A 57,671-nucleotide genomic window follows, 5' to 3' on the forward strand; every position below is an offset into this window, starting at 1 on the left:
CCGAACACGGAAGTTAAGCTCTTCAGCGCCGATGGTAGTTGGGGGTTTCCCCCTGTGAGAGTAGGACGTCGCTAGGCGGTATTTTAAAAATAAACTTTATATATTATTGTCGCGGGGTGGAGCAGTTCGGTAGCTCGTCGGGCTCATAACCCGAAGGTCGCAGGTTCAAATCCTGCCCCCGCAATTACCAAGGTCCCGTGGTGTAGCGGTTAACATGCCTGCCTGTCACGCAGGAGATCGCCGGTTCGATCCCGGTCGGGACCGCCATTTCCATGATAACGATCATGGTTATTTTTTTTGTCCAAAATTCATATAAAGCAGTCTAATAAACGGATCAAATTCTACAAGATCATATAGATGAAGTGAAAGCTCTTTGCCTTTCCTTAAAAATCATGTACACTTACATATAGAAAAGTCCAAGACTGACTCCGTGTGGGTGAGTCTTTTTTGTTGGAGGGCTCTGTTCCCCCACATAACATGGCTAAAGAATTTTAATGAAGGAGTTAATAAGATGGTCTATGAATGGATATCCCATCATCCTGATGAGACAGCAGCAAAGGCGGAGCAACTCGGTGAATTGTTGGGATCAGGAGATGTGTTGACGCTTGAAGGAGACTTAGGTGCTGGTAAAACGACGTTTACAAAGGGTCTTGCCAAAGGTCTTGGCGTCAAGCGGGTTGTTAACAGTCCAACTTTTACAATAATGAAGGAATATATGGGGCGAATTCCCCTTTATCATATGGATGTTTATCGTCTAGGTGAAGAGTGGGAGGACCTCGGTTTTGATGAATACTTTGAAGGAGAAGGTGTTACCATCGTAGAATGGGCTCACCTTATTCAAGAACAATTGCCGGAAGAACGATTAGAAATTTCAATTTACCATTTGAATGAATGGGAAAGAAAAATTTTTTTTACACCATATGGTCATAAGTACGAGCAATTATGTAAGGAGATTTTGGCATGAATGTATTAGCAATCGATACATCAAATTATCCACTTTCAGTCGCTGTTATCAATGAACAGGAAATAGTAGCAGAAGTGATAATTAATATAAAGAAGAACCATTCTATTCGTGCAATGCCTGCGGTGGAATCAATCTTAAAGGAAATTAATATGACTCCTGCTGACATTGATCGAGTTGTCGTAGCGAAGGGTCCTGGATCATATACAGGCGTTCGAATCGGGGTAACTATGGCTAAAACACTCGCGTGGACGTTAAATATCCCTATAGTAGGCGTATCCAGCTTGGCGGCATTAACAGGACCTGGCAGGCATTTTGAAGGGGCAGTTTGCCCAGTTTTTGATGCAAGAAGAGGACAAGCCTATACAGCTCTGTATGAGTATAGAGAAAACGTATTAACGACAGTGAAAGAGGATACGAATATATTAATGTCTGAGTGGTTAGATGAGCTTGCAAATATGAATAAAAAAATCTTGTTTGTAGGACAGGATGTTTCAGTATTCTGGGATTCCATTGAAGAAAAGCTTGGTGACCGGGCAATACGCTCAAGTATAACCGAAAATTATCCGAGAGCTTCTGAAATCGGATTGTTAGGGATGAATGCAGAACCGGAAAATGTCCATGATTTTGTTCCTAATTATATTCGCCTGGCTGAGGCTGAGGCAAAATGGCTTGAACGTCAGCAGTCAGGTGATGAATAATGAGTGAAGGGCTAACATTTCGGTGGATGACAATGGATGACATTGATGCGGTAATGTCAGTAGAAGAACAGTCGTTTTCCTCTCCTTGGAAAAGGGTAGCATTTGAGAATGAATTGACGATCAATGAGTTTGCGAAGTACCTGTTATTGGAGTGGGAAGGTGAAATCGTTGGTTACTGTGGAATGTGGTTAATAGTAGATGAGGCTCATATTACAAATGTAGCGATACTGCCAAACTACAGAGGGAAAAAACTTGGTGAGGCACTGATGAGGCAGATCATGATGATCGCGACCGCTTCAGGTGCGAAAAGTATGACGCTTGAAGTGCGAGTCAGCAATTTAATAGCACAATCCCTTTATCGCAAGCTTGGCTTTCACAATGGTGGAATTCGAAAGCAGTACTATTCAGATAATCAGGAGGATGCTTTAGTCATGTGGGTGAATTTAAAATGACAAAGGACATAATTATATTGGGAATTGAAACAAGCTGCGATGAAACAGCAGCAGCAGTGATCCGTAATGGGACTGAAATTCTGTCAAACGTAGTGGCTTCGCAAATTGAAAGTCATAAGCGATTCGGCGGGGTCGTGCCAGAAATCGCTTCTCGCCACCATGTTGAAGAAGTGACGATTGTTTTAGAAGAAGCACTTAAAAAAGCAGATCTTACGATTAAAGATATTGATGCGATTGCTGTAACGGAAGGACCAGGCTTAGTGGGTGCTTTGTTAATAGGGGTGAATGCAGCAAAAGCCGTTGCATTTGCACACGGTATTCCGTTAATAGGTGTTCATCATATTGCAGGTCATATTTATGCTAATAGACTAATGGCTGAGATGAAATTCCCTCTGTTGTCTCTTGTCGTATCAGGAGGACATACCGAGCTTGTATATATGAAAGAACATGGCATATTTGATGTAATCGGCGAAACGAGAGATGATGCTGCAGGCGAGGCATATGATAAAGTAGCGCGTACACTGGGTCTGCCATATCCAGGAGGTCCGCATATTGATCGCTTAGCACATGAAGGCGAGACAACCATTGATTTACCACGTGCATGGCTTGAAGAGGGATCATATGATTTTAGCTTTAGTGGATTAAAGTCAGCGGTTATTAACACCCTTCATAATGCGGAGCAGCGTGGAGAGGAAATTAAAGCAATGGATCTAGCAGCAAGTTTTCAAGCTAGTGTTGTAGAAGTACTTGTGACTAAAACGATTCGTGCTGTAGAGGAGTACGGGGTTAAGCAGGTTCTTCTTGCTGGTGGAGTTGCAGCAAATAAAGGGTTACGATATGCACTCACACAGGCCTTTGACCAAATTAAAGATGTAGAATTAATTATTCCACCGCTGCATCTATGTACAGATAATGCAGCAATGATTGGTGCTGCCGGAACAGTATTATTTGAGAAAAATCGTTTTGCTGGATATGATTTGAATGCGAACCCTGGACTAGAATTGCGGTAAACACGAAAGCATGCTCGATTCAAGGGCATGTTTTTTTGTGGATAAATAGTTTTGAATTGCAAGAACATTTGTACTTGTTCACAATCTGTGGATAACATGTGCATAATGTTATTTTGACTGTGTAAAAAAACTGTAAAGTACGGTGTGTCATTTTATGTGGATAATGTGTATAACTATATATATTTCTGTGGATAATGTGGAAAAGTATTAGAAGAGACGGTATGAAGCTGTGCTTATTGTGTATAAGTCTGTGGATTGTAATCGAATTGTTATGCTAATTTCACGAAAAATACATATTATTTCCATAACAAAAAAAAGATGGACTTATGCCATCTTTCTTTTTTTGTTATGACTCCAGTTCTTCTTCAAGCTCCGCCCATTCTTCCATTAGCAAGTCCATCTCTGCTTTTGCTAGTTCGATTGCTTCATTGCATGTCATTAAGCGCTCATGATCTTGGAAGATTTCAGGATTAGAGAGCTGGTTTTCGTTCTCAAGAATTTGTTCTTCAAGCTCTGAAATTTTCAGTTCAATTTCTTCAAGTCTTCTTCGCTTTTGACGTTCTTTTCTCTTTGATTCTTTGTCGAGCTGAAAGCTATTCTTATCTGATTGAGCATCTTTTACTAGAGCGGCAGCTGGCATATTTTCTTGTTCATAAGCAGCGAGATCAGCTTCTTCTTGTTTCTTTTCTAAATAATAATCGTAGTCTCCTAAAAATTCAGTGGACCCCTCTGAGGACATCTCGAAAATTTTGGTTGCAATACGATTAATAAAATAGCGGTCATGGGATACAAATAAAATGGTTCCAGGATAATCCATCAGTGCATTTTCTAATATTTCCTTGCTATCAAGGTCAAGATGGTTCGTAGGCTCATCTAAAATCAAGAAATTCGATTGCTGCATCATGAGCTTTGCTAGAGCGAGCCTCGCCTTTTCGCCACCGCTCAGTGTGGATACGGGCTTTAACACATCATCACCTGAAAAGAGAAAATTCCCCAGTATCGTACGAATATCCTTTTCGTTTTTCGATGGATAATCGTCCCAAAGCTCATTTAAAGCTGTCTTATGTGAATGCAGCTCCGCTTGCTCTTGATCATAATAGCCAATACTAACATTTGAGCCATAGCGGATATTTCCGGCAAGCGGGGAAAGCTTTTTGACAATGGTCTTTAACAGTGTTGATTTGCCGACGCCATTTGGACCAATTAATGCAATGCTATCCTGCCTAGAGACGGATGCTTGCAAATTACGTGAGACTGGCTCAGTGTAGCCGATAGAGAGACCCTCAAGCTTTAACACGTCATTTCCACTTTGACGTTCAATGTGGAATGAAAAGCTTGCTGATTTCTCCTCTCCTCCAGGGCGGTCCATTCGCTCCATGCGTTCCAGCTTTTTTCGACGGCTTTGAGCCTGCTTAGTTGTGGAGGCCCGAACGAGATTACGCGCAATAAAATCCTCTATTTTTGCTATTTCTTCTTGCTGTTTACCGAATTCTTTCATTTCACGCTCATAGTTTAACGCTTTTTGGTCAAGATAGTTGCTGTAATTCCCTAAATACTTTCTCGAGCGATGTCTTGAGATTTCAACTACTTGATTTACGACCTTGTCGAGAAAATAGCGGTCATGGGAAACGATTAAGATCGCACCTGGATAGCCTTGTAAATATTGCTCAAGCCACGACAAAGTTTCAATGTCCAAATGGTTAGTCGGCTCATCAAGGATCATAATATCTGGCTTTGTCAGCAGAAGCTTACCAAGCGCTAGACGTGTCTTTTGTCCCCCGCTTAATGTGGAGATAGGGGTATCATGATCAAACTGCTGAAATCGTAGTCCATGAAGAACCGAGCGAATATCAGCTTCGAACTGATAGCCACCCTGTTCTTTAAAGGTTACCTGCAATTCATCATACTCCCTCATTAAACGCTCATAACGTTCAGGATCTTCATAGATTGCAGGATCTGCCATCAATTGTTCACTCTCACGTAAATTCTTTTCCATTTGACGCAGATGATCAAATACCTGGAGCATTTCTTCCCAAATTGAAAGCGCGGATTCCAGCCCGCTATGCTGCTCTAAATACCCAATGGAAACTTCCTTTGGCTTAATGATTTCTCCTTGATCATAAGAGAGCTGTCCGGCAATCATCTTTAATAACGTTGATTTACCGGCTCCATTACGTCCTACTAAAGCAATACGGTCCTTTGTTTGAACTTCAAGCTTAATATTTGAAAGGATCTCCTCTGCACCAAAGGCTTTAGAGAGCTGATTAACTTGTAATAAAATCATGATTTGTCACCTCAGTTTTCTCCCTTTAGTGTATCGTAATATAGAAGGGAGTGGCAATAAGCTGGATTTGTGAAAAGTGTTGCAAACTTAACACTTTACCCAGAAAATAGTGTATGATGGGGAAGGATAGATTTATTTAATTGGATAACCTGAATTAACCTAGGGGGATCGGATTAAATCAGGTCATTTCGAGAGTTGTGATTTGGAAGCGCTAACAGTTTAATTCAGTTGATTTTGCTTAAATAGTACCTAGAAAGACCTATAGAGTAAGATTTAGGTCATGTCATGAATGGATGTAGGGGGAGATAGTCATGAGTCAGGACAACATGAAAATACCGCAGGCGACTGCCAAGCGGCTGCCGTTATATTATCGTTTTTTAAAAAATCTTCACTCCTCGGGGAAACAGCGAGTATCCTCAAAAGAATTAAGTGAGGCCGTGAAGGTCGATTCAGCAACAATTCGTCGTGATTTTTCTTATTTTGGGGCATTGGGGAAAAAAGGATATGGTTACAATGTAAACTATCTCTTAACATTTTTCCGCAAAACCCTTGATCAGGATGAAACGACAAAAGTTATTTTGATTGGAGTAGGGAACTTAGGCACCGCTTTCCTTCATTACAATTTTTTGAAGAACAATAATACCAAAATCGAAATGGCATTCGATGCTGATCCGAAAAAGGCTGGTCAGTCCATTGGAGAGGTTCCCATTTATTCAATGGATGATTTAGAGCTGAAAGTGAAAGAGAGTGAAATTGAGGTCGCCATTTTAACTGTGCCGGCGGGTCCAGCTCAAGCCATTACAGATCGACTGGTGGACTTAAAAATTAAAGGGATTCTGAATTTTACTCCTGCACGATTAAACGTTCCTGATCGAGTACGAATTCATCATATTGATTTGGCAGTAGAGCTGCAGTCGCTCATTTATTTCTTAAAACACTATTCAGATAGTGACGTAGAACCGTCACAATTGGAAGACATATTGGAATAGCAAAATGAAGTTAAATGATTTATGATATAGGGAAGAAAGAGGAGGTGCAATCATCATGCCAGGTCCAGGAAGCCTCATAATTATCGCTATTGTCGCCCTATTGATTTTTGGTCCGAAGAAATTGCCAGAACTAGGCAAAGCTGCTGGAAGCACTCTTCGCGAATTCAAGGACGCAACCAAAGGGTTAGCAGATGACGATGACGACAACGACAAAAAAGAAGAAAAGAAGCAGTAAAAACGGGATGGTGGTCATATGAATCAGAAAGATATGACCGTCTATGATCATATAAATGAAATAAGAAAACGACTTCTCATTGTAGTCGTTTTCTTTGTTATTGCAGTAGCGGTCGGCTTTTTCCTAGCAGAGCCTTTAATAAAGATTTTGCAGCAATCGGATGAAGCGAAAGAACTAACGCTTAATGCATTTAAGATGACAGATCCTTTAAAGATTTATTTCCAAGTCATCTTTTTCATTGCCTTTATCATGACGGCCCCATTAATATTATTTCAGCTTTGGGCTTTTGTAAGCCCAGGATTATCTGAAAAAGAGCGGCGTGTTACGCTAAGCTATATTCCGGCTTCCGTATTCTTGTTTTTAGCTGGGTTAGCGTTTTCTTATTTTATTTTGTTTCCTTTTATTGTTCAATTTATGATGAATTTATCTAATAATCTTGATGTTCAGCAGGTTATTGGGATCAATGAATATTTCCAATTTTTATTTCAGACTACAGTCCCATTTGGTTTCTTGTTTCAACTTCCAGTCATTATGTTATTTATTACAAGACTTGGAATTGTTACGCCGATGTTTTTAGCACAAATACGTAAATACGCTTATTTTGTCCTAATTGTGATCGCGGCTTTTGTAACACCGCCGGATATTGTTTCCCATCTGCTTGTATCTGTTCCTTTATTGATTTTATATGAAATCAGCCTTTGGATTGCAAAAATCGGTTACCGAAAAACACTTGAAGCAGAGCGGTTGCAGCGTCAAGAGGAAGAAAAAGAAAAAAATAGTCATTTGGATGAATAATTTTTTATTTCCAGCATAAAATAAAAAGTAGCGGGCGAAAATCGCCGGCTACTTTTTTTCTTTTAGCTGCTTTTTAATTTTAAAGTGGATTCCGATTAATCGGATCCCTGATCCAATATCAAATGTTGCTAGGAGAATAAGGAGGTAAGCCCAGAAGCCCCAGCCGGATGTATTCACGCTTTGAATAGCAAAGAAGGTGAATAGTATCCCTAGTACAATATAAAAGCCGCCATACATTAAAGGCGATCTCATGTTAAACCTCCTAACCATGACCATAGCCATATAAAGACTGCGGCGTTCTCTTCAATAAATTGTTGAAGCTGCTCAGCAAACACAAATTGGGTAAGCACCACGATGGTGTTCATCGCAATATGCGCAATAATCGGCACAATGATTCTTTTCGTCATGACATATAAGAATGCAAAGGCAAATCCCATCGCTGTATAGATCAATAGATGCTCGAAGTCCATGTGGATGACGGCAAAAATGACTGAGCTCAGAAGTGCAGAGATGAAGAAGTTAAATTTGCGATAGAGCGATCCGAAAATAATGCCTCTAAAGACAATCTCTTCTAAAATCGGACCGAAAATGGCAATGGAAAAAGCGGCAATCGGTGCATAGGAGAGAAGATCAATGATCTGTGCCGTGTTTTCAGAGCCTGCTTCAATCCCGATTAATGATTCGATCGATGCAGCAATGGCCTGACTAAAGAAGGCGATAAAAATCCCTGCAAAAGCCCATACACCTACCATAATAGGTTCAGAGGGCTGACCTGGAAGGGTGAGGATACCTTTTTTCTTTTGCAGAAGCAGAAGCGTCACAATCAAGTTCACGGCAAAGCTAATAAAAATCCAGTAGCCAATCGCTATATTTTCCATTATAGCCGGTTCGGTATCCGTCGTTGAATTTCCGATGAAAAAGATGAGCATGGGTCCAACGAGTCCGGACAGCTGCATGACCACATAAGCGATGATAATGTAAAGATACGTTCGATTCACGCAAGTGTGCTCCTTCTAATGATGTGATTTGTCTTCAAGGAACGAAACGAAATACTCGAGTCGATCGTGTTTATTTTACTAATAAACGACCCTCCCATCAAATTAAATCCCTTAGAAATAAAGATGGAGAAAATAAACAAAAAAATTCTGCTTCTCACTTGCAAATAACCCAATGATTTATTATTATAATAATTGTGTTAGCACTCATCGTGTTTGAGTGCTAACAATGTGATTACATACTATTTGAGGAGGTTGTTTCACTTGTTAAAACCATTAGGTGATCGCGTAGTGATTGAGTTGGTTGAATCGGAAGAAAAAACATCAAGCGGAATCGTCCTGCCAGACAGCGCTAAAGAAAAGCCGCAGGAAGGCAAAGTTATTGCAGTCGGTACAGGCCGCGTACTTGAGAACGGCGAACGTGTAGAGCTTGAAGTATCTGTTGATGATCGTATTATCTTCTCTAAATACGCTGGTACAGAAGTGAAATACCAAGGAAATGAATATTTAATCCTTCGCGAAAGCGATATTTTGGCAATTTTAGGCGAATAATCAAGCGTCTCGTATAGATTTGATTCAATCAAGCAAAAACGCAAAGTAAATACTCAATGAAATTACAGGAGGTTTTACTAACATGGCAAAAGAAATTAAATTTAGTGAAGAAGCCCGCCGCGCGATGCTTCGTGGTGTTGACCAGCTGGCAAACACAGTAAAGGTTACACTTGGACCAAAAGGACGTAATGTTGTTCTTGAGAAAAAATTTGGTTCTCCACTCATTACAAATGATGGTGTAACGATTGCAAAAGAAATCGAGCTTGAAGATGCATTCGAAAACATGGGTGCAAAGCTTGTTGCTGAAGTAGCAAGCAAAACAAACGAAATCGCTGGTGATGGTACAACAACTGCAACGGTTTTAGCACAAGCCATGATCCGTGAAGGCTTGAAAAACGTAACAGCAGGAGCAAACCCTGTAGGCGTTCGCAAAGGAATTGAAAAAGCGGTTCTAGCAGCGGTTGAAGAGCTAAAAGCGATTTCTAAACCAATCGAAAACAAAGAGTCTATCGCACAGGTTGCGGCAATCTCTTCTGCTGACGAGGAAGTTGGGCAGCTTATTGCTGAAGCAATGGAGCGCGTTGGCAACGACGGCGTTATCACAATCGAAGAATCTAAAGGATTTACAACAGAGCTTGACGTAGTAGAAGGTATGCAATTTGACCGCGGCTACGCTTCTCCGTACATGGTAACGGACTCCGACAAAATGGAAGCAGTCCTTGAAAATCCTTATATCCTTATTACTGACAAAAAAATCGGCAACATCCAAGAAATCCTTCCAGTACTTGAGCAAGTGGTTCAACAAGGTAAGCCATTGTTAATCGTTGCTGAAGACGTTGAAGGTGAAGCACTTGCTACAATCGTAGTAAACAAACTTCGCGGTACATTCAATGCTGTAGCTGTAAAAGCACCAGGCTTCGGTGACCGCCGTAAAGCGATGCTTGAAGACCTTGCGATCCTAACTGGCGGAGAAGTGATTACAGAGGAACTAGGCCTTGACCTGAAATCTGCAAACATTTCTCAGCTTGGACGTGCAGCGAAAGTTGTTGTGACAAAAGAAAACACAACAATCGTTGAAGGAACTGGCGAAGCAGACAAAATTGCGGCTCGCGTAAACCAAATCCGTGCACAAGCAGAAGAATCTACTTCTGAATTCGACAAAGAAAAACTGCAAGAGCGCCTAGCGAAGCTTGCTGGCGGTGTAGCGGTAATCAAAGTCGGTGCAGCAACTGAAACAGAACTAAAAGAGCGCAAACTTCGCATTGAAGACGCTTTGAATTCAACTCGTGCAGCAGTTGAAGAAGGTATCGTATCCGGTGGTGGTACGGCACTTGTGAACGTCTACAATAAAGTAGCGGCGATCGAAGCAGAAGGCGACGTAGCAACTGGTATCAAAATCGTTCTGCGTGCTCTTGAAGAGCCAATCCGCCAAATCGCTCACAATGCTGGTCTTGAAGGATCAATCATCGTTGAGCGTCTGAAAAAAGAAGAAGTTGGCGTAGGCTTCAACGCAGCAAACGGCCAGTGGGTTAACATGATCGAGCAAGGGATCGTAGACCCAACAAAAGTAACTCGTTCTGCACTGCAAAATGCAGCATCCGTAGCAGCGATGTTCCTAACAACTGAAGCAGTTGTAGCAGACATCCCTGAAGAGGCTGGCGGCGGCATGCCTGACATGGGCGGCATGGGTGGAATGGGCGGCATGATGTAATATCATCCCCCGAAAAAGCGACAAACCTTGATTTATCAGGGTTTGTCGCTTTTTTATTTGTTTTTGATTTTGAAAAACTCATAACAGTTAATATTTAAATGAAATTTTTAATGTGTTATTAAGTTGTAGCTTTAAAACAGAGATGTACCGTTTTGAAAAAATTCAACCGTTTTATTGCACAGTATAGACGTACTGTTGAGTAACAATTTGGGTTGTTATACTTTTAATATTTAACCTTAGCTAAACAATGTTGTTGGTAATTTATCAAAAGATAAAAGAAAAAGAGGTGCGATTTCTTTGCCCTTTGCTTTATCCCTTCTTTAACTTAAGCATCTCATTAGTTGAAGAACAAAAGGCAGTTAAACATTAATAACACACTCCATAAGGTAAAATCTATCGAGATATGAAATGTTAATTTTCTTAGTAATGTGATTTAATAAAAATTAGCAATAGTTTTTTGAAAGCACCTTTAAAGGGGGAAGGCAAAATGGACAAAGAATTTGATTATTCAGTTAAATTACAAGAATTTCTCGAAAAAAACAGCCAGAAGTTTGAAGAGAAGTTATTGTTAGAGGCTGTCAATGTAAGAGACAAAATTGATGAAATTCTATCCGTTGGCAATATTAACCTTGTTGCGAATGCTCATAAGCTGGTTGTTTATATTATTGACAGACAAGAAAAAGAACTTCAGCTGTTTGCAAAACAGGAAGGGATAGCATGGGCAACCCATTCCATTGACCTGTCCTTCAAATTAGAGTGGGTGCAGGCCATCCGCAGGACGATATGGAATTTTATAGAACAGTATAACGACTTAACAGGTGAACAGGTAACGTCGAATTTTTTTCATTTGGAGAAAGAAATTAATAACCAAGTTGATGCGTTTCTAAATGCCTTTTTTATCAGTTACTCTACATATAAGGATTCTCTAATTAAAGCCCATAGAAAGCTGGTTGAAAATCTATCGGTTCCTATTATTCCAATTAATACCTCTGTTTGTATCCTGCCTGTGATTGGTTCGGTTGATACGTTTCGAACATCTATCCTTGAGGAAAAGGTTTTAACCGAAATTGGAGTATCACGTATTCAAACCCTGATCATGGATTTATCAGGAATCGCAGATATGGAACCTCGGGTCATTGATCATTTAACGAAAATTATTGATGGTGCTTCCATGATGGGATGTAATACAGTCATTACAGGATTGAGAGTAGAAGTAGTACGTAAAATGATCCATGCAGGACTCTCATTTGATCCTAATACAAAAACATTAGGCACACTGCAGCAAGCATTAAAAGAATACTTAATTAGCTAGCCGGATTCTAGACCTCCAAATATGACAAGCTGTACAAAATGGCCATACTGCTCAATCCCTGTTTAAGGGGTATTTCTTTACCTAACCTGCCCCATTAGTTTAAAAAGAAAATCAACAATGTTATTTGACAAGCTTCTCTCTTAAGTTAGTTGTAGAGAGAGGCCTTTACTCAACAATTTCGGTCAACTGATGATTGAGAATTTCACTGTAAATGTCTAAAACGATATGTGGGAACTGCTCTTTGCGCTTCGTATATTTCTTAATCTGCTTGTTAAACGATTCAATCAAATTTGTCGAGTACAGGCTTCGCCAAATGGGTTTTGGAAAGCTGTAAAACGTAAAGATGTGCGGGTTTTGAAGCAGCGCTTTCGTCACTTTCGGATAGACAGCCTTAAAGTCACCGCAGATTTCTGCCCGGTCTGTCACACGCACTTTGTGGGCAATCGTTCGGGCAAGGTGCACAAGGCATGTCTGGTACTGAGTGTCTGGATAAACGCTAAAAATACTGTCGGTGTTGCCCTTCAGGCCATCCGAAATAAACAGAAGAACTTTTTCTGTACCACGTTCTTTCAGGTCAAGAAGCAGCTCTTTCCAGAAAAAGGCAGACTTGGTTGGCGCGATGGTGTACGCCAGTACTTCCTTTGAGCCATCTTCCCGGATGCCGACAGCCAGGTAGACCGCCTCTTTCGATACGATTTCACGCTTGAGGGCATATAGTTGCATCCAGGTAAACACAGACATAGCGTGGGCTGAGCGCACGCTGCCTGAAAGCTTCGACCTGTTCAGCCATCATTTTTGTCCTATTCGAAATCGTCTGTGGTGTGTAGTGATGGACGCACATTTTCTCGATCAGATCGGAGATTTCGCTCACCGTGACGCCTTTCTGAAACATGTGGATCACAAAGGATTCCAGCGTATCATTCGTGCGCCGGTAAGGCGCCACTGTCTGTTGCTTAAACTCGCCGTTGCGGTCACGCGGAATCTTAATCTGCAGATCGCCATACTCGGTGTGCATCGACCGGGAGTAAGCGCCGTTACGGGAATTGCCCGAATTGAAGCAGGTTCTATCGTATTTCTCGTAGTCTAAAAAAGCTGTCAATTCATTCGCCAGCAGTGTGTTGATGGCTGTTTCTAAATGCGAACGGAATACTTTGGCAAATCTTGTTTTTTCACTAGAGCATTAATGATATCTGTTGTAAACTGGTTCATAGGGAAGACCTCTTTTCTGTGAATTGTCTTGTGGTGATTCAATTCTACAAGAAAAGGTCTTCCTTTTTCTATTTACTCATTTACACAAGATATTTTACGTTCTCTTTTAAGTAAGGCTGGTATAGACGATAAGAAAATGCTTCTAAGTAGAAAGGACATCAATAAATATGTCGATTAGCTTGCGTGCATGTTTTTCTGTGCTATTCGCTACTCTTATCATTATTTTAACCATATTATTGAGCATTCAAATCAGTGCTAAGTCAACGAAGATTATTGAGAATGAGATTGGGGATTCTCTTGGAGAAACTTCATTTGAATTAGCCGATAAATTGGATCATTACATGTGGTCTCGTTACAGTGAAATTAAAATTTTTAGTGGGTTAAAGGCTTTACGGGGAGAAGATATAACCGAAACGCAGATTCTCCTTGATCAATTAAAGTCTCAAATCTCTTCTTTTACATGGATAGGTGTAACAGACGAGCATGGAAATGTTCAAGCAGCAACAAATGGAATATTAGTGGGGAAGTCTATTGCAGATCGGCCAGTATATCAAGAAGCCCTCGATCACCCTTTTATTGGAGATGTTCATGAGGCTGTTCTTCTTTCTAAATTGCTGCCAAATCCAACGAATGAACCATTACAGTTTGTTGATATTAGTGTTCCTATTGTGGACGCTAAAGGTGAATTTAAAGGAGTATTAGCTTCTCATTTAAATTGGGATTGGGCAAGTGAGATAGAAGAATCTTTGAGAAGCTCGTTTCAAAAAGAGAACAAAAACCAGGAAATTTTTATCGTCAGTTCCCGTGACAACACCGTTCTCTTAGGACCAAAAGCTTTTGTTGGAAAGCCATTAAATTTAGAGAGCATAAAACGTGCCCAAGCGAAAAAAGATGGGTGGATATTAGAAGAGTGGCCAGACGGAAAGCAATATTTAACAGGTTTTTCATTAGGAGAAGGCTATAAAGACTATCCAGGCTTGGGCTGGACAATACTAGTTCGAGAGTCTGAGGAATCGGCTTTTGCTTCTGCAAAGGACCTGAAAATATATATTCTTTTGCTGGGGGCTTTTACTGCAATTATTTTTGCTGTTTTGGGGTGGTTTTTAGCAGGGATAGTGGCAAAACCATTACGCAACATATCTCGAGCAGCTGATCAGCTTTTATCAGGAAAGAGAGTAGAAATCCCTGCTTATAGAGGCATCAAAGATGTAGAGATCCTTTCTTCATCGCTAAGAAACCTTTTACATGACTTATCAAGAACAGAATCGGAACTGGGGCAGATGGCAAACCTAGCTCACCATGATAAACTAACGAGTCTGCCTAATCGAATCGGGCTAGATTTATACATCAATCAAATTTCAAAGGATACGGATCAAAGAACTGGGAACCAAACATATACGTTTTTATATTTAGATTTAGATGGATTCAAAAAGGTGAACGATAAACTTGGACATCATGCAGGTGACTTGCTGTTACAAGAGGTGGCGGGGCGACTAAAAGGGAGCTTAAAGGAATCATTTTTCTGCCGGCTTGGAGGAGACGAGTTTTTAGTTGTGCTTAATACATCACTCTGCAATCCAATTGAAGAAGGTCAACAAGCTGCCGAGAAGCTTGTTAAGCTGTTAAGAGAACCTTTTAATATTGAAAATACAAGAGTTCAAATTGGCTGTAGTGTAGGCGGGGCTATCTGGCCTTCTCATGACAAGGATATTTTTAAAGTGATCCGATTGGCTGATCAGGCACTGTATGTCTCAAAAAAAAGAGGAAAAAACCAATTTTCTTTTTATGATGTAAAGAAGGACATTTAATAAAGCTTTCATTCCTAAATGCAACATAAATAGAATTTTGCTGTATTTGAAACGCCCTGGCTTCCTTTAACAGTCGGGGCGTAAATTTATAGTATGAACGAGCTGTTGAACAAAATTTCGAAATTTCAACATAATATCATTAAAAATGGATGATATCTCAATGGATTTCCCCACAATACATACAAATTTCTGGGATGCTGTCATTGCGGTCCCTGTCGTTCTTATCCTGACGCAGTTAATCAAAATATTTTTTAAGCCTACGAAACCCTTGGTTCCCTTCATTGCATTGATCATGGGTTTACTTATTTCTGTTTTCATCAGCCACCGAGGGCATCTAGTTGCCGGTATTTTCATGGGCTGGTTTTACGGATATGCTGCAATCGGTTCTTACGCCTCATTAAAAACAAGCATTGTATCGTATTTAAAGAAAGTTCGCCGTGAATAACTTCAATGTACTGTTCATTAAGCAGTTTTACTTTCTTTTCTCATTAACTGTTCAATCAATTTCTATTAATTAACAAATGCCTGAATTACTTCATCCAATAATCAAAAAATGGAGTTGATCTTCATGGCAAGATGGATTGACGTATCAACATCACAACATCAATAAAAACTTTTTGATGGAAACAAACTTATAAAAGCTTATCCAATTGCAGTTGGGAAAATATTGTCACCAACACCTTCTGGGACATACACGATTATCAATAAACAACTTCATCCCGGCAGACCATTTGGAGTGCTTTGGATGGGATTGTCAAAACCTCATTACGGCATACGCGGAACAAATAACCCATCTTCAATTGGTAAAAATGTCTCACATGGATGTATTAGAATGTTTAATCATAATGTTCTAGAATTATCCTCTAGCGTTCAGATTGGCACTAGGGTTTCTATTCATAAATGACTCTGTTAATCTCCTCACTCTGCTACATAGTTTTGATCAACTGATGATTGAGAATTCCACTGTAAATGTCTAAAACGATTAAACTTTTTTGTGAAAGTACACTCAATCTATCGTAAAAACAGCATTTTTCAATCAATCTTTTTTCAAAACATGCTAGTTCTTTTTTGCTCATTAATCAAGAAATTGAGAAAAAATTTGACCAAGCTTTATCCTAAACTTACCTAAGTTTCATAAGCAGCTGCTTATTTTCTTTGCGCAGTTTCAAAAGTTCCTGTTGTTCAAGAGGACGGTTGTCTTTTTCTTTGAAGGAACCGGACGTTTCATCCTGTGTAGACGCTCCAAATTTGCAGGTTATATTTATGACGTTTATGAAGAAAAGCAGGATATTTTACCGACGCGGCAGATCCGTCTTCAGAAAAACCGCCACTACTAAAGAAAAAGAAACTAATCAATATAATGAACTAAAGAATAGTAAGACTAATAATAGTACAGATCCTTTAGCTATTCCTTTTGAAGAGATCATTGCTTACTTAAATACAATAGCTGAAAAAGATTATATGATAAATACGAAGCATACAAAACAGCTGATTGTCGAAAGGTTTGAAGAAGGATTTACCCTGGAAGACTTTAAAAAAGTTATTCGTATTAAAACAGCAGAGTGGCTGGATCATGAACAGTTTAAACATTATTTACGACCCAAAACATTATTTGGAGAAAACGTTGAAACGTATCTTCAGCAGGAAAAGCCAATTAAAAAATGGATTACCAAAAGCAGGGGATAATTAGAAAGGAAAAATTGCCGCAGTGGTTTATTGACGGTAAAGACGGCAAAGAGGAACAAGGTTTAATTGCTGATGATGAAGAATTCCAGTGTAAAAAAGCAGAACTCGAAGCAAAAATTAGAAAGGAAACAAAGTGTTAATTATTTGCCCTGATTAACGTTTTGGGGCTTTTTCTTATTCATAGACTTAGTCGGTTGTTTTTTAATCTTCTTCTTTTTTTCTTGCTCAGCTTTGACTAAAAGCATAAAGTCGCCAAAAGACATTGGTAAGTCCCTCCTTTATTCATTAGAAAAATATAAAATATAAGGAATTGTATTTATTTTAACATATTTAGATTTAATAGGGGTGATATGATAATGGTTACAGTATCGTTCGTTTAATAAGGAACAATATTGGCTGTGAAAATTTTGATATTATGATTTATTGAGAGGAGAGAAGAAAACTGACTTGGAATGAATTTGTAGAACTTCAAGAGCGAGTAGGCTGGGGCGAAGAGTTCCTCCTCGAATATAAGGAAGATAAGTATTGGATAAGCTAAAATATAGATGGGTATTACCTAACACGCTCTAAAGATTCAATGACTCAGAAATTTGATTCCTCAGAGGCTCTTTTTGAAAATGGAACAATTGATGGAAAACATCTTCTGGAAATTTACATGGATATAGAATGGTAACCATAAAAAAGGGTGCGAATCTTCAATAAGAGGATTCACTAATTTTTTATTCAAGTAAAGGAGCAGTTTAGTCCTTTAACCATTCTGAGTAAAAACAGTAAGGGGGAAACTAATATGACGAAGAGAGATAAGGAGTTGTCTCTGGAACAACGTGAAGAACTACTTAGAACTTTGAAAGCCCGTTTTGAGAAAAACTTGAACCGCCATAAAGATCTTGAATGGGCTAACGTACAGGCTAAGCTCGAAGCTAATACTGAAAAAATGTGGTCGCTCAATGAAATGGAAGGAACTGGCGGTGAACCGGATGTTGTTGGCTATGATAAGAAGACGGGAGAATACCTTTTTTATGATTGTTCAGCGGAAAGCCCTAAAGGCCGAAGAAGTGTTTGTTATGACCGTGAAGCGCTGGAATCAAGAAAAAAACACAAACCAGAAAATAGCGCTATTGATATGGCAGCTGCCATGGGCATTGAACTTTTAACGGAAGAACAATACCGGGAACTGCAGAAACTTGAAAACTTTGATCTGAAAACGTCGAGCTGGGTGCAAACACCTGCTAATGTTAGAAAACTTGGCGGGGCCCTCTTTTGTGATTGCCGCTACGACACTGTCTTTATGTACCACAATGGAGCAGAATCTTACTATGCTGCAAGGGGTTTCCGTGGCTCACTAAGAGTCTAAATGTTGCACAGAGAGCTATAAAATTTGAATTTGAGAACAGACTATCTGGGAAAAGGCTTTAATTTCATTTTTCTACTATAGGAACAAGAGTGAAAACAGCAACGCAGTCGAGCTGCGTTGCTGTTTAATTGTTAAAAATACTTCCTGTAAAATTCCTGCCTGATGCTTCCGCTTAGCTGGGCATATATCCAGGTGGTTTCACTTTTTTTATGACCTAATAAGCTTTGAATAACATCCAAAGGTGCTCCATTATTCAATAATTGGGTTGCATAGCTGTGCCTTAGTTGGTGCGGATGAATGTCTTTGTGAATGCTGGCGCGGTTTGAAATCCGCATAATAATGTATCGCATCTGGGCAGTGCTCATTCGATGAGGATCCCGTTTCATCACAATAAGAAGCAGGTTAGTTGAACAAGAATCTAAGAAGGAATGTATGAGATATGAACCATATTAAATATTTCGGAATACAGTTATTTATATTCGGTATGCTTATCCCAACAAGTTTTTACTTAGGTAATTATATAGAAAAGCCGTTCACTTCCACTGACTTAATAGCAATAATTATAAGTTTTGTTATAGTGTTTTTTATTTTTTATTTTTACAATATGGTGAAAAAAGGTTTCTACCACATTCGCAAAGTTAATAAAATTTCACTTTCTGTAAAAGCCATAATTATTTCAATAATTGTTATAGGGGTTATAACTGGAGAAATTCAATTTTAGATCGTTATACAATTAACGGGTGGCGATTGTTTAATAAGAGCAGTCGCTTTTTCACTAACGGAGCAGGATAGTGGAAGAAAGAATTCCCTAAATATGAAACCTACTTAATCTTTGAACGTATAAATCATACAGATAGAATCATAAAGGGGTAATGATAATGAAAAACTTTTTCAGGTTGATATTCGGTTTTATTATAAGTTTAATTTTAGGACTCCTATTTATGGGCGGAATTGACTTAGATGATATAAAGTTTAGGAAAAATATCAAGAAGCTAAAAAGAGAAAGTTGGTTTAGGGAACTAAGTGATAACGGTATTTATTATGAAAAGATATATCAAAACCAAGAATTTCAATATTATTTGCGCCAAGACAATATTGTTGAAAAAGTAATCAATGACGAGAAAGAAAGAAGCTATTTAATTTCTTTGATAAAGTAAATCCACTTGGAACTGGAACTCCAAGTGGCTTTTTTCTATTTTAAATGCTAATTGGAATTCAATTTCTTTGTCGTCTATAAATATTTAACTTTCTCTCCCAAAAAAACCCCGTTACTAAATAATATAGTATTTTTTATCTAATGGAGGCATTAATCAAAAAAGATTAGTGCCATTATTTATAGTTTAAAGCCTTTTTAACTGGTGTATTCTTGGGAATTCCATAATGGGATTTACAATTAATAGTTAAGTTTGTGAAGAAGTGTACTTAAAGTAAAGGGTGCTTTAGTTGAAGAGTACCTTTAACATCGTAAATCACGGTTTGACAGGTCAGGTGAAACGCCTGTTGCATCGCCAGCGTGGTGGAACTGATTCGATATTCGTTGTTTAGTAAATAAGTCATTCAACCTACTCCTTCTTTGTACCTATTACACGATAATCTATTAAGAGAGAAAACATTTTTTTGAACATTTAGAATAAATTTTTCGCTAATCCTTTAGAGGTTATGGCATTTTTAAGACTCCTTATCATTAAAATAACCCCTCAATTAAAATTGAGGAGTTACCGATGCGTAAAAAAGTTATTTGCAAACCTATCTCTACGCTTTTTCACTTTCTAGTTGTTTAATATATTTATCAAGCTTCTCCTGATTTTCTTCTGAAATCTCAGGGAATTGCGGATCGATGCTTTCAATACAGTCAATCATCACTTGCGTGATAATGTAGCGTGAGTATAATTCATCATCTGCCGGCAGAACGTACCAAGGGGATGCTTTTGTTGCTGTATTGTTTAACATATCTTCAAAGTACTTCTGATAGCTGTCCCAGTATTTACGTTCTTCTACATCGCGAAATGAAAATTCCCAGTTCTTCTTTGGATTCTTCATTCGCTCTAGCAATCGGTCTGCTTGCTCTTCTTTAGACATATTAAAGAAAAATTTAATCACCTTGAATCCATTTTCATCCATATGACGTTCAAAATCATTTATTTGGCGAAAGCGAATTGGCCAAATTTTTTCTTTGTCTACATTGTCAGGAATCATTTCATCTTTTAATAAATCGTCATGAACTCTTGGCGCAATCACTTCTTCATAGTGTGAGCGATTCAGGATGCCGATTTGCCCTCTCGCTGGAAGTCCGTCTCGAATCCTCCAAAGATAGTCATGATTCAACTCTGTATCAGACGGTTTCTGAAAAGAGGTTGTTTTTAGCCCTTGAGCAGTTAAATTCGAGAAAATATAACTGATCGCCTCATCCTTGCCAGCAGCATCCATTGCCTGCAAAACAACAATGATTCCTTTTTTCTCTTCAGCATGAAGCTTCCAATGTAATTCCTTCAGCTTGCTGACGCTTTCTGGCATAAGCTGATCAATAAGTTCTTTTTCCTCAAAGCCATGATCCTCTGATGTTGCAAAGGTCTGCAGCTCAATCTTTTCATTGCCTTCAACCTTATATTTCTTTATATCCATCTGATCTTCCCATGCCTCTCTTGCGTACCGGAAACCTCGATACCACGTTAGATTTTGAAATTGGTTTCATCAGTTAATACCCGCGTTTAACAAATTACAAACGGATGTTATGAAATTAATCGTTTCATTGATTCGATGGCTACTTAGAATAGGAGTCGCGCAGCAAATGTCGCGATCCCCTGTATAGCGTTCCAAAGCTGTACGAGATAAGGCTGATCAAGTCCATATACACGATTAAATGCTGCTATTTCATTAAACGAAAAGCTTCTACTAGGCGCTTACCCATTACAGGATTCGACGAAAATCCAGAATTAAAAAATGCTTTAGAATACTACATACCGTTTGTAAAGGAGTTGAAAGAACGTGTCGAACAGAAACAACCTCAAAGATAAAATTAAAAAACCAAATGCGTCCCAAGCGTTCTTTAATTCATATGATAAAAAAGATGACAATTTGGATAATGACAATAACAACGAAGTTGAAAATAAGAATGCTAACGATGGTAACAATAAAACAAATAATAATGTAAAAAATAATGACAATAATAATAACATTGACTCTAACAATGTTATTGATAAAGATAAAACATATGTTAACAATGACAATGTTGTTAATGTTAAAGATAATGATGACAACTATTTGAGAGACCTGGCTGCTGGTAAAAAAGCGATTAAGAAGAAGCCAAAGAAAGTTTTCACTTCCTTTTATATGGATCCTGACTTGGCTGCAGAAGTAGATAAAATAGCATCTAGGGGAGAAAAAGGAGATAAGTCAAAACTTATAAACAAAGGAATTAGAACGTTGTTGGAAGAGTACGGTGTGATCAGTAAGAATTAAACCTCCAAATAACATTTAATAAAGGAAAAGTTCCACTCGTTAGGAGTGATCTTTTCCTTTTTTCAATTTCGTAGAGATTATGTTGTTATGGGAGGGAAGGAATCTATTTACTATTTTATAGTATCATTAGATTTAGATTGCTTCTTCAACTAATGAAGCAGTTTAGTTTAATTAGAGGAAATACTTCAGCGGTGAAGAATGTATTAGAGAGCATTCCTTAATGCACTGGACCTCATTATTAGATACAAAACAAACAATGGAAGCTCAGTACAACGTGGTGAGTTTTTTGTAAACAGCCTAGTCAGCAATTTGTTTAACGGACTTTCGAGGTATAACTAATAAGCCAAATTTCCTGATAGAGAAATTTGGCTCTTTTTGAGAGGTTAACTCTATTTTTAATCTATTCTGCTTATGCAAAACAAGTAATGGCAGAAATGGGACAATAGATAGCTATTTTTATATGATAAGATTCAACTCCTTTGTTAACGGCAGGATATTTTGGCTAAACGTCGTATTTCATCGCTTAGTTTTCGATTAACTGGATACACTTCTTCTATGAAGCTTAAAATACGAAGTGCAGATTCAGGTACATGATCATATCCCTGTATCATGTCTGCAATCATTTCCGCGAAACGAGGGTATCTTTTTTCCATGCGCCTCTCGTTTCCGAAAGGATCGGGAAAGTAATCCACCTCTTGCTCTATCAAATGAAGTACGGATAAAATCCTGTCCACAGCATAACCTTGTACGAACCTCGTCGCTGATAGGCGCTCTCCCCTGGCAAAGCGGCCGAGTCCCACATAGAGATTAGTTAAAGCTTCGTTCAAAGGATGGTCTAAGGAGTCTTTTTTGGGGCTAGGTATCGGGTTGGAAGGTTTTGAAATTCCCGTATTGTTGTAGGAGGGATCCTTCCAAACGACTCTCCCTTCCGTATAAGAACCATTAATAAGCTCCGATTCCTCAAATACCGCATATTCACCAAAAATGCCGTCTTCGAACAGAATTTTATAGCCAATCTCCGAATTCTTAAAAGAATAAGCTAATGGGTGAACTTCTTCTAGCCAATCCAAATGGTCGATATATCTGCTTTTCTGGTCATGCCTTACAATGACAAAGAAATCCAAATCTGAATAATCGTCCAGCCGAGCAGTCTCGATTCCAACGGAACCGACACCTAACAATAATAGTGCACCCCCTCTTCTTTCGAGCGATTTGCCGATCTCGTCCAGCCGATGCAACAGCATTTCTGTTCTCAACATTAAAAGTCCTCCTTTAGGTTTAAGAATGCAAAAAGGGTCCAACCTACTTTTCAGCGAGGTTGAACCCAAAGGTTACATTGCCTTTATTTTCCTAATGTGATTTTACCATGAACCTTAATTTCTTTCTACCGAAAATGATTTATTTTATGTACGGTAATGTTCAAAGTACAATACAGGGGGACATATACACAAAAAGATGAAAGCAAAAGAAAACATCGATATCGGATGTTGAGAAGGATAAATTTCAAAATGTACTTGTATGGAAAATATCACGTCTTTCACGTAAAATGTTGTATTAATTAAGATACTGTTTTTATAAAGGTGTGTTTTTATTAGTGGCTAAGAGACAGAACTTTTATCCAGAAGAAATTAATAGCAAGGTTATTCAATTAAAGTTAACGGGTTAATCCTGATACCTATGTATTTATGATAGATTGTGAAACTTTTCACTTAAACTAACGGATGCTTAACTTCTGGAGCAAATGTGTTCTCGCTTCCTCATTTTTTGCGTTATCCGACCGATAGCTATTTAATTAAAATATCAGCATACTCTCTTCCTCTTCTACATAAAAATAAAAAAAGTCTGTTTTTGGGAGTGATTGTATGACTCATTATCAACAAATCCCTGGACATTTTGTAATGAATAATCAAAATGGTTTATTATTACCTCCTGAACTACATGCTGAGAAGAATGAATCATTAGAAGAGAGAACCTTTATTGAACGTTCTCTGGCTGAGAATCGATTTTGGCTTAGAATTATGAAAGAACATGCCTATTTTCTGAGTGAGGGTTTTAATAAAAAAGATAAAAATTTGATTTCGGAAGCAGATCGGTTTTTCTATTATTTTGACCAGCTTCTCAATCGAGCAAATGCGATGGCTGAAAATACTGCTCTTGTTAGAAAATTAAATGAGGAAAGCATTGAATTAGCTACAGCCTTTAGAAATTTCAAGAGGAATGTCCTTCTTTTAATTATTAACTGTAAAATTTCCGGTTTTAACCTTCCTCTACTGGTCGATCATATTGCTCGAGAAGCTGAATATTTTGTTCGAACGCTTAAGAAATTTAATAATGGGATCCTTGACCCCATACAAGACTCCATTATTCAGGAAAATGTTTTTTGGTTACGAATTATGATGGAACATTCACGTTTTATCTCGCATTTATTAGATCCTTCTGAGCGCAATCTTGTCAGTAAAGCAAGTCAGTTTGGTGATAATTTTGAAGTGCTATTAAACCAGGCACGAGACGTTGAATCTATGCTATATCGTAAACAGACAGCCTATCCGATTATTGGGAAGGTGAATAAAGATAGCGAAGACGCGACAATGGAATTAAGAGAATTCAAAAAAGCAGGGCTTGAAATGATTAAGAACTGTCAAATTAAAAGCGTTATTGATCCTTTATTAGCCGATCATGTTGTACGCGAAGCTGAACACTTTTTATACATGATCAGTATCCTTGAAAGAAGATTAAAATTGAAACAGGCAGGTGGTTAGAGCTTGTTAGGCAAAATAACTTTAATAAATGATTTAAACTTAACTGCAACAAGAACTACGGGATGAGAAAATCCCTTCCCGTAGTCTGTTTTTAGACCAGTTGAAATATTCATTTCTGTCTGCGAATAATAAAGTTATTTAATTTTGTTTCTAGAAATACAATAACCATCTATCAGTTACTTTGATAGATGGTTATTAAAGATGTTTAAAAAACATAGTTTTCTTCAATTCTGTGATTTTTAGAAATAATAAAGTTGTTTCATTTCTTAAGTCGAATAAGTGTTTCTGGCATTTAAATAATGTGTGTTTTGTCAGTATGTTCATTCATCATTTTGAATCATTACACAACGAAAAACTGTATAGTTGCTTATTTTTATACACAAATGTCAAGCTGTGCTTATTGTATTAACGAAGCAGAAGAGTGGAACAGGGGTTGTCGATGCGGCAGCCCCTTTTTTACTAAATAGCAGGATTGTTCAATAAGACAATAGCTTTTTCATTCTTGACAGACAATGCTACTATGCGATACTATATACCGGTAATAAGTAATACCGAATACTAGTGCTGCAAAGTACTAAAATATAAGTGAAATACAAAATGGGGGAAAAACATTTGGAAAATATCACGGAAATGCTGAAAGGGGTGCTTGAGGGTTGTGTGCTTGAAATCATTAGCCGTGGCGAAACTTACGGCTATGAAATCACGCAACAACTGCGAGAACTCGGTTTCACTGATGTGGTTGAAGGCACAGTTTATACCATTACCATGCGGCTTGAGAAAAACAATCTGGTGGACATAGAGAAAAAGCCCTCCACTGTGGGACCGCCGAGAAAATTTTACACACTCAACGCAGAAGGTCAAGAGAAACTCGAAATTTTTTGGGGGAAATGGGATTTTGTCTCAAGCAAAATTAACGAACTCAAAATAAAAAAAATGAAAGGAGAGAAGTAAAATGAATATTTTTGAAAAAATTATCGGAAGTCTGGATGACAAGCGGGAATGGAGGGCGATGGAGGCACGTGCGAAGGCACTTCCAAGTGAGTACCGCAACGCTTACAAAGCTATCCAAAAATATATGTGGACTGCTGGTGGTGGTCCCACCGACTGGAAGGATAGCAGCCGTATCCTTTACGGCATTCTCGACCTCTTCGAAGAAGGAGCAGCGGAAGGCAAGAAAGTCACTGACCTTACGGGCGAGGACGTGGCTGCTTTCTGCGACGACCTAGTGAAGGATGAGAAAACTTGGAAGGATAAGTATCGCAAGAAGTTGAACGATACCATTGGTCGTGGCTAACGATAAAATCCTAATGCTTGGTTCAATGAATTTCATAAAATCGAGACTATAACTCCAAATTTACAAAAGTTTGTGAAACAATCTACTTTAGCTAACGGGTGCATTAGTTGAACAAGATCAGCTGCCTTCTTAATAGGGCCTTGATTAAAATAGAATACCTTGATATAGAGGTTCATTAATACTTATGGCCATCTTTCATGACCATTAATCCGTTGCTTACTCTTTAAATCAAATGATTCATACTCATCGTGGAAAACAAAGAATGAAGGCAGATGTAAGGCTTGCGTTATTTTTTATTAAAGCAATCTCTCTCTTATCAATCCACCCCCGAAAATCATCGATGGCTAAAAGAAAATAAAAAAGAAAAACACTATAAATGTTTTTCTTTTTTGACCAAACCATTATTCTACAACTTCGCCCTCATACAATTTCCAATTAAATTGAAGCTCTTTGTCTCCACTATTCACATATACAAGTCCTTTAATTAGCAATACTATGCTCATATTTGTGTTTTAGTAAATGAATTTTCTATTTTAAACGGTTTACTGTGTAAGATTTAGTGAATCTTGGGCTGCAGTTAAATCTATTTGTATTTGTTCTTTCATTTCATTTGGACGATAGTATCCTTTAGAAATTATATAGCTGCTTATTTTTTCATGTGAGTCTATCGCAGCAAATAATTGCTCCCGCAGTGCTCCTCTTAGCTCTGGAGTAACCGATTCAGTGAGAGCAAAAGCAGTGTTGATCACACCGCTTTTAGAGGAAATTAAAAAATCAGTCGCCAAAATTTGATCAGTCATTCCGCTCATTCCCGTCATCGTTTTTAAAAATTCGTTCATTGGAATCCCCCCCGATCTGTTAAAAATCCCTGTAATTGTTTTATTTGCTTTCTACTGCTGGTTACATCATTTGAAAGCAGTTCCTTAAGCTCTCCATCTTGAACTAATGTCCCCATTGTATAGGATTTTGTTAAGCAAAGATTTTTAAATGTCAGTAATTCATGAATTTCAAGTGTCTCATGAAGTGCAAAGTCCTTTTCCATGTATTTCACTCCCTAATCAATTTTTCTTCTCGTTTATTTTGCTTATTCTATTTATTTTTATACTTTTAATTTTGGGGGCATAAGTAGAATTTAGTTATTCACTCAGCACCATAAATTCGTATAAAGAAGGAACTGTGGGGAACATTACTGTTGTTTGGGAATTTGGAGGTGAAATAATGGACCAGGAAAAATTAACCTTTCATGAAACCATGGAAACACATGAAATCCTTAATTTCAAAACCGTTTGTTTATTAAAGTCAAAAATGATGCAAGGTGTGGTCTTTGACCAAGATCTAAAAGCATTGATGGAAAAAGATGTGAAACAATCCATTCGTGATATTAAGGAACTTCAAAATTTATATTCAAAAGCCAGAACCCATTAGGAGGTGCTTAACGGATGAATGATTATTTAGATCCAATAAATTCTGTAGGAATGCCTGAGCTGGCGGATTCCGGGATTGCCCTAGACTTTTTGTTATCTGCAAAGAATGGAGTTAGAAATTACGCTGTTGCAATAACCGAGTCCTCTAATCCGGAGGTTAGAGCTGTGCTGAAAAAACAGTTAGAAAAAGCAATTGACATACATGGAGAGGTAACGGAACTAATGTTGAACAAAGGCTGGTTCCATCCATATAACATAAGTGAACAACAAAAATTAGATTTAAAATCTGCTCAAACAGCTGTTGAAATTGCTCAATTGCCGCTCTTCCCTGGAGAAACAAACCGTAAAGGCTTGTTCCCAACCACACCCGAATAAAAAATGGAGGAGAGATAAAGTATGAAAGCCGTAACCTTTCAAGGTGTTAAAGATGTTCAGGTAAAAGAAGTACAAGACCCAAGCATAAAAAAACCAGACGATATGATCGTAAAGCTAACAACTACAGCCATTTGCGGATCTGATTTGCACTTGATTCATGGTATGATTCCTAATTTGCCAGAAGACTATGTGATTGGTCATGAACCCATGGGCATTGTAGAGGAGGTAGGGCCTGAGGTTACAAAGTTAAAAAAGGGTGACCGTGTGATTATCCCTTTTAACGTAAGCTGCGGAGAATGCAGGTTTTGTAAGAGTCAGTTAGAAAGTCAATGTGACAACTCAAATGCAAATGGTGAAATGGGTGCTTTTTTTGGTTATTCTGACACCGTGGGTGGTTATCCCGGTGGTCAAGCGGAATATATGCGTGTCCCTTATGCTAATTTTACATCTTTTAAAATTCCTGAAAACAGTGAGGTAGAAGATGAAAAATTGGTCTTGCTTGCAGATGCAATGTCTACAGCCTATTGGAGTGTGGATAATTCAGGTGTGAAACAAGGAGATACGGTTATTGTGCTAGGCTGTGGTCCGGTGGGTTTACTGGCACAAAAGTTTTCATGGCTAAAAGGGGCAAAACGGGTAATTGCGGTTGATTACATCGATTATCGCTTGCAGCACGCAAAAAAACATAATAATGTTGAAATCGTTAATTTTGAGCAACATGAAAATGTTGGAAGCTATTTGCATGAAATTACAAAGGGCGGTGCAGATGTAGTAATTGACTGCGTTGGAATGAGCGGGAAGATGACACCGCTTGAATTCGTTGCATCTGGATTAAAGCTTCATGGTGGTGCCATGAGTGCAATTATCATGGCCAGCCAGGCTGTTCGAAAAGGAGGCACCATTCAAATCACGGGGGTTTACGGTGCAAAGTATAATGGGTTTCCTTTAGGAGATATATTTCAACGTAATGTAAATATTAGAACCGGACAGGCTCCCGTAATCCATTACATGCCGTTCTTATACAATCTAATTGCAGAAGGAAAAGTGGACCCAGGAGATGTAGTTACACATGTTTTACCGCTAGATCAGGCAAAACACGGATATGAAGTATTCGATACAAGGACAGATGGTTGTATAAAAGTTGTATTAAAGCCCTAAAATCTCTCCTGTCGATCCATAGAATAAAAAATCCTTATATAGGGTTTTTTGTTAGCAATCTGCTTTATAGAAGTGGGGGAAGAGCTATTGGCCACGATTGAGTGATCCATGTCATGACCAAGTTGTTCAGTTCACGATTGAGTGTTCTGAAGAAAAAAAGAAGGAGTACGGTTAGAATGCTCCTGGATTTTAACTTTGCGAAAAATATTTATTTTACGCTAATGCATGATGTACCATCAAAATTTAAAAAGAGCGCTAAACCTTTATAAAAAAGGGTTTAGCGCTCTTTTGTTTTGCGCTAAAAAGCACAAAATCCCAAAAAATCATAGAGGGAATATTCCACAGTGATAAAAACAGCTATTTTTTCGAGTTAGGTCGAAACCCAACTGTCATTCTTGGAGAAAGATTAATATCGTCTCGAATACATTATAAGTGTTATTGTAATTGGTTGAGGCGTGATTGTGGTTCATGTGGATGTATAATGTGAGGAAAGATCCACCAGGGATTTAATGGCCCTGTTCTTTTTAAGAAGAATAAAAAAACCACTCAGCACTGGTTCAATGCAATGTCCACAGCATGGATCCATTTTTTTACTTGCTGCGAAGCTCATTTTCGAAATAAAAGGTTGATGGATGCTCTTTTACAGTATAAGAGTATTCCTTCATGTTCTTTACATAATGCCATTTATTCACTGTTACTAATTCGTCAGTTGTTTTTATTCTTATTATGTCTCCGATATCAAACTTATTTTTATCTGCCACTTTTACACCTCGTTTTCAAATAGAATAAGCACGTTTAATGCTGCTTATTTATCGTTATTTTTTTCTGTAATTGGGATTTCAGTAAAAACCTAGGCCTTTAGAAAATGAATATTATTTAATTTAGGTTCTAAGCAAGGAATCTCACCGGTGGTTTCAGGATTTTGGCGAAAGTAAGCTTAGTCAGTTACCGTCACTTCTTTAAACCTATATTTAGACAAAAAGTGCCACCTTTCGCTAGATCTACTTTTAGCGATTTTCACCATAAAATTAACCCTCAACCCTATCTTACCATTAACACCAAATTTAATCTTGATTATGACCAATCTTATTTAAAAAAAGAGATTATTTGGTTACACACTTGATTATTTTGTGTCGAAAATGAGTGCTTTCTCTGTACACACTCATCATTTGGCCCCGAAGGATTCCACCGATACTAATTACTTACCCTTGATTTGCAAACGAGATAAAAGAAAACAGTTTTCTCCGGAGGGCATGCCTTTAAATTTTATGATGTTTTATGGGTGAAATTGTTTCGAACATATTTAAAATCCAACACATGAAATTTTGCAAAAAGGAATCGTGATTGATGTGTTTGCGAGAGCTTCTCTTGTCGGGATCGAAATTCTTACGATTAAAGCTAGAGTTGTGAGCGCAAGTGTTGATACTTGGCTTGGTTATGCAGAGGCTGTCGGACTTCTTAACGATAAAGTTGAAGAAAATGGTCTTCCGGCACAGTCCAATGATAGAAGCCCTCAATTTAGCATTTAATGAATTAGTTTTAGGAGGTAAAGGGCTCAGGGGGCAGCACCTGTGCTGCTGGATCTGCCCAATCCCTTACTAAATGAAAAAGCGGAGGCAGCTATGGAATTCAAAGAAATAATGAATAATGTTTCTGGCTTTTTCAGTGAATACATCGCTCCTCCCCGCACGATAACATCAGTAGAAGCGAACGAGGAAGGCTGGAAGGTCACCGTTGAAGTCATTGAAGAAAAGGAATATATGAAGGAATACGCAAAGGACTAAATGCTTGGGACCTATGATGTGCTTGTAAATAAAGACAAAGAATTCACATCATTTAAAAGAAAAGATGTTCGCTATAGAAGTGCAATCGGCTTGGAAACCTAGCAGATGAGTGAGATGGAGGTGATACGGAAATGACGGTTTTAAAAAAACAGATCAAGAAGGAAAAAAAGCAATGATACAGGACGCTGAAACAAAAAGGTTATTGACCCGGTCATTGCAGTACCTGAAAGCTGGCTGCCCCATTCATTTTACGGGTCCCTCTGGTGCAGAGAAAACCTCTCTTGCACTTGCGCTTGCAAAAAAAAGCAAAAGGCCGGTTATGCTTATGCACGGCAATCATGAATTAAACAATAAGGATTTGATCGGCGACTTTACAGGTTATATGAATAAAAAATAGTTGATCACTATATCAGGTCCGTTTACAAGAAAGACGAAAGCGTGACTGAAACATGCAGAGATGGACGTCTGCTAGAAGCGGTCAAGTAAGGCTATACATTAATTTACGAAAAATTCACCCGTTCCCAGCCAAAGACAAATAATATTTTCCTCTCAATATTGGAGGAGGAAGTGCTTCCTTTATATGGAGAAGCTCACTTTATCCACCTGAAAAATACAAGAGTATATTGCGGAGACAGAAAGCCGACTCCTTCAAAAGGGAAAATTCTATGGAGAGGCAAGTTAAGCCAAGTAGATGGTTTTTTGCTTATAAGGAAGGATACAGTATATTTATGCTGTAAAATAGATAAACGATCAAAAATTCTATTTATTCTGATTTATTTTTTGATATACTGACATTAGATATTAAGTATATAAATATCTAAATATGTAATGAAAAAGTGTTTCTCAAACGTCATTTGTTCGTTTTAACAAACGGTCATTTTATTTGTGAGTGCTATCAAAATATAGATTAATTTTTACGTGAGGAGAGTTATTCTATGAATCTATCTACAGGGCTCTTACAACAGCAGACAACGAACTTAACGATGACTCAAGGACTCAGACAAGCGATTTCTCTATTGCAGTACTCATTGAATGATTTATCAGATTTTATTCAGGAGCAAGCGATGGATAATCCATTGATCGAATTACATGATAATGCCAGAGTGGAAGCAGGAAATGAAGGATATTCAGGAAAATCAAAAGAATATGCAAAACGTTCGGTTGAAGATACTAACCAGGCAGTTTCGCCATTTGACTATATAAATATGGAACGCCGCAGTTTACAGGAGCACTTGCTTAATCAAATATGCCTATTGCAAATAAGCGATATGGATTATAAGCTCCTATCGTATTTTATTTATCACATTAATGAAGATGGTTATTTATCTCACACGGTTGAAGAGCTATGCCAAGAACTCAAAGTTTCAGATGAAAAGGGGAAATCTCTTTTAACCTTGATACAGGAGCTGGATCCAGTAGGGGTCGGAGCACGAAATCTTCAAGAATGCTTACTGCTGCAGCTAGAGAAAATGCCAACAAGAAATCGATTAGCCGAATGTATTGTGGCGCAGCATATTGCTGCATTTGCATCTAAAAGCTGGAAGAGCCTCTCAAAAGAATTGTCTGTTACACTGCAGGAAATTCAACAAGTCCAAGACCTCATTCACACACTTCAACCAAGACCAGGTATTAATTACAGCAGTGAACTTCCCAAATATATTGTTGCAGACGTTTCTGTGATGGAGTCAAATGGAACATTTACAGTAGTCATTAATGATGAACTTTTGCCCATTATAAAATTGAATCATGAATATCAATCATTATTAAAGCAAAAAAATGTGGAAGCCCACCAATATTTGAAAGAGAAGTATGGGGAGTTACAGTGGCTGCAAAAAAGCATTCTCCAAAGACATTCAACCTTGTATCAAGTGACGAAAGCGATCGTGGATTATCAACAGGACTTTTTTGTCAAAGGTCCAGCAGCTTTAAAGCCGTTAACCTTAAAACAGATTGCAGAAGAAATTGATGTACATGAGTCCACTGTAAGCCGGATTACGTCAAATAAATATGTTGAAACCCCAACAGGGATCGTTGAATTAAAATATTTCTTTTCCAGTTCTCTCATTAAGCAAAATAATGAGACCTCATCGACAAGCGTAAAAGAATTGATAAAAAATTTAATTGATAAAGAGGATAAGACAAAGCCATTATCAGATCAAAAAATCGTGCAAATGCTGGAAAAGAAACAACAAATTCAAATTTCACGACGCGCCATCGCAAAGTATCGTGATGAAATGAATATCCCCTCCTCACCAAAACGGAAAAGATTTTTGGCGCATTAATTGGAGTAAACGACAAGTTCAGCTTCTAGGTCATGCCTCAAAAATGAATATAGAAATGTCTCCACTAAGTAATACCGGCAAACCGGTGCAAAGCTTAGGGAGGCTATTTTTTGTTCAAATAGATTTTGGGTGTTCACAAACTATCATAAAATACTAATGGCAAGACATTCAATGCAAGCTTCGACATAAACTGTGGGGGACAGCTAAGTGATGAGCTTGCAAAAATAGCTTTGATTGACTCAATCTTTTCTCAACTACCAGGTTCATTTTACTTTTTGAAAGCTTAAATCATCATAAAACTCCTTCATTTCTCTATTTAAATTCCGATCATGTAAGCATCCAGTATTCGTCAACGGTGATTACAAAAGCATCCACGCAAGTGGTAGTCCCGTTAGGCCGTAAAAAAACAAGAATAAAAAGATTGTCATCAGAATAAAATGATGTTGGCATCTTTAATTGTCAGTTTAACAGCTTTGTGTAGCCCTATGAAATCCTTCTATTTGATCCTACAAGTATTTATAAAATTTAAAAATTCTAAAATATCTGTTGAATCGAAAAATATCCATAGTATAATGAAGAAATTATGATTAACGGAAAATGAGGGTGAATAAATGGAACAGAAAGTGGAAATGAGAGCTTCGGTACAGCTTGAGGACATTTTAATTGCCTATCAGAAGTTGAAGGATGTAGTGGTTCATACACCCCTGCAAAGAAATGATCGGCTTTCTGAAAAGTACGGATGTACGATCTATTTAAAAAGGGAGGATCTTCAGCATGTACGGTCCTTTAAATTACGCGGCGCCTATTATTCGATGCAATCGCTTGACAGGGGGCAGCTTGAAAAGGGTGTAGTTTGTGCAAGCGCGGGTAATCATGCTCAGGGAGTTGCCTATGCGTGCAAACAGCTTCAGGTTAACGGGAAAATATATATGCCTGCAACGACTCCGCGTCAGAAAGTGAACCAGGTAGAAATGTTTGGCAGAGGTTTTATTGAGATCGTTTTAACCGGTGATACATTTGATGATGCATACAATGAAGCCGTGAAATGCGCAAATGAGGAAAACAGGCCGTTTATCCATCCGTTTAATGATGAAAATGTGATCGCGGGGCAGGGAACGACGGCTGTTGAAATCCTGAATGATTGCGATGAGCCGATCGACTTTGTTTTTGCGAGCATTGGCGGCGGAGGGCTTATGGCGGGGATGAGTACGTACATAAAAAGCATCTCTCCAAGGACCAAAATGATTGGGGTTGAACCGAAGGGTGCGCCTTCCATGAAGGAATCTCTTCTCTATAATAAAGTAACCACCTTATCTGATATTGAAAAATTCGTGGATGGGGCAGCAGTAAAAAGCGTTGGAGAAAAAACGTTTGAGATTTGCCGAGAGCTTTTGGAGGATGTACTGCTTGTTCCAGAGGGGAAGGTTTGTACTTCTATTCTTGAGCTTTATAATGAGCATGCGATTGTTGCGGAGCCTGCTGGTGCTTTGCCAATTGCAGCGCTTGATCTGTATAAAGAAGAGATAAAAGGAAAAACTGTGGTATGCGTCATCAGCGGAGGAAATAATGATATTGGCCGTATGCAGGAAATTAAAGAAAGATCTAAGCTTTATGAAGGGCTGCTGCATTACTTTATCGTCAACTTCCCGCAGCGTGCTGGTGCTTTACGAGAATTTTTGGACGAAGTGCTTGGTCCAACTGACGACATCACAAGGTTTGAATATACAAAGAAAAATAACAGGGAAAACGGTCCGGCATTAGTCGGAATCGAATTAAAGAATAAAGAAGATCATGCTGATCTGATAAAACGCATGAATAAGAAGGGATTTTCGTTCCAGGAAATTAATCAAGACAGCAACTTATTTCACTTGCTTATTTAAGGAAAGTCAAGAACACGACAAATATAAATGAAAACAGCCCCTTTGTTTTTCAGTAGGGGCTGTTTTTTTTTTGCTTTTTCCTAAATATTTCTTTACAAACTTCTAATTTTTATTTAGCGTTTATGAACAGTATCTTTTTAGGGCTCTATGCATTGATGGTCTATTTCTTATACGAGCAGAATCGATCTTTGAAAAAATGGACCTTGTATATAGTGAAATTTTTTGGGCAGTATGCTCTTGGCTTTGGACTTGCTGCGATGTTTTTTATTCCGGCAGTTCAAACCTTTTTACAGGTAGATCGTTTTTATTATGAAATTGAACGTCCGCTCTTTTTTACAGCAGATTACGATAGCCGTTTGCCATTTGATGTGTTTACTTTGGAAGGCTACGGCTTGCGAATGACATTACCGCTTATATCAATTCTACTGATTATGTTAGGATTTTTCATTCCGAACAGGGGGACCAGAATCCGGACTCTGTTTCATCTGATGTTTCTTGTGATGGCGGCGCTGCCGTTTTTCTATTCTTTCTATAATGGCATGTCATCTCAGCAAAGCAGGTGGATGTATATGCTTTTGTTAAGCCATGTCATTATGGTGCCTTTTGTGTTAGATGAAGTAAAAAAACTTTCACCACGATTTTTTTTACCGATAGTCGCTGTCTGCTTAGCGGGTGTTTATTTATTGTATAAACAGAAAGAAGAATTGATCGGTATTTTTGTTACCGACTTCGATGTTATGTTTTTGCTCTTGTTTGCAGCAGGAGCAGCGGGCATTCTATTAGTATGGAAAAAATGGCGAATCAGCGGGATGCTGCTGCTGATTTTGACAGTATGGTATACGTCCTATCAATTTCAATCCGTAATTATTGAAAACTGCTTCCAGATGGTCTCGCCTACGTAGAAGAAAAACAGGAAGAGATTAAAGATCGCTATAAAAATCCTGAAATCATTACCATGCTAAATGATATTAAGGAAGAAGAGACTGCTTTTCACCGTTTGTTGCGGGATACATCACTTTATGAAAATGATTCATTGCTGTATCATTACAATGGTTTTAAAAGCTATAACAGCTTGATTGCAGGAAATGTGCATCAGTTTATGAAGCGGGACCTTAATATCCTTCATCAAAATACTCCAAGTGTAATTGATGGCTTAGATGATCGCCTGTATCTTGAAACGCTTCTAACAGCTCACTACAAAGTTGAACCTACGGAACGCTTACGTGAAATTCCATATGGTTACAATGAAGCATTTCAAACAGAGAACTATACGGTATTAGAGCAGATAACACCATTACCACCTGCATTTACTTTTAAGGAAGCCATTAGTAAGGAGGCCTTTGATTCTCTGTCTTATGGAAAAAGAGATCAGGTATTATTATCAGCGGCTGTTATGGAGGAACCAAACCTACCTTCTTATGATTTGGAAACATTATATACCGATACCCGTTCAATAGAGCCGGAGGACGCAATAGAAATGCGAAATGTTGGCTTAAACGATGATGGATACTGGACGACTATTAAGCCCGAAAACGGTGCATTTGTATTCGGTAATCCATTTTATGGAATGGGTGCTGGGGAAGTATTAGTGACCGTTTCTTTTAAAGAAAAAAACTTTTGGATATATACGCTTTCACTTAACCAAAAACACATTCGAAATAATGGTGAGAAGAACATATACAATTATCCGCGTGATGAGTTCGTATTTAAAATCGATACGAACCACGAGAAAATAAATCTTTCCTTTACGCCAGGTCAGTATGATATTCAAAAAATAGAAGCTGAATACCAGCCGTATGAAGTTTTTGATCGTATTTTGCAGCAGCAGCTGACACAGGCTAGCACCAATATCGAATTTGATAACAATCGTCTGTCAATGACAGTGGATCCTGACGGAGATGAAGTGCTGTTTGTTGCGGTTCCTTACCACAAGGGTTGGTCCGTTGAAGTAGATGGAGAAAAAAGAGACGTACAAGAAATCCAGTCTGCATTTATCGGAGTTCCAGTTTATAAGTGGGACGAGAAAGTTATTCTGACATATAGAACACCAGGATTAATTCCTGGTATGATGCTAGGTATGCTTTCTTTACTCATAATTGCATGGATTATGTATAGAAGAAAAAAATATTCATCCTAATTATAAATTGAAAGCCTCTCACAAATGGTTTCATGAGAGGCTTTTTTCTGTGTTAAGGATCCTGTAAAAGGCATCAAGAGTTAAATAGTGATTCTAGTATTCTTCTTTTCTACTAGTTATAACTTCACAATTTTCTTCGTCGTATGAGACTGTATTGCACCTAATATAACAAGTAATGATTTTTTTCCTTCTTCTCCGGAGATAAGCGGTTGTCTTCCTGTTTGCACGCACTCAATAAAGTGGTCAATGACTCCCGATGAGCTTTGTCCGCCATCTTCATTGGATTGGATCTGGGCGAGCTTCAACTTTTCTGTTGTGCCATTTTTAAAGTGGGTGATAACGGAAAATTCTTCGTCGTCTTCTAGGCGGAGCACAGCTTTTTCGGTGTAAATAACAGTTGAGTTGTCTTCTTTTCCATTATAAGACCAACTGGCAGCGAGCGTACCGATAATACCGTTTTCGGTTTTTAATAGACATACAGCATTGTCATCGACATCCGCTTTAAGCTTTGAGCTAGTTTCTATCATGGCAGCTACTTCTATAATTTCTTCTCCCAAAATGTAACGGATTAAATCTGTTTTATGAACACCTAGATCACCCATAGCACCAATAAATGCTTCTTCTTTTCTAAAAAACCAGCTGTCGGCACCGTCTGCACTCCATGCTTCCGGACCAGGGTGGCCGAATGCAGTTCTGAAGCTGAATACCTTGCCGAGCTTGCCTGATGCAACCATTTGTTTAGCTTTTACATGGGCTTCAACAAAACGCTGGTTGTGGCCGATCATTAAAACTTTGCCGCTTTTGTTCGCTGCTTCAATCATTTGATCCGCTTCTTCAGCACTTGTTGCTATCGGCTTTTCACATAAAACGTGAATACCGGCTTCAAGCGCTGCGATGGAGATCGGCGCATGCAGATAGTTTGGTGTACAAACACTTACTGCATCAAGGTCTTCCTGAAGCAGGTCGCGATAGTCAGTTAAGACTTTCTCTATATTAAATTTTTTGGCAATACTTTTTGCTCTCTCTTCATTAATATCGCAAATAGCTGCGATTTCTACCTCTTTATTTGCAGCATACTCAGGCAAGTGTCGATGCTTGGCAATGCTGCCTGCACCGATGACACCTATTTTTAGCTTTTTCATTGAAAATCCCCCTTATTATTCTTTTACAGATCCAGATGTAAGACCAGAAACAATGCGCCGCTGGAAAATTAACACCAGGATGACAATTGGTATTGTGACAAGAACGGTGGCTGCTGAAATATCTCCCCATGGAATGGTGAATTGACTTTGATAAAAGGAGATGCCGACCGGTACAGTACGCCACGTGTCCTCTGTGTTGATGGTTAATGCAAATAAATATTCATTCCATGCGCCGATAAAGACAAGAATAGCTGTTGTAAATACGCCCGGCGCTGCTAATGGAAAAATAATTTTCCTAAATGTCTGAAACGGCGTAGCGCCATCCAGTTTTGCTGATTCTTCAAGCTCCCACGGAATCTTCTGGAAGAAAGTAGCAAGAATCCAAATAGCAATCGGCAGACTGAATGTAATATAAGGGATCACAAGACCCAAATAACTATTGCGAAGACCTGCATCCGTAATAAAGTTGTAGATCGGTGAAATGATTGCGATTTGAGGGAACATAGATGAAGCAAGCACAACCCCGAAAATCAAACCTTTAAATTTAATCGGAAGACGAGTAAGCGCATAAGCTGCTACTGATGCAATGGCAACGGCAATAATGGTTGTCAAACTCGAGACAACAAAACTGTTCATGATATAACGAGCCAAAGGGCGGTTCGTTAATGCGTTCTCGTACGACTGCAAGGACGGGTTCGAGGTGAACCATCTGAAGTTAGAAAAAATTTCACCAGGCGGTTTGATCGATGTGAGGAAGACCCAGATGAAAGGGAACATCACGAAGAACACAAACACGACAAGAAAAATATAAAAACCAATGCCTGCACGTTTATTCATTCTGTTTCCTCCTTTATCGACCAGATCGTCCGGCAAACAAATCTGAGCCTACGAATTTGATGAAAATGATACTAATTATGGCTACACATAGGAAGACGATGACTGATAAGACAGAGCCTGCTCCAAAGTTTTGCTGAGAGAATAGGGTAATATACGCATAAATTGAAATAGACTCGGTTGAATTTGCGGGTCCGCCGCCTGTTAATACGAAAATTAGATCAAACACGCGGAAAGCATCCAGTGTACGGAAAAGCAATGCAACTAGAATTGCTGATTTCAATAGTGGCAGGGTAATTTTCCAAAATTGCTGCCACTTGCTTGCGCCGTCTACATCAGCTGCTTCGTAAAGTGTGTTTGGGATCGTCTGAAGACCAGCGAGCAGTAAAAGAGCCATATAGGGTGTTGTTTTCCAAACGTCTGCAAAAATGATAGAAAACATTCCTCCAGAGGCAGTAGAAAGAAGAACGGATGCATCGTTAATTAAGCCGAATTGTTCAAAATAGTGTGCGACAATTCCTGTCTGGCCATCGTATAAAAATCCCCACATCATGGCGGCAACAGCTGTTGGAATCGCCCATGGAATAAGAACGGAAGCCCGGACAATCCCTCTTCCAATAAAAACTCGATTAATTAGCAGGGCAATTAATAATCCAAGAACTAGTTCAGCTCCGACTGATATAACAGTAAAAACAGTTGTGTTCATGAGAGACTGCCACATGCGTGGATTTTGAAGATAGCGTCCATAATTGGATAAACCGATAAAATTGGATTCAATGACTGCTGCATTTGTGGAATTAATCGAACCGGCCACATTAGAAGCAGCTGTGGAAAATTCTTCGTCGTCTGACGCTTCAACTAGAGCAGTCAAGTCGGCTTCTGCTGCCGTTAAAAAATCTTTGTAGGATTCAGCAAAATCATTATCTACCTGTGAATATTTCAAATCACGATCAGCGATGGCTTGGAAAGAAGCAATTCTTTCTTCTACTATTTCATATTGTTCGCCAACACCGTCCATTGCCAAAAGCTCTTCATGGAAACCCATCAATTCTGACCCGATTTCGCTAACTTTCTCTGATGCATCTGGATCAGGTGCTTGTTCTGATAAACCGTCTAGATCACGAGATAAATAGAAGAAGTCATTTGCGTATCGCTCAAGATCGATATTAGACTGCAAGAATCGCTCAGAACGGGAGGGGTCATTTAATCTGTAATCAAAAAGGCTGTTATAAAAGGACTGAGCTACCGGCCATAGAATGACGACGATAACTAAAAGAAGAGCAGGGGCTACCATGACATAGCCGAGTTGTTTTTCGTTCAATGATCGTTTATTCACACAAATCACCTACCTTCTGCTTAATAAATGGCTATCTTAAAGGTCATTGTTGATTTTGGCACTAGGTTGATTGGATCGGAGTGCGACTCCTGCTTAGAAAAGCGAGTCATAGGGAGACTCCACAGGTACGTTTAACAGTGTCTAATAAAAAGGGAGGTGAAAACTCCACCTCCCTTATTTGTTCTTATTCGTTCATTGCCGATTCAATATCGCGCTGCATATTGGCTGCCGCTTCTTCAGCTGTAAGTTCTCCAGCTAACGCTTTTGAAAGCTCCACTTGCATAATGTTCGAAATTTGTGGATAGATCGGTGATACTGGACGCGGTACTGCATTTTGAAGTGTTGCTACAAATTCTTCATTAGCGAATAGAGCAGCCGCTTCCTGTACTTCTGGATCTTCATATAAAGCCTCAAGTGTTGGTGCGCGTCCGCCTTCAACAGCAGTGATTTTTTGTCCTTCAGGTCCAGACATGAATTTCACGAATTCCCAGGCCGCTTCCTGTTGTTCACTGTAACGATTGATCATAAGCATCCATCCGCCGAGTGTTGCAGCGTTCCCTGCATCGCCAGAAGGAAGCAAGGAGAATCCGACATTGCCTGCCACTTCAGATGCTGCTTCATCATTAGAAGTTGACTGCATGTATGGCCAATTACGTGCAAATACTGCTTGTCCGCCTACCCATGCATTATTGGTTTCAGTTTCCTGGAAGCTTAAAATATTTCTTGGTACAAAATCAGAGTTAACAAAATCGATCATTTTTTGAATTCCTGCAATGGTTTTTGGATTGTTTACAATGACTTCGTTATTTTCATTAACAACGCCGCCACCATAAGCAGCAATGAACTCAACCGCGTTACAGACCATTCCTTCATATTGATTCGCTTGCATTAAGTAACCAAATTCAGTTCCGCCTTCACCCTGTAGAGAGCCTGCCATTTCAAAAAGCTCATCCCAAGTTTTCGGGGGTGTCTCTACAATGTCCGTACGGTAAAAGAGAAGACCAGCATCTGTATACATAGGCATTGCGTACTGCCGTCCGTTGAAGTTACCTGACTGAACAGTGCCAGGGAAGTAGTCGTCCATGTTAATTCCGTCTTCTTCAATAAAGCGATCAAGTTCGAGCGCATATTGACCTTGTGCGAATTCAGCCGGCCAAATGACGTCGGCATCAAAAACATCGATTTCGCTGCTTTGGCTGCTGAAGATGGTTACGTACTGGTCATGAGATGCCCCGGTGTCTGCTGGCATTTCACGTCTATTTACCTTAATATTCGGGTTCTGCTTTTCAAATTCTTCAATGAGAATGTCTGTGGCTCCGGTAACATCTACACCGCTTGCATACGTAATTTCTACTTGTTCTTCTGTTGCCGTGTCACCGCCGTCGTCATCTTCAGGTTCAGTCGTTGAGCCTCCGTTATCACTGCTGCAGGCAGCGAGCAGTAATGTTAGGGATAGAGCAACAGAGCCGACAAATTTTTTATTCCAAAGTTCCACAGTATTTCCCCCTTTAATTTAAGTAGATTGTCTTTCTATTAACTCCAATGGCAATATAATATCTCTCGGCTCGTTTACTTTTTTTTTCAATGAGAGAGAGCATAATATCCATTGCTTGAAAGCCTATGCTTGTTGTTGATTGGTTAATGGTAGTAATTTGAGGATCCAACAGCTCAGCAATTGGCTGATTATCAAAGCCTATAACAGCAAAATCATTAGGAACCGACCATGAATGTGCCTGTGCTTCCTTAATAACATCTGCAGCAACTTCATCACTTCCGGTGAAGATGGCAGTGAGGGAGACAGCATATTGATCATTTTCTTAAAGGTGTCACGTCCATCCTGAATAATGTAAATATCCCGAAACATCCAATCGGGATTTGCTTTAATCGAACAAAATGGAAGCGTTTTCTAAAATCTTTTTTAAGCTTCGTTGAAACGCTGCTATCGTTCCCCTGACAGTAGGCGATTTTTCGATGACCTTTATCAATCTTTGTATTACATAAAAATTAGCTGGAATCCAAAGTGTGCAGCACGCTGCTCCATCGCATCATCAAGCTGGCTGAAAAAGGATTTATATTTATTGGAACAAAGACCGCGATGTTTTTGTTTTTTGATTTCTCAAACGCTGAGCGGATGAATTGGGAACATAGCCTAATTCTTTCATCGCTCGTAAGACCGCTTTTTTTTTTCTTCACTTACGTATGGATGCCCATTTACTCACGAAACGGTAGCCTGAGATAATCCTGCCTTTAAATAAACGTCTTTAATCGTATACATATGCCTTCCCTCCTATAGAATCCCCCCATCCCTATGTATGGAATCGATTTCATATCAATACTCATTGAAAAATAGTAGAATCGCTCTATATATGGAAAGCCATCACTATTCTGTGAATATATGAAATCTTTTTTATGAAAATCATAGAACATTCCTACGATAAATACAATATATCTTCTGAATATTCTTTCAACATTTTTCGATAAAATAATCTATTTATGAAATATATGAATATTAGAATCGTTTATTTTGAACGGAGGTGGAGGAATATTGATGGGATTTCAATTATTTTGTTTCAAGAGGTTGAATCTTTTAATTCAGCGATACCACACATATCATCCCGAAACATCATTGTTCGCTCAAACAGAACACCGCCCGATTGATCGAACGGTGTCATGCTGATACATAAAGTTTCTATACTCTCTGAAAAAACTCGATCCATTCTTTATCAGGACCGTAAATAAAGAAATAACGATATCCATTTGGTAAGGTAGTAATTTCGGAATCAATCATTTTAACATGCTCGAGCTTATGTATACGGTCGAATTCTTCTTCAATGCGATCTACAGTAATTGCAACGTGATGAACCTTTCCTTCTGAAGGAAGGTGGTCATTATATCCTTGGATTAACTCAATTTCTGTTTCGTCGGCTTGATTAAATCCTAAAAAGGCAAGCTGAATGATTCCATTTGTGTGCTGTACTCTGTCCTTCAGCTCTAAACCTATTACTTCCCTGTAAAACACAATTGAGTTTTCAATATCCTTGACCATGATGCCAATGTGGTCGATTTTCTTATCAGACATTTTTAAACCTCCCCATACATGAATCACTCCAATACACATTATACATTAATGGGGCATTTAGGGAGAATTAAAATTAATTTCCAAGTTGAAGAGGATGTAATGGAAAATGATCCTGTCAACGAAAAAAGTTATTTCTCTATAAACCTTAATTGAATATGATGATCCTAGTAAACTGTTACAAGTAAGACACTTATTACTTAATATGGTAACATATGATCATAGAGAGAAATAAAGGGGGACTTGCTTTGAAGAAATGGCTTACTGGGATATTTATAATTGCAGCAGCCCTTACCGTGACAGGCTGTCAGGAAAAAGTGATGCCGGACGACAGGTTAGCAGATTATATAGCATTATGGAATGAGAAGGATTTTTCAGTGATGTATGAAGACTTTGTATCTTCAGAAACGAAGGAAATATTTGGTGTTGAAGACTATGTAGATAGAGTTGAAAAACTATATACAGATTTAGAAATTCAAAATGTAGAAGTAACGTTTGATTCACCAGAAGGCGATGAAACTGAATGGAGTCAGGAGGAACCTGCCATGTTCCCAATTCATGTGAAGATGGAGACATTAGCTGGTCCTGTCGAATTTGATAAAGAAGTATCGCTTGTCTATGAAGAACGAGGGGAGCAAGAAAACTGGTTTGTGGATTGGGCTCCTTCTTTTATTTTTCCAGATCTAGCGAAAGAGGATGCTATTCGGGTGACGACAACGCCTTCAGTACGAGGTGAGGTTCTTGATCGAAACGAAAAGGGACTGGCAATCAATGGCACCGGTTTTGAGGTTGGCGCTATTCCAGGTGAACTGACGAATGAAGCCAAAGCAGCATTGGCTGAGCAGCTCACTCTTACAGTTGAATATATTGACAGCCAGTTGAATCAAGCTTGGGTGCAGCCGGATCTTTTTGTACCGCTTAAGCAATTAGCAAGCAGTCAAAATGAACTGGTAAATCGTGTAACAGAGCTTCCAGGTGTGCAGTTCCAGCAAGCGGAAATGCGAGAATACCCATATGGAGAAGCGCTATCTCACTTAACAGGATATATTGGACCAATCAATGCTGAGGAGCTGGAAGAGCATGAGGGTCACGGGTACACAGCCTCTGACTATATTGGGAAACGGGGGCTTGAACAGCTGCTTGAAGAAAGGCTTAGGGGAAGCAGCGGTGCAAGAATCTTTATCGAAAAGGCGGGAGAAGGGGCGGAAACTATTACGGTTGCTGAAACAGCTCCGGTAAATGGAGAAACGATTACACTCACCATCGATGCCGATCTTCAACAAATGGCGTATAACGCGATGAAAGGACAGCCGGGTACCAGTGCTGCCGTTGATCCCAAAACAGGAGAAACACTTGTCCTAACGAGTTCTCCTGGATTTGACCCGAATGAATGGACATTGGGCATTAGCGCAGAACGTCGGGAAGAGCTATCAAATAACCCTAACGCACCTACATTAAACCGCTTTGCGGCAGCTTATGCACCAGGCTCGACGCAAAAAACATTAACGGCAGCTATCGGGCTGAAGGCAGGTACACTTGATCCAAATGAAGGCTATACAATTAATGGTCTGACATGGCAAAAGGATGATTCTTGGGGGGATTTTCAGGTAACACGAGTGCATGAGGCAGCGAACCCAATTAATTTGAATAAAGGACTTGTGTTTTCCGACAATATATATTTTGCACAAACGGCTCTCGAAATGGGATCAGTTACCTTGATAAATGGACTGAAGGAGACAGGGTATGAAGAAGAAATGCCTTATTCCTATCCGCTTACAATGTCCCAGATCTCGAATGACGGTTCGATTTCATCAGAAGGACAGCTTGTGGACACGTCCTATGGGCAGGGAGAAATGCTGACCAACATTCTCCATCTTGCGACCATGTACGAGATAGTCTTAAACGATGGCACGATGATTAAACCAACACTTTTTGCCGATGAAGCAACAGGAGAAGTGTGGAAGGAAGGGCTGCTGTCAGCTGAACATGCTGCTATCCTTCGAAACGATCTGAGAGAGGTTGTGACAGTTGGATTTGCTCATCCTGCCAATATTGAGTCAATTGCGATAGCAGGTAAAACAGGAACAGCTGAATTAAAAGGAGCAGGTGAGGACCAAGGAAAGGAAAATGGATTTTTTGTTGCTTATAATCAAGACAATCCTGCATTTATCATGGCCATGATGATCGAAGGTGTGGAGGATATTGGAGGCAGCACATATGTATCTGAACTGGTCACAGAAGTATTTGTAAATAACCAAGAGAGGGAGCAGCCATAAGGCTGCTTCTTTTTAGCATCACTGTGTTAACTCTTATGGTTGATATTAGGTCAAAAATGACCCACCATTCTGAAAAGGCGGGTCATTTTAATTTTCGTCCTTGCATTAATAGATATAATCATTCTTGATGTTTAGCTTTTGAATGATAAACCGTTTTCCTGCAAAGCAGTCCTAAGTTTAGGTAAAGATGCTGGTCCCATACTGTGAAGTTGCAAAATCTCTTTTTCACTATAATCTGAGAGCTGTTTCAAAGAAGTTATTCCATTGTGTTCCAATGCTCGTCTTGTTGGTGCCGAGAGAAGTGATAGAAATCCGTTGTCAGGTTTACGTTCTTGCTCTCAGATTGGGCCGGAAGGACAATCGCTGCTTTTATATTACTAGTGTCCATTGTTGCAAGTTCTTAGCCTTTTTTTAAAAGTTGCCATGTTATCTATCTTATTTTTTTAAGAATTATTTCAAAATTTCTATATTATACCAATTTCGAACGGGAAATTTTTATGACAGTGTTTTTCCTTTTTTTCAATTTTGACGTTTAGCCTTTAATGTATGTTTCATTTTTTCTGAATTCCGCCCATTTTTTGCAGGGAAAAGTTGATTGTCAAAGTTTACAGCGGTCTCAGTCACGCGAAGCAGGCAAGAGGTGATCAACATCTTCTTATCCTCCTTGCTGTCAATATAACGGAACCAAGTTCATAAATTTTTCATATACCTTGACGTTACACCATTAAAACGTACGATCTAGCGTAAGAATTGAATAAAAATCTGATCCTTCCTACCTAAATGATTGATAATTCTAAATATTAAAAATTAAGTATTGAAACAGAAAAAATTCTACTATAAGATAGGGATAGGTTATTTGGTTGCTAAAATTTATCTTCATACGACCTGATGAGTTCAAGACTATTAAATATGTATGCTTAAAAATCATTCGTCCCTCTTTTACTCTACTAATATGAATCAATCCTCAGCCACTGTTTCTTAGATGACACCAATTCATTCCTAAGCTTATTTTCTTGAATAAAATGTAAACGCTTTCAAATCAATTGAGTGTTTGCGTATTGAAATGAATTCAGAAGGGGGAATTTAGCGTGTCGATGACAAGAGAAAGAATCAATATCCCAGTCGAAAAGCTTAAATGGATGTACGAAACAATGGTAAAAAGCCGCTATTACGAAGATGTAATGGTAGAGGCCTACAATGAAGGTAAAAAGCCTGTTTTTAATATTGGTGCAGGACCTGTTCCAGGAGAAATGCATTTAAGTACAGGACAAGAGCCTGCCGCTGTTGGCATTTGTGCTCATCTTACGAAAGATGATACCGTTACTTCTCCACATCGTCCTCACCATCATGCCATTGCAAAGGGTGTGGATTTAAACAGAATGACAGCTGAGATTTTCGGAAAAGTCACAGGTCTTGGCAAAGGCAAGGGAGGCCACATGCATCTCTTTGATCCCGAAGTTAAATTTTCCTGTGGCGGCATTATTGCAGCAGGGATTCCGCATGCGGTTGGGGCAGCTTTGGCAGCCAAGAAAAAAGGGAAAGACTGGGTTGCTGTTGCGTTTGTCGGAGAGGGTGCAGCCAATGCCGGAGGATTTCATGAATCATTGAATCTTGCTGCGTTATGGAAGCTTCCATTAATTGTTGTTGTTGAAGATAACGCATACGGAATCTCCGTTCCAAAGAGCGGTTCTACTGCCGTTGCCTCAAATGATTTGAGGGCAGCTGCTTACGGAATTGAAGGTGCTTATGTCCGCAATAATGATCCAATTGAAATGTACCTTGCATCCGAAGAGGCGGTAAGACGTGCGAGGAATGGGGAAGGACCAACCATTATTGAAATTGAAACGCATCGCTATTTAGGACATTTCCAGGGAGATCCAGAAATGTATCGGGATAAAGAAGAGGTGCCAAATCTTCGCAAAATAGATCCTATTACTAAAATAAGAGATTTAATGCTTTCAGAAGGAATCGCAACAGAAGAAGAAACAGCCCAAATAGAAGTACGAGCAAAAAAAGACGTGGATGATGCTTATCATTTTGCTAGAGAAAGTGAATATCCTGCCCCTGAAGATGCTTTAAAGGACGTTTTTTCATCATAAAAACCCAGACTATGTCATAGATAATTGTTGATTGAAACGGATACGTGAGACTCCTGCTTAGAAAAGCGAGTCAATAGAAGACCCACCAGGCGCGTCATGCGCCGTGGAGTGTCGGACCGCCCGCGGAAAGCGAACGCCTGTAGCGGAATCAACTGGCAAGTTTAACTTGCCAAAACATAAAAAGAAAGGGGATTGCAGATGGAAACGATCGAAAAGCGAATGTTAACAGGGAATAAAGCGATGGCTGAAGCGATAGCATTAGAAATGGAGCGCGACCCAACTGTATTTGTTTTAGGTGAGGATGTAGGAAAGTATGGGGGGATCTTTGGATCAACACAAGGGCTATTTGATCAATTTGGTGCAGATCGTGTCATGGATACCCCGATTTCTGAAACAGCATTTATTGGAGCAGCCATTGGGGCAGCAGCAGAAGGGATGCGTCCCATTACGGAGCTTATGTTTGTCGATTTCTTTGGCGTCTGTATGGACCAAATCTATAACCATATGGCCAAGATTCCCTATATGTCAGGGGGAAATGTAAAGCTCCCAATGGTTCTAATGACGGCCGTTGGCGGTGGATATAATGATGCCGCTCAGCATTCTCAAACTTTATATGCAACATTTGCTCACCTTCCTGGAATGAAGGTAGTGGCTCCGTCCACTCCATATGATTTAAAAGGAATGATGATTTCCGCGATCAGAGACGATAACCCGGTTGTCTTCATGTTCCATAAAACATTGCAGGGGCTTGGATGGATGGATCAGCTGGATGCATCCATTTCCCACGTGCCTAAAGAAGACTATACGGTACCGCTGGATAAGGCAAACGTTGTTCGTGAAGGGAAGGATGTGACGATTGTTGGCTTGCAAATGACGATGCATTATGCACTCGAGGCAGCAGAAAAGCTAGCAGAAGAAGGTATTGAAGCAGAGGTGATTGATTTACGTTCTATAGCTCCAATCGACAAAGAAACGATTATCAAATCTGTTAAGAGAACACATCGTTTAATTGTAGTAGATGAGGACTATTTATCCTGCGGCATTTCAGCAGAGGTTTCGGCAATTATTGCGGAAGAAGCTTTATATGAGCTTGAAGCACCAGTAAAAAGAATTGCTGTCCCGGATGTTCCTCTTCCTTATAGCCGTCCTTTAGAGCAATTTGTTCTTCCAAATGCAAATAAAATTTATGATGAAGCGATGAAGCTAATTAACGAATGGTGAGCAGGGGGCTAGAGGTCTATGTATGAAGTAAAGCTGCCGCAAACATCCGAGAACGAATCTGAAAGTGTTATTGTTTTTTGGCATAAAGGCGAGGGTGATGCTGTCCAAAAAGGGGACGTACTGGTTGAAGTACAAACAGAAAAGGCTGTTTTTGAAGTAAAGTCTGAAACAAGCGGGATCTTGGCAGAAATTCTGATGCCAAGGGGTGAGGTAGCTACAGTAGGAGATGTTCTGGCTACGATTGACATGAAGGAAGAAGCATCCAAAAATGAAAACGAGTCAAAATCTGAAGAAAGTATGCAAGAATCTTTAACGGAAGAAACCGATTTTGTCAGAGTATCTCCACGCATTCGCCGTTTAGCAAAAGAACTTGGTGTCAGCCTGAAATCGATTAAAGGGACAGGGCGGGGCGGTCAGCCAACAGAAGAGGAAATTCAAAAGGCTGCCGCTCAGGAAAGGGATGATCCGTATCAAACGGTATCTTTTACAGGCTATAGAAAGACTGTTGCGAAGCGTATGCTGGCGAGTTTACAGTCATCTGCTCAGTTAACGGAAACTGCTTGGGCAGATGTGACATTACTCGACGAGGAACGAAAGCGTATATACGAGGATTTTACGTGGAATGACCTCCTATTATTTGCTGTCACCAAGGCACTGCAGGAGCATCCAAATATTAATGCTCATGTTCATGACGAAGAAATTCACGAATATAAAGAGGTACACTTAGGCGTTGCAGTAGATACAGAGAACGGGCTTTATGTCCCTGTGATAAAAAATGCAGATGAGTTAACGATTATTCAGTTAAAGGAAAAAGGACGGTTATTGATTGAAAAAGCGAAAAATCAAAAGCTCTCACCTGATGAACAGTCAGGTGCATCTTTTACAGTTACGAATCTTGGGAGGTTCGGCATCCAGTTCTTTACGCCAATCATTAACCGGCCGGAGGCTGCGATTCTTGGGATCGGAAAGATTGAAACAGACCTTGTCCTTAAAGGGGGGGAGGTGACTGAACGAAAAAAACTTCCATTAAGCTTAACGTTTGATCACAGAGCCATTGATGGTGTACCGGCAGCAAAATTCCTGTACACCGTCATTGACTATCTTCAAGATCCGACCAAGCTAGTAGAAAAAGTGCTGATGAGCTAGAAAATAGATAAGCTACTTACTATGAGAGGATAGAGCTGTAAACGATAAAAACTCCCGGACCATTCATTTGGACTTGGGAGTTTTTGGATTGTATGGATAAGGTTCACTATAGGATCCTTTTTATTGATTATAGGTTCAGATATCAAAGCACCTTTGATCTTACTTACAAAGCATCTATTATTGATAATAAAAAAGTCGTTGAAAGCAAACGTTATACGGTTCGTTATCAGTGGAAATTTACTTTATCTTTTGACTATGTTCACTATAATGGTTGAATTTGGCACGATATTGATTAGAGCGTAAGGCGTGAGACTCCTGCGGGGAAAGAGAGCACCTCACTCTCTAATCAACAGGCAATTTTAACAGAGTCGATCTATTAAATCAGAACAAGCTGAAAAATGCCGGGTCTTTTTATTTCCCGTCTTCTAGTTTTCCATCCCTCAGCAAAATAGTTTAAAGAGGAGTGAAAAGAATTACATCCAATGTTTTTTGAATGTCCTCTTCAAATTATAAAAGACAAGGGTAATGGTGTTTTTTAGTGGAACTCTTTTTCCATCATTAGTTGCTTCTCGTATGTTTAGAAATTCATTTTTCACATCAAAATGAAAGGGTTTCCGATATTTTTGTCGAATGGTTGAAAGGGGAGAAACTTCAATTTTTTACAAGGGGATTTGAGGAAGAGATGGATGCGGTTTTTACCGGAACTGTTTTTGTTTGTCCTTAATTTAACATTTATTGAATTTGGATTATGATTGCTAGTGAAAAAATAAAAGCGTTTATTTTATTCATATGTCTTTACACATGTTAAAAATGTTGAAATGAATGGTGTAATTAAGTATGGTTAATCTATGATCAATGATTAGTAGAAAATGGGGGTATAATACATGTCTAAACGAGCACTATTGAATATCGATTATACAATCGATTTTGTCGCAGCAGATGGGGCTTTAACCAGTGGCGAACCAGGTCAGTTCATAGAAGAAAGCGTGACGTCACTAACAAAAACCTTTCATGAAAATGGTGATCTAGTGGTGTTCGCCATTGATTTGCACGAGGAGAATGACCCTTACCACCCGGAGACAGCTCTCTTTCCTCCTCATAATATAAGGGGAACAGCGGGAAGACATCTGTATGGTTCGCTGCAATCTCTTTATGATATGATTCAAGAAGATGAAAATGTGGTCTATATAGATAAAACCCGTTACAGTGCTTTTGCTGGAACGAATTTGGAGCAATTATTGCGTGAGCGCAATATTGACGAGGTTCACTTAATTGGCGTATGCACGGATATATGTGTGCTTCACACGGCGGTGGACGCTTACAATAAAGGATTTAAAATTGTCATCCACAAGGATGCGGTGGCAAGTTTTAACCAAGCAGGACATGACTGGGCGTTAGGACATTTTACTGCATCCCTTGGAGCAGAAGTAAGGTAACGCCTGAATAAGGAGCTAAATGGTATGAATTATGGATATCCTGATGATAGCTTGATGCTACATACAGATCTTTATCAAATCAATATGGCTGAAACGTACTGGGAAGATGGCATGCATAAAAAAAATGCTGTGTTCGAGCTTTTCTTCCGATCGCTTCCATTTGGAAATGGCTATGCAGTATTTGCAGGTTTAGAACGTGCCATTCAATATTTACAGGAGTTTCGTTTTTCTGACACAGATCTTGAGTATTTGGAGCATGGAGTAGGCTATAAGCAAGATTTTATTGCCTTTTTGCGGGACCTTCGCTTTACAGGAACAGTACGTTCCATGAGAGAAGGGGAGCTGGTATTTGGGAATGAGCCAATCATGCGAATCGAGGCTCCTTTAGTTGAGGCTCAGCTTGTTGAGACAGCGCTGCTGAATATCATTAATTATCAGACGTTGATTGCAACAAAGGCCTCTCGTATTAAACAAGTGGTGGGGAATGAAATGCTGATGGAGTTTGGTACAAGACGGGCTCATGAGCTGGATGCAGCCGTCTGGGGGACAAGAGCGGCCTATATTGGCGGATTTGACTCAACAAGCAACGTAAGAGCAGGGAAAATGTTTAACCTTCCTGTTTCAGGTACGCATTCCCATGCCATGATTCAAGCCTACAAAGATGAGTATACAGCCTTTAAGAAATACGCCCGACGCCATCAGAACTGCGTCTTTCTAGTGGATACTTACGACACGCTAAGATCAGGAGTACCAACAGCCATTCAAGTTGCAAAGGAATTAGGGGATGACATTAATTTTATTGGTGTACGCTTAGATAGCGGAGATATTGCGTACTTGTCAAAAGAAACCCGTCGTCTGCTTGATGAAGCGGGGTTGACTGACGCGAAAATTATTGCATCGAATGATCTTGATGAGTACACCATTTTAAACTTAAAAGCACAGGGAGCTGCCGTAGATATGTGGGGGATTGGTACAAAGCTGATTACCGCCTATGACCAGCCTGCGCTTGGTGCCGTTTATAAGCTTGTGTCAATTGAAAATAAACAAGGTGATATGGTGGATACCATTAAAATTTCGAGTAATGCTGAAAAGGTAACGACACCAGGTATTAAACGCGTCTACCGAATTATTAATAAACTTAATCAGAAATCCGAGGGTGACTATATTACATTGGATGACGAAAATCCGCAAAAGGAGGATCACTTAAAAATGTTCCATCCTGTGCATACCTTCGTCACGAAATTTGTCACCAATTTCGAAGCAAGAGATCTTCATCATGTCATCTTTGAAAATGGTGAGCTTTGCTACACAACACCGCCGCTTGAAGAAATTAAAGACTATCTTCAAGAAAATCTGGATCTGTTATGGGATGAATATAAGCGTTCGATGAATCCGGAAGAGTATCCAGTAGATCTTAGTCAGAAATGCTGGGACAATAAGATGCGCAATATACAAGAAGTGAAGCAATCCATTCGCAATGCTACTGCACGATATTAACAATTATAGATGATTTGTGGTACCATAATATGTGAAATGGTGTACAAGAATCACTCCATGAATAATCCAATGCAGAAAGGTGAGAATTAAATGGGAACCCTTCAGCAGCAAATCATTGAAGAATTGAAAGTAAAGCCGTCTATTGATCCAAAAGAAGAGATTCGTAGAAGTATTGATTTTTTAAAAGAATACTTACAGAAGCATTCATTCTTAAAAGGGTTGGTTTTGGGTCTTTCTGGAGGGCAGGACTCCACACTTTGTGGAAAGCTGGCGCAGCTTGCTGTAAATGAACTGAACGAAGAATCAGGAGAAAAGCGCTATACCTATACGGCTGTAAGACTTCCGTACGGTACACAAAGTGATGAACAGGATTGTCAGGATGCGATTAGATTTATTGAGCCTGATGAAGTGATTGTTGTGAATATTAAACCAGCTGTTGATCAAAGTGTAGCATCTTTACTGGAAGCGGGAATCGAGCTTTCGGATTTTGTTAAAGGGAATGAAAAAGCGCGTGAACGAATGAAGGTTCAGTACTCAATCGCTTCAATGAAAAATGCGGTCGTACTTGGAACAGATCATGCGGCTGAAGCGATCACTGGATTTTATACAAAGTATGGTGATGGTGGAGCGGATTTAGTTCCGTTATTCCGTTTAAACAAACGTCAAGGTAAACAGCTGTTAAAGGAGCTTGGCTGTCCAGAGCACCTCTATACAAAAAAGCCGACAGCAGATCTAGAGGACGACCGTCCTTCCCTTGAAGATGAAGTCGCACTTGGGGTGACCTACGACAACATCGATGATTATTTGGAAAATAAAGAAACACCTGCAGCTGCACAAGAGAAGATTGAAGGATATTACTTGCGTTCTCAGCATAAACGAAAACTTCCAATAACGGTTTTTGATGCCTTCTGGAAGTAAGGGGCGGCTGATTAGAAAGGAATAGAACAGGCAATGATAAAGGTACCCCCTTTTTGCTGTTCATTTCTTTCCCATGAACGCAATAAGAACCTGATTGGATAGAAGGAAGCAGAATGCCTTTTATTCAATCGGGTTTTTCCTGTGTAGGCGGATAATGATAGATCTGAAAGTTGTATCGTGAATGTATTTCTTATATTCTAAAAATAGCGTATATTATAAATTATTTTCGTTAAATACTGAATTCAATAGATTATGAAATAATAACCATGTTTTTTACAAGGAACTGGTCAGGAGGGAAACGAATGTATCATCCGAAACTAGAAAATATACTACTGAATATTGAACATGTCATGATCGGAAAACGAAATGTAGCAGAGTTAAGTGTTGTGGCGTTATTAGCACAGGGTCATGTTTTGCTAGAGGACGTGCCTGGTGTTGGGAAAACAATGATGGTTCGAGCGTTGGCAAAGTCAGTAGGTGCCAATTTTAAGCGGATTCAATTCACCCCAGATTTATTACCTTCAGATGTCATTGGTGTTTCCATTTTTAATCCAAAAGAACTGGAATTTCAATTTCGCCCTGGACCGATTATGGGAAATATTATTCTTGCAGATGAAATTAACCGAACCTCCCCAAAAACACAGTCTGCCCTATTGGAAGGTATGGAGGAAGGGAGTATTACGGTCGATGGTGTAACAAGAACACTGGATAAGCCATTTTTCGTTATGGCGACGCAAAATCCCATCGAATATGAGGGGACATATCCACTTCCTGAGGCTCAGCTCGATCGTTTTCTATTAAAAATGAGAATGGGCTATCCGAATGCAAGGGAAGAGATTGAAGTGCTGAATCGTCTTCAGATCGCCTCTCCAATTGATCAATTATCTCCCGTTCTTACGCTTGAGGAGCTAAGGGATCTTCAGCGTGAAGTGAAGGAGGTCGTAGTAGACGATACGATTAAAAGCTATATCGTTGACCTTGCAAACAAAACGAGAAACCATCCGAATGTTTATTTGGGAGCAAGTCCTCGTGGGTCGATTGCCCTTATGAAAGCTTCTCAAGCCTATGCAATGCTGCATGGCCGCGACTATGTGCTGCCAGATGATGTGCAGTTTTTAGCTCCGTATATCTTTTCTCACCGAATCATTTTGAAGTCGGAAGCAAAATATGAAGGAATTTCAGCAGAGGATGTAATGGAAAGGATTCTTGCACGTACGCACGTCCCTGTTCAAAGGCTTGTGAATGAGTGATGAAAAAGATATGGTCCTGGTTCCAGGAAATCAGTAAGGTCCTTTTGTTGATGCTGCTGCTGGCGGGGACGTTTGCTTATGCGATGTTTCAAGGAGGGTTTGTGAGCTGGTTTTTGTTTTACAGCTTTTTCCCTTTCGGTTTATATTCCGTTTTGATTATGATCTATCCGCTTAAGGATTTTACGGTGGAGCGCTCGATAAAATCACAGGAATTGAAAGCTGGATCGAGCGTAACTATTGCAATCCGACTAAAAAGAAGAATCTTAATGCCGTTATTCTATTTAATCGTGGAGGATCAAGTAACATCTAGCATTTTTAATAACAGCCAATCATCTCAAGTGAAAAAGCTTATTTACCCAGGCTTTCGAAAAACAATTGAACTAGATTATCAAATTAACGATTTGCCACGCGGTGAGCATAAATTTTCAGGTATTGAGTTAAAAACTGGAGACTTTCTCGGTCTCTTTCAAAAAACGAGAAGCTTGGAGGAAGAGAGTTCTATTCTTGTCTACCCATCCTACACCATCATGCCTTATCATCCAATCAATGTTCGGTTTGACCAAGGTGTAGCTTCTACGGAATTGAAAATTCAGCGTGATACAACAATGGCTACAGGACTAAGAGAATATCAGCCAGGAGACCGTGTATCTTGGATTCATTGGAAATCATTTGCACGCACAAATGATTTAATGACAAAAGAGTTCGAGGAACGAAAATCCCATGATGTATGTGTGATTTTAGACCGTACTCCATCCTCTTCTTTTGAAGAAATGGTAACATTTACAGCTTCCCTGGCGAAAGCCATTTTAAAAAAGGGAGCTCAAATTGGATTTATATCTTCAGGTCAAACGAGAAATTATTTGCCAATTCGAAGCGGAGACAGCCATGAAAGGCAAATTTTTTATCAGCTTGCTAAAGTACAGCCAGATAGTACCCTGCTTCTTGAGCAAGTATTAAAAACCGAGACGGGCTATGTACAGCAGTCAGCGGCCATGATGCTCGTGACCTCCAGGCTGTCGCGCGAAATGGTTCACCAGCTTCATGACTTTACAAAGAACAACAGTACAGTGGCTATATTTATCGTGAAAAGTAAACAGAGTCGAGTTTCTGCAGAAGAGCAGCAGATCAAAGCACTTGCCTTATCGAAAGGAATTTGGGTTAAGGAATGCTACACGGGCCACTTTGCTGATGTGTTTTCGGAGGTGAAGCAAGCATGATCCAACGAATAGGCTGGGAAAAACTAAGTATGTTTATTCTTTATTGTTTAAGCTTTTTCTTATTATGGGAATGGATTCGTCCGTTGAATGCCATTTCAGATACAGGTTATCTTCACTATTTTGTTATTTTTATTGGACTCTCGTTTCTGCTTTATTTTTTTCAAGTGGATTGGCGAATATCTAACATTGTAAAAGTACTATTTGTTGTATTTGTCTTGCGCAGTTTACATTTTCCAGGACCGCTATTCGGCGGTGAGCCGTGGATTAGTTCGCTGATTCTGTCATTGTGGGATAGTGTGGTTTTAACAATTGAGCAAAACTGGAACAATATATCGAACGTGTATCGGAGCTTCTTGTTCTTTATTTTGCTATGGCTTACAACCTATTTAGTTCATTATTGGATCGCTGTTAGAAAACAGCTATTTTTGTTTTATGTATTTACGATTATTTATGTAGCGTTATTAGATACATTCAGTCCCTACAGTGGCGATAGTGCCATCATTCGCATTATCATTATAGGTTTTTTATTAATGGGTTTACTAGCTTTACAGCGGATCGTAGACAAGGAAAAGCTTCAGCAGTCAGGCAGACAATATCGTAAATGGCTTGTCCCGCTGGTGATAATGGTGGCCTTCAGTTCTGTCGCTGCATATGCAGCACCAAAGGCAGAACCGCTCTGGCCAGATCCTGTCCCGTTTATTCAATCCTTTGCTGGTGATTCAGGGACTGGTCCAAGGCAAATTGGTTACGGGATGGATGATTCTGCACTCGGAGGATCTTTTATTGGCGATGATACAAAGGTGTTTGATGTTATTACAGATGGAGATCAATATTGGCGTATCGAAACAAAGGATTTATATACGGGTAAAGGATGGGAAAATTCAGAAGATGTGTCAGGCGCAGGACCGGCATTTGTTTCAGGTGACCCTGTTCCGTTAAATTTATCCGTCATCAATGAAGAATCTGAAACGAAGACTGCAACGCTTGATATAAGCCTCGAATATACGCATCTTGTTTACCCTTACAACCCAATGAGTGTTGAAAGTGATGGCGCGGACCTATTTATTATTGATGAGGTCAATGAAAAAATGACTTCCTATGAGGAGTCAGAACCAACACGGCTTTCTCAGTATGAATGGGCGTTTAGGGAACCTCGTTACAGTCTGACAGCGTTAAGAGAGACAGTAGGACAGGGACAATTTGAAGGCACACCTGAACTTGACCAATATCTTCAGCTGCCAGATAATCTTCCAGATCGAGTGAGAGAGCTTGCGGCACAAATTACAGCGGATCAGGATAACTGGTATGATAAAGCGAATGCCGTAGAGAGCTACTTCGCAAATGGTGAGTTTACGTATGATCAAACGGATGTAGCCGTCCCTCAGGGAAATCAAGATTATGTTGATCAATTTTTGTTTGAGACACAACGAGGGTATTGTGATAATTTCTCGACATCAATGGTTGTGCTTCTGCGTTCTGTCGATATTCCGGCGCGCTGGGTTAAAGGATATACGGAAGGAGAGGCGGTTCGTTCGGTTGGAAACGGACAAACCGAGTATACCGTAACCAATAATAATGCCCATTCTTGGGTAGAAGTATTCTTTCCAGAACTTGGAT

Annotated in this window: 56 protein-coding genes, 2 tRNA genes, 1 rRNA gene and 4 pseudogenes (1 of these 63 running past the window's edge); 44 read left to right on the forward strand and 19 right to left on the reverse strand. The window is 39.3% G+C overall.

The window, feature by feature from the left end; genetic code table 11:
- The 7 genes from rrf to tsaD all read left to right on the forward strand — a co-directional run.
- Window positions 1-77: ribosomal RNA gene (rrf, locus tag KP78_RS18445) — 5S ribosomal RNA — on the forward strand; the annotation flags it as partial.
- A 33-nt stretch (window positions 78-110) separates the two neighbouring features.
- A tRNA-Met gene (locus KP78_RS02820) sits at window positions 111-184 on the forward strand.
- Window positions 185-191: 7 nt separating this feature from the next.
- A tRNA-Asp gene (locus KP78_RS02825) sits at window positions 192-267 on the forward strand.
- Between the two features lie 244 nt (window positions 268-511).
- Entirely contained in the window at window positions 512-964 is a 453-nt protein-coding gene (tsaE, locus tag KP78_RS02830; RefSeq protein WP_041086154.1) for a tRNA (adenosine(37)-N6)-threonylcarbamoyltransferase complex ATPase subunit type 1 TsaE, read from the forward strand.
- A complete protein-coding gene (gene tsaB, locus KP78_RS02835; RefSeq protein ID WP_041086156.1) occupies window positions 961-1,662 on the forward strand; it encodes a tRNA (adenosine(37)-N6)-threonylcarbamoyltransferase complex dimerization subunit type 1 TsaB in 702 nt (233 codons plus the stop codon). Before tsaE ends, tsaB begins: the two co-directional genes overlap by 4 nt.
- The gene (gene rimI / locus KP78_RS02840; protein ID WP_041086158.1) at window positions 1,662-2,114 is read left to right on the forward strand and encodes a ribosomal protein S18-alanine N-acetyltransferase; all 453 of its coding nucleotides are present in this window, start codon (window positions 1,662-1,664) and stop codon (window positions 2,112-2,114) included. Before tsaB ends, rimI begins: the two co-directional genes overlap by 1 nt.
- Window positions 2,111-3,124 carry a tRNA (adenosine(37)-N6)-threonylcarbamoyltransferase complex transferase subunit TsaD gene (gene tsaD, locus KP78_RS02845; RefSeq protein WP_041086243.1) on the forward strand — a complete coding sequence of 338 codons (1,014 nt, stop codon included), beginning with the start codon at window positions 2,111-2,113 and terminating at the stop codon, window positions 3,122-3,124. Before rimI ends, tsaD begins: the two co-directional genes overlap by 4 nt.
- Window positions 3,125-3,470: 346 nt before the next feature.
- Here tsaD and KP78_RS02850 read toward each other — a convergent pair whose 3' ends face one another.
- The gene (locus KP78_RS02850) at window positions 3,471-5,408 is read right to left on the reverse strand and encodes an ABC-F family ATP-binding cassette domain-containing protein (RefSeq protein ID WP_041086160.1); all 1,938 of its coding nucleotides are present in this window, start codon (window positions 5,406-5,408) and stop codon (window positions 3,471-3,473) included.
- Window positions 5,409-5,719: 311 nt separating this feature from the next.
- Here KP78_RS02850 and KP78_RS02855 point away from each other — a divergent pair, with 311 nt between their 5' ends.
- Genes KP78_RS02855 through tatC form a run of 3 tightly spaced genes read left to right on the forward strand, consistent with a single transcriptional unit; the run spans window position 5,720 to window position 7,427 of the window.
- Window positions 5,720-6,397: a redox-sensing transcriptional repressor Rex gene (locus tag KP78_RS02855; protein WP_041086162.1), complete on the forward strand. Its 678-nt coding sequence runs from the start codon at window positions 5,720-5,722 to the stop codon at window positions 6,395-6,397.
- 55 nt (window positions 6,398-6,452) lie between these two features.
- A complete protein-coding gene (gene tatA / locus KP78_RS02860) occupies window positions 6,453-6,632 on the forward strand; it encodes a twin-arginine translocase TatA/TatE family subunit (RefSeq protein ID WP_041086164.1) in 180 nt (59 codons plus the stop codon).
- An 18-nt stretch (window positions 6,633-6,650) separates the two neighbouring features.
- A complete protein-coding gene (tatC, locus tag KP78_RS02865) occupies window positions 6,651-7,427 on the forward strand; it encodes a twin-arginine translocase subunit TatC (protein WP_041086166.1) in 777 nt (258 codons plus the stop codon).
- A 48-nt stretch (window positions 7,428-7,475) separates the two neighbouring features.
- On the opposite strand, the gene KP78_RS02870 is transcribed toward tatC, so the two are convergent.
- Together KP78_RS02870 and KP78_RS02875 are read right to left on the reverse strand one after the other, a co-directional pair.
- Window positions 7,476-7,679, reverse strand: a complete 204-nt coding sequence (locus tag KP78_RS02870) for a YdiK family protein (protein WP_041086168.1) — start codon at window positions 7,677-7,679, stop codon at window positions 7,476-7,478.
- Window positions 7,676-8,425: a CPBP family intramembrane glutamic endopeptidase gene (locus tag KP78_RS02875; protein ID WP_041086170.1), complete on the reverse strand. Its 750-nt coding sequence runs from the start codon at window positions 8,423-8,425 to the stop codon at window positions 7,676-7,678. The genes KP78_RS02870 and KP78_RS02875 overlap by 4 nt, the downstream gene beginning before the upstream one ends.
- 261 nt (window positions 8,426-8,686) lie before the next feature.
- Between KP78_RS02875 and groES the strand changes: the two genes are divergently transcribed.
- The 3 genes from groES (at window position 8,687) to KP78_RS02890 (ending at window position 11,997) form a co-directional block, all read left to right on the forward strand.
- Window positions 8,687-8,974, forward strand: coding sequence for a co-chaperone GroES (groES, locus tag KP78_RS02880; RefSeq protein ID WP_041086172.1), 288 nt, complete (start codon window positions 8,687-8,689; stop codon window positions 8,972-8,974).
- An 82-nt stretch (window positions 8,975-9,056) separates the two neighbouring features.
- Window positions 9,057-10,685, forward strand: coding sequence for a chaperonin GroEL (groL, locus tag KP78_RS02885; protein WP_041086174.1), 1,629 nt, complete (start codon window positions 9,057-9,059; stop codon window positions 10,683-10,685).
- A gap of 487 nt (window positions 10,686-11,172) precedes the next feature.
- The gene (locus KP78_RS02890; RefSeq protein WP_041086176.1) at window positions 11,173-11,997 is read left to right on the forward strand and encodes an STAS domain-containing protein; all 825 of its coding nucleotides are present in this window, start codon (window positions 11,173-11,175) and stop codon (window positions 11,995-11,997) included.
- Between the two features lie 165 nt (window positions 11,998-12,162).
- Here KP78_RS02890 and KP78_RS02895 read toward each other — a convergent pair.
- Window positions 12,163-13,206: pseudogene (locus tag KP78_RS02895) on the reverse strand (IS256 family transposase).
- 167 nt (window positions 13,207-13,373) lie between these two features.
- Between KP78_RS02895 and KP78_RS02900 the strand changes: the two are divergent.
- The 5 genes and pseudogenes from KP78_RS02900 (at window position 13,374) to KP78_RS19895 (ending at window position 16,840) form a co-directional block, all read left to right on the forward strand.
- A complete protein-coding gene (locus tag KP78_RS02900) occupies window positions 13,374-15,014 on the forward strand; it encodes a sensor domain-containing diguanylate cyclase (RefSeq protein ID WP_041086178.1) in 1,641 nt (546 codons plus the stop codon).
- Between the two features lie 160 nt (window positions 15,015-15,174).
- Complete coding sequence (locus KP78_RS02905) at window positions 15,175-15,459, forward strand: hypothetical protein (RefSeq protein WP_041086180.1); 285 nt, start codon at window positions 15,175-15,177, stop codon at window positions 15,457-15,459.
- A 123-nt stretch (window positions 15,460-15,582) separates the two neighbouring features.
- Window positions 15,583-15,918, forward strand: a pseudogene (locus KP78_RS18925) (L,D-transpeptidase).
- 359 nt (window positions 15,919-16,277) lie between these two features.
- Entirely contained in the window at window positions 16,278-16,700 is a 423-nt protein-coding gene (locus KP78_RS02910; protein WP_052474508.1) for a conserved phage C-terminal domain-containing protein, read from the forward strand.
- Complete coding sequence (locus KP78_RS19895) at window positions 16,676-16,840, forward strand: hypothetical protein (protein ID WP_157841432.1); 165 nt, start codon at window positions 16,676-16,678, stop codon at window positions 16,838-16,840. The genes KP78_RS02910 and KP78_RS19895 overlap by 25 nt, the downstream gene beginning before the upstream one ends.
- On the opposite strand, the gene KP78_RS20900 is transcribed toward KP78_RS19895, so the two are convergent.
- On the reverse strand, window positions 16,841-16,963 hold the full coding sequence (locus tag KP78_RS20900) for a hypothetical protein (RefSeq protein ID WP_268747500.1): 123 nt from the start codon (window positions 16,961-16,963) through the stop codon (window positions 16,841-16,843).
- 524 nt (window positions 16,964-17,487) lie between these two features.
- Here KP78_RS20900 and KP78_RS02915 point away from each other — a divergent pair.
- Window positions 17,488-18,054 (forward strand): DUF4256 domain-containing protein, encoded by a 567-nt coding sequence (locus KP78_RS02915; protein ID WP_041086182.1) that lies wholly within the window; start codon window positions 17,488-17,490, stop codon window positions 18,052-18,054.
- A 131-nt stretch (window positions 18,055-18,185) separates the two neighbouring features.
- On the opposite strand, the pseudogene KP78_RS02920 reads toward KP78_RS02915, so the two are convergent.
- Window positions 18,186-18,449 (reverse strand): annotated as a pseudogene (locus tag KP78_RS02920) (tyrosine-type recombinase/integrase); the annotation flags it as partial.
- 483 nt (window positions 18,450-18,932) lie between these two features.
- Between KP78_RS02920 and KP78_RS02930 the strand changes: the two are divergent.
- Window positions 18,933-19,211, forward strand: a complete 279-nt coding sequence (locus KP78_RS02930; RefSeq protein WP_041086186.1) for a hypothetical protein — start codon at window positions 18,933-18,935, stop codon at window positions 19,209-19,211.
- Between the two features lie 595 nt (window positions 19,212-19,806).
- Here the strand turns inward: KP78_RS02930 and KP78_RS02935 are convergent.
- The gene (locus tag KP78_RS02935) at window positions 19,807-20,676 is read right to left on the reverse strand and encodes a PPK2 family polyphosphate kinase (RefSeq protein WP_041086188.1); all 870 of its coding nucleotides are present in this window, start codon (window positions 20,674-20,676) and stop codon (window positions 19,807-19,809) included.
- A gap of 363 nt (window positions 20,677-21,039) precedes the next feature.
- Between KP78_RS02935 and KP78_RS02940 the strand changes: the two genes are divergently transcribed.
- Window positions 21,040-21,513, forward strand: coding sequence for a ribbon-helix-helix domain-containing protein (locus KP78_RS02940; protein ID WP_041086190.1), 474 nt, complete (start codon window positions 21,040-21,042; stop codon window positions 21,511-21,513).
- A gap of 482 nt (window positions 21,514-21,995) precedes the next feature.
- Here the strand turns inward: KP78_RS02940 and KP78_RS02945 are convergent, their stop codons facing one another.
- Entirely contained in the window at window positions 21,996-22,772 is a 777-nt protein-coding gene (locus KP78_RS02945; protein ID WP_041086192.1) for a hypothetical protein, read from the reverse strand.
- 603 nt (window positions 22,773-23,375) lie between these two features.
- Between KP78_RS02945 and KP78_RS02950 the strand changes: the two genes are divergently transcribed.
- From KP78_RS02950 to KP78_RS02960, 3 genes are all read left to right on the forward strand, one after another.
- The gene (locus tag KP78_RS02950) at window positions 23,376-24,272 is read left to right on the forward strand and encodes a DUF2935 domain-containing protein (protein ID WP_041086193.1); all 897 of its coding nucleotides are present in this window, start codon (window positions 23,376-23,378) and stop codon (window positions 24,270-24,272) included.
- A 612-nt stretch (window positions 24,273-24,884) separates the two neighbouring features.
- On the forward strand, window positions 24,885-25,223 hold the full coding sequence (locus KP78_RS02955) for a PadR family transcriptional regulator (protein ID WP_041086195.1): 339 nt from the start codon (window positions 24,885-24,887) through the stop codon (window positions 25,221-25,223).
- A 1-nt stretch (window position 25,224) separates the two neighbouring features.
- Window positions 25,225-25,566, forward strand: coding sequence for a DUF1048 domain-containing protein (locus KP78_RS02960; RefSeq protein WP_041086197.1), 342 nt, complete (start codon window positions 25,225-25,227; stop codon window positions 25,564-25,566).
- Window positions 25,567-26,108: 542 nt separating this feature from the next.
- Here KP78_RS02960 and KP78_RS02965 read toward each other — a convergent pair.
- Window positions 26,109-26,405, reverse strand: coding sequence for a spore coat protein (locus tag KP78_RS02965; RefSeq protein ID WP_041086199.1), 297 nt, complete (start codon window positions 26,403-26,405; stop codon window positions 26,109-26,111).
- A complete protein-coding gene (locus KP78_RS02970; RefSeq protein WP_041086200.1) occupies window positions 26,402-26,608 on the reverse strand; it encodes a hypothetical protein in 207 nt (68 codons plus the stop codon). Before KP78_RS02970 ends, KP78_RS02965 begins: the two co-directional genes overlap by 4 nt.
- Window positions 26,609-26,784: 176 nt before the next feature.
- Between KP78_RS02970 and KP78_RS02975 the strand changes: the two genes are divergently transcribed.
- The 3 genes from KP78_RS02975 to KP78_RS02985 are packed head-to-tail and all read left to right on the forward strand — an operon-like array spanning window position 26,785 to window position 28,523.
- The gene (locus KP78_RS02975; protein WP_041086202.1) at window positions 26,785-26,991 is read left to right on the forward strand and encodes a hypothetical protein; all 207 of its coding nucleotides are present in this window, start codon (window positions 26,785-26,787) and stop codon (window positions 26,989-26,991) included.
- 14 nt (window positions 26,992-27,005) lie between these two features.
- Complete coding sequence (locus KP78_RS02980; RefSeq protein WP_041086204.1) at window positions 27,006-27,365, forward strand: spore coat protein; 360 nt, start codon at window positions 27,006-27,008, stop codon at window positions 27,363-27,365.
- Window positions 27,366-27,386: 21 nt separating this feature from the next.
- Window positions 27,387-28,523: a zinc-dependent alcohol dehydrogenase gene (locus KP78_RS02985; protein ID WP_041086206.1), complete on the forward strand. Its 1,137-nt coding sequence runs from the start codon at window positions 27,387-27,389 to the stop codon at window positions 28,521-28,523.
- 590 nt (window positions 28,524-29,113) lie between these two features.
- On the opposite strand, the gene KP78_RS20245 is transcribed toward KP78_RS02985, so the two are convergent.
- Entirely contained in the window at window positions 29,114-29,284 is a 171-nt protein-coding gene (locus tag KP78_RS20245; protein WP_162835565.1) for a hypothetical protein, read from the reverse strand.
- A gap of 561 nt (window positions 29,285-29,845) precedes the next feature.
- On the opposite strand from KP78_RS20245, the gene gvpJ reads away from it, so the two are divergent.
- From gvpJ to KP78_RS20910, 7 genes are all read left to right on the forward strand, one after another.
- Window positions 29,846-30,052: a gas vesicle protein GvpJ gene (gene gvpJ, locus KP78_RS02990; RefSeq protein WP_052474510.1), complete on the forward strand. Its 207-nt coding sequence runs from the start codon at window positions 29,846-29,848 to the stop codon at window positions 30,050-30,052.
- 42 nt (window positions 30,053-30,094) lie between these two features.
- Entirely contained in the window at window positions 30,095-30,307 is a 213-nt protein-coding gene (locus KP78_RS20490) for a gas vesicle protein GvpO (RefSeq protein WP_235420821.1), read from the forward strand.
- A 172-nt stretch (window positions 30,308-30,479) separates the two neighbouring features.
- A complete protein-coding gene (locus KP78_RS20495; RefSeq protein ID WP_235420822.1) occupies window positions 30,480-30,704 on the forward strand; it encodes a hypothetical protein in 225 nt (74 codons plus the stop codon).
- Window positions 30,705-31,242: 538 nt separating this feature from the next.
- On the forward strand, window positions 31,243-32,589 hold the full coding sequence (gene rpoN / locus KP78_RS03005) for an RNA polymerase factor sigma-54 (RefSeq protein WP_041086208.1): 1,347 nt from the start codon (window positions 31,243-31,245) through the stop codon (window positions 32,587-32,589).
- Window positions 32,590-33,200: 611 nt separating this feature from the next.
- Window positions 33,201-34,469 (forward strand): threonine ammonia-lyase IlvA, encoded by a 1,269-nt coding sequence (gene ilvA, locus KP78_RS03010; RefSeq protein WP_041086210.1) that lies wholly within the window; start codon window positions 33,201-33,203, stop codon window positions 34,467-34,469.
- 59 nt (window positions 34,470-34,528) lie between these two features.
- A complete protein-coding gene (locus KP78_RS20905) occupies window positions 34,529-35,371 on the forward strand; it encodes a YfhO family protein (protein ID WP_084219668.1) in 843 nt (280 codons plus the stop codon).
- 17 nt (window positions 35,372-35,388) lie between these two features.
- Window positions 35,389-36,606, forward strand: a complete 1,218-nt coding sequence (locus tag KP78_RS20910) for a YfhO family protein (protein WP_268747502.1) — start codon at window positions 35,389-35,391, stop codon at window positions 36,604-36,606.
- A 116-nt stretch (window positions 36,607-36,722) separates the two neighbouring features.
- Here the strand turns inward: KP78_RS20910 and KP78_RS03025 are convergent, their stop codons facing one another.
- The 6 genes from KP78_RS03025 to KP78_RS03045 form a co-directional block, all read right to left on the reverse strand.
- Complete coding sequence (locus tag KP78_RS03025; RefSeq protein WP_041086215.1) at window positions 36,723-37,748, reverse strand: Gfo/Idh/MocA family protein; 1,026 nt, start codon at window positions 37,746-37,748, stop codon at window positions 36,723-36,725.
- 15 nt (window positions 37,749-37,763) lie between these two features.
- Window positions 37,764-38,585, reverse strand: a complete 822-nt coding sequence (locus tag KP78_RS03030) for a carbohydrate ABC transporter permease (RefSeq protein ID WP_041086217.1) — start codon at window positions 38,583-38,585, stop codon at window positions 37,764-37,766.
- A gap of 13 nt (window positions 38,586-38,598) precedes the next feature.
- Entirely contained in the window at window positions 38,599-39,876 is a 1,278-nt protein-coding gene (locus KP78_RS03035; RefSeq protein ID WP_052474514.1) for a carbohydrate ABC transporter permease, read from the reverse strand.
- Window positions 39,877-40,102: 226 nt separating this feature from the next.
- Window positions 40,103-41,413: an ABC transporter substrate-binding protein gene (locus KP78_RS03040; RefSeq protein ID WP_041086221.1), complete on the reverse strand. Its 1,311-nt coding sequence runs from the start codon at window positions 41,411-41,413 to the stop codon at window positions 40,103-40,105.
- Between the two features lie 13 nt (window positions 41,414-41,426).
- Window positions 41,427-41,702 carry a substrate-binding domain-containing protein gene (locus KP78_RS21155; protein WP_084219670.1) on the reverse strand — a complete coding sequence of 92 codons (276 nt, stop codon included), beginning with the start codon at window positions 41,700-41,702 and terminating at the stop codon, window positions 41,427-41,429.
- Window positions 41,703-42,607: 905 nt separating this feature from the next.
- Window positions 42,608-42,997, reverse strand: coding sequence for a VOC family protein (locus tag KP78_RS03045; protein WP_041086223.1), 390 nt, complete (start codon window positions 42,995-42,997; stop codon window positions 42,608-42,610).
- Window positions 42,998-43,242: 245 nt separating this feature from the next.
- Here KP78_RS03045 and KP78_RS03050 point away from each other — a divergent pair, with 245 nt between their 5' ends.
- Window positions 43,243-45,270, forward strand: a complete 2,028-nt coding sequence (locus KP78_RS03050; RefSeq protein ID WP_041086225.1) for a penicillin-binding transpeptidase domain-containing protein — start codon at window positions 43,243-43,245, stop codon at window positions 45,268-45,270.
- Between the two features lie 131 nt (window positions 45,271-45,401).
- Here KP78_RS03050 and KP78_RS18945 read toward each other — a convergent pair.
- Window positions 45,402-45,695, reverse strand: a pseudogene (locus tag KP78_RS18945) (RNA polymerase alpha subunit C-terminal domain-containing protein).
- 94 nt (window positions 45,696-45,789) lie between these two features.
- Window positions 45,790-45,921, reverse strand: a complete 132-nt coding sequence (locus tag KP78_RS20915) for a hypothetical protein (protein WP_268747501.1) — start codon at window positions 45,919-45,921, stop codon at window positions 45,790-45,792.
- 443 nt (window positions 45,922-46,364) lie between these two features.
- Between KP78_RS20915 and KP78_RS03055 the strand changes: the two genes are divergently transcribed.
- From KP78_RS03055 to KP78_RS03100, 9 genes are all read left to right on the forward strand, one after another.
- Complete coding sequence (locus KP78_RS03055; protein WP_422723691.1) at window positions 46,365-47,369, forward strand: thiamine pyrophosphate-dependent dehydrogenase E1 component subunit alpha; 1,005 nt, start codon at window positions 46,365-46,367, stop codon at window positions 47,367-47,369.
- A 198-nt stretch (window positions 47,370-47,567) separates the two neighbouring features.
- Window positions 47,568-48,590 carry an alpha-ketoacid dehydrogenase subunit beta gene (locus tag KP78_RS03060; RefSeq protein ID WP_041086226.1) on the forward strand — a complete coding sequence of 341 codons (1,023 nt, stop codon included), beginning with the start codon at window positions 47,568-47,570 and terminating at the stop codon, window positions 48,588-48,590.
- 18 nt (window positions 48,591-48,608) lie between these two features.
- Window positions 48,609-49,736, forward strand: a complete 1,128-nt coding sequence (locus KP78_RS03065; RefSeq protein ID WP_052474512.1) for a dihydrolipoamide acetyltransferase family protein — start codon at window positions 48,609-48,611, stop codon at window positions 49,734-49,736.
- 884 nt (window positions 49,737-50,620) lie between these two features.
- On the forward strand, window positions 50,621-51,172 hold the full coding sequence (locus tag KP78_RS03075) for a cysteine hydrolase family protein (protein ID WP_041086230.1): 552 nt from the start codon (window positions 50,621-50,623) through the stop codon (window positions 51,170-51,172).
- 24 nt (window positions 51,173-51,196) lie between these two features.
- Window positions 51,197-52,669, forward strand: coding sequence for a nicotinate phosphoribosyltransferase (locus KP78_RS03080; RefSeq protein WP_041086232.1), 1,473 nt, complete (start codon window positions 51,197-51,199; stop codon window positions 52,667-52,669).
- A 90-nt stretch (window positions 52,670-52,759) separates the two neighbouring features.
- Complete coding sequence (nadE, locus tag KP78_RS03085; RefSeq protein ID WP_041086234.1) at window positions 52,760-53,587, forward strand: ammonia-dependent NAD(+) synthetase; 828 nt, start codon at window positions 52,760-52,762, stop codon at window positions 53,585-53,587.
- Window positions 53,588-53,889: 302 nt separating this feature from the next.
- The gene (locus tag KP78_RS03090) at window positions 53,890-54,837 is read left to right on the forward strand and encodes an AAA family ATPase (protein WP_041086235.1); all 948 of its coding nucleotides are present in this window, start codon (window positions 53,890-53,892) and stop codon (window positions 54,835-54,837) included.
- Window positions 54,837-56,054: a DUF58 domain-containing protein gene (locus KP78_RS03095; protein ID WP_041086236.1), complete on the forward strand. Its 1,218-nt coding sequence runs from the start codon at window positions 54,837-54,839 to the stop codon at window positions 56,052-56,054. Before KP78_RS03090 ends, KP78_RS03095 begins: the two co-directional genes overlap by 1 nt.
- Window positions 56,051-57,671, forward strand: partial view of a transglutaminase TgpA family protein gene (locus tag KP78_RS03100; protein WP_041086238.1) — the 5' portion only. It continues 590 nt past the right edge of the window; 1,621 of the gene's 2,211 nt are visible here — the first part of the coding sequence; it begins with the start codon at window positions 56,051-56,053; its stop codon lies beyond the right edge, outside the window. The genes KP78_RS03095 and KP78_RS03100 overlap by 4 nt, the downstream gene beginning before the upstream one ends.

The organism is Jeotgalibacillus soli (genome assembly GCF_000829435.1).
Classification (GTDB): domain Bacteria; phylum Bacillota; class Bacilli; order Bacillales; family Jeotgalibacillaceae; genus Jeotgalibacillus; species Jeotgalibacillus soli.

Excerpts from the sequence above, each read along its gene's own strand:
- tsaE (WP_041086154.1), top strand. The coding sequence starts at position 512 with ATGGTCTATGAATGGATATCCCATCATCCTGATGAGACAGCAGCAAAG.
- tsaB (WP_041086156.1), top strand. The coding sequence starts at position 961 with ATGAATGTATTAGCAATCGATACATCAAATTATCCACTTTCAGTCGCT.
- rimI (WP_041086158.1), top strand. The coding sequence starts at position 1,662 with ATGAGTGAAGGGCTAACATTTCGGTGGATGACAATGGATGACATTGAT.
- tsaD (WP_041086243.1), top strand. The coding sequence starts at position 2,111 with ATGACAAAGGACATAATTATATTGGGAATTGAAACAAGCTGCGATGAA.
- KP78_RS02850 (WP_041086160.1), bottom strand. The coding sequence starts at position 5,408 with ATGATTTTATTACAAGTTAATCAGCTCTCTAAAGCCTTTGGTGCAGAG.
- KP78_RS02855 (WP_041086162.1), top strand. The coding sequence starts at position 5,720 with ATGAGTCAGGACAACATGAAAATACCGCAGGCGACTGCCAAGCGGCTG.
- tatA (WP_041086164.1), top strand. The coding sequence starts at position 6,453 with ATGCCAGGTCCAGGAAGCCTCATAATTATCGCTATTGTCGCCCTATTG.
- tatC (WP_041086166.1), top strand. The coding sequence starts at position 6,651 with ATGAATCAGAAAGATATGACCGTCTATGATCATATAAATGAAATAAGA.
- KP78_RS02870 (WP_041086168.1), bottom strand. The coding sequence starts at position 7,679 with ATGAGATCGCCTTTAATGTATGGCGGCTTTTATATTGTACTAGGGATA.
- groL (WP_041086174.1), top strand. The coding sequence starts at position 9,057 with ATGGCAAAAGAAATTAAATTTAGTGAAGAAGCCCGCCGCGCGATGCTT.
- KP78_RS02890 (WP_041086176.1), top strand. The coding sequence starts at position 11,173 with ATGGACAAAGAATTTGATTATTCAGTTAAATTACAAGAATTTCTCGAA.
- KP78_RS02900 (WP_041086178.1), top strand. The coding sequence starts at position 13,374 with ATGTCGATTAGCTTGCGTGCATGTTTTTCTGTGCTATTCGCTACTCTT.
- KP78_RS02905 (WP_041086180.1), top strand. The coding sequence starts at position 15,175 with ATGGATTTCCCCACAATACATACAAATTTCTGGGATGCTGTCATTGCG.
- KP78_RS02910 (WP_052474508.1), top strand. The coding sequence starts at position 16,278 with ATGACGTTTATGAAGAAAAGCAGGATATTTTACCGACGCGGCAGATCC.
- KP78_RS19895 (WP_157841432.1), top strand. The coding sequence starts at position 16,676 with ATGGATTACCAAAAGCAGGGGATAATTAGAAAGGAAAAATTGCCGCAG.
- KP78_RS20900 (WP_268747500.1), bottom strand. The coding sequence starts at position 16,963 with ATGTCTTTTGGCGACTTTATGCTTTTAGTCAAAGCTGAGCAAGAAAAA.
- KP78_RS02915 (WP_041086182.1), top strand. The coding sequence starts at position 17,488 with ATGACGAAGAGAGATAAGGAGTTGTCTCTGGAACAACGTGAAGAACTA.
- KP78_RS02930 (WP_041086186.1), top strand. The coding sequence starts at position 18,933 with ATGAAAAACTTTTTCAGGTTGATATTCGGTTTTATTATAAGTTTAATT.
- KP78_RS02935 (WP_041086188.1), bottom strand. The coding sequence starts at position 20,676 with ATGGATATAAAGAAATATAAGGTTGAAGGCAATGAAAAGATTGAGCTG.
- KP78_RS02945 (WP_041086192.1), bottom strand. The coding sequence starts at position 22,772 with ATGTTGAGAACAGAAATGCTGTTGCATCGGCTGGACGAGATCGGCAAA.
- KP78_RS02950 (WP_041086193.1), top strand. The coding sequence starts at position 23,376 with ATGACTCATTATCAACAAATCCCTGGACATTTTGTAATGAATAATCAA.
- KP78_RS02960 (WP_041086197.1), top strand. The coding sequence starts at position 25,225 with ATGAATATTTTTGAAAAAATTATCGGAAGTCTGGATGACAAGCGGGAA.
- KP78_RS02965 (WP_041086199.1), bottom strand. The coding sequence starts at position 26,405 with ATGAACGAATTTTTAAAAACGATGACGGGAATGAGCGGAATGACTGAT.
- KP78_RS02970 (WP_041086200.1), bottom strand. The coding sequence starts at position 26,608 with ATGGAAAAGGACTTTGCACTTCATGAGACACTTGAAATTCATGAATTA.
- KP78_RS02975 (WP_041086202.1), top strand. The coding sequence starts at position 26,785 with ATGGACCAGGAAAAATTAACCTTTCATGAAACCATGGAAACACATGAA.
- KP78_RS02980 (WP_041086204.1), top strand. The coding sequence starts at position 27,006 with ATGAATGATTATTTAGATCCAATAAATTCTGTAGGAATGCCTGAGCTG.
- KP78_RS02985 (WP_041086206.1), top strand. The coding sequence starts at position 27,387 with ATGAAAGCCGTAACCTTTCAAGGTGTTAAAGATGTTCAGGTAAAAGAA.
- KP78_RS20495 (WP_235420822.1), top strand. The coding sequence starts at position 30,480 with ATGATACAGGACGCTGAAACAAAAAGGTTATTGACCCGGTCATTGCAG.
- rpoN (WP_041086208.1), top strand. The coding sequence starts at position 31,243 with ATGAATCTATCTACAGGGCTCTTACAACAGCAGACAACGAACTTAACG.
- ilvA (WP_041086210.1), top strand. The coding sequence starts at position 33,201 with ATGGAACAGAAAGTGGAAATGAGAGCTTCGGTACAGCTTGAGGACATT.
- KP78_RS03025 (WP_041086215.1), bottom strand. The coding sequence starts at position 37,748 with ATGAAAAAGCTAAAAATAGGTGTCATCGGTGCAGGCAGCATTGCCAAG.
- KP78_RS03030 (WP_041086217.1), bottom strand. The coding sequence starts at position 38,585 with ATGAATAAACGTGCAGGCATTGGTTTTTATATTTTTCTTGTCGTGTTT.
- KP78_RS03035 (WP_052474514.1), bottom strand. The coding sequence starts at position 39,876 with ATGGTAGCCCCTGCTCTTCTTTTAGTTATCGTCGTCATTCTATGGCCG.
- KP78_RS03045 (WP_041086223.1), bottom strand. The coding sequence starts at position 42,997 with ATGTCTGATAAGAAAATCGACCACATTGGCATCATGGTCAAGGATATT.
- KP78_RS20915 (WP_268747501.1), bottom strand. The coding sequence starts at position 45,921 with ATGTTGATCACCTCTTGCCTGCTTCGCGTGACTGAGACCGCTGTAAAC.
- KP78_RS03055 (WP_422723691.1), top strand. The coding sequence starts at position 46,365 with ATGACAAGAGAAAGAATCAATATCCCAGTCGAAAAGCTTAAATGGATG.
- KP78_RS03060 (WP_041086226.1), top strand. The coding sequence starts at position 47,568 with ATGGAAACGATCGAAAAGCGAATGTTAACAGGGAATAAAGCGATGGCT.
- KP78_RS03065 (WP_052474512.1), top strand. The coding sequence starts at position 48,609 with ATGTATGAAGTAAAGCTGCCGCAAACATCCGAGAACGAATCTGAAAGT.
- KP78_RS03075 (WP_041086230.1), top strand. The coding sequence starts at position 50,621 with ATGTCTAAACGAGCACTATTGAATATCGATTATACAATCGATTTTGTC.
- KP78_RS03080 (WP_041086232.1), top strand. The coding sequence starts at position 51,197 with ATGAATTATGGATATCCTGATGATAGCTTGATGCTACATACAGATCTT.
- nadE (WP_041086234.1), top strand. The coding sequence starts at position 52,760 with ATGGGAACCCTTCAGCAGCAAATCATTGAAGAATTGAAAGTAAAGCCG.
- KP78_RS03090 (WP_041086235.1), top strand. The coding sequence starts at position 53,890 with ATGTATCATCCGAAACTAGAAAATATACTACTGAATATTGAACATGTC.
- KP78_RS03095 (WP_041086236.1), top strand. The coding sequence starts at position 54,837 with ATGAAAAAGATATGGTCCTGGTTCCAGGAAATCAGTAAGGTCCTTTTG.